At 66.9% G+C, this 57,671-nt stretch carries 41 protein-coding genes and 1 rRNA gene (1 of these 42 running past the window's edge); 24 read left to right on the top strand and 18 right to left on the bottom strand.

Features of this window, described 5'->3' with window-relative positions; genetic code table 11:
• A 5S ribosomal RNA gene (gene rrf, locus AC0IX4_RS00005) occupies positions 1–74 on the top strand; the annotation flags it as partial.
• 96 nt (positions 75–170) lie between these two features.
• Here rrf and AC0IX4_RS00010 read toward each other — a convergent pair.
• The 3 genes from AC0IX4_RS00010 to AC0IX4_RS00020 form a co-directional block, all read right to left on the bottom strand.
• On the bottom strand, positions 171–698 hold the full coding sequence (locus AC0IX4_RS00010; protein ID WP_471827616.1) for a gluconokinase: 528 nt from the start codon (positions 696–698) through the stop codon (positions 171–173).
• Positions 699–2,078 (bottom strand): GntP family permease, encoded by a 1,380-nt coding sequence (locus AC0IX4_RS00015; protein ID WP_471827617.1) that lies wholly within the window; start codon positions 2,076–2,078, stop codon positions 699–701.
• A 95-nt stretch (positions 2,079–2,173) separates the two neighbouring features.
• Positions 2,174–3,856 carry an ABC-F family ATP-binding cassette domain-containing protein gene (locus AC0IX4_RS00020; RefSeq protein WP_042574823.1) on the bottom strand — a complete coding sequence of 561 codons (1,683 nt, stop codon included), beginning with the start codon at positions 3,854–3,856 and terminating at the stop codon, positions 2,174–2,176.
• 38 nt (positions 3,857–3,894) lie between these two features.
• Here AC0IX4_RS00020 and AC0IX4_RS00025 point away from each other — a divergent pair, with 38 nt between their 5' ends.
• Positions 3,895–4,725, top strand: a complete 831-nt coding sequence (locus AC0IX4_RS00025) for an HAD family hydrolase (RefSeq protein ID WP_471827618.1) — start codon at positions 3,895–3,897, stop codon at positions 4,723–4,725.
• A gap of 10 nt (positions 4,726–4,735) precedes the next feature.
• Here AC0IX4_RS00025 and AC0IX4_RS00030 read toward each other — a convergent pair whose 3' ends face one another.
• Positions 4,736–6,760, bottom strand: coding sequence for an N-acetylmuramoyl-L-alanine amidase (locus AC0IX4_RS00030; protein WP_471827619.1), 2,025 nt, complete (start codon positions 6,758–6,760; stop codon positions 4,736–4,738).
• A 251-nt stretch (positions 6,761–7,011) separates the two neighbouring features.
• Here AC0IX4_RS00030 and glf point away from each other — a divergent pair, with 251 nt between their 5' ends.
• The 14 genes from glf to AC0IX4_RS00100 all read left to right on the top strand — a co-directional run bounded on the left by glf (position 7,012) and on the right by AC0IX4_RS00100 (position 29,813).
• Positions 7,012–8,211 carry a UDP-galactopyranose mutase gene (gene glf / locus AC0IX4_RS00035; RefSeq protein ID WP_231568690.1) on the top strand — a complete coding sequence of 400 codons (1,200 nt, stop codon included), beginning with the start codon at positions 7,012–7,014 and terminating at the stop codon, positions 8,209–8,211.
• A complete protein-coding gene (locus AC0IX4_RS00040) occupies positions 8,208–10,100 on the top strand; it encodes a glycosyltransferase (RefSeq protein ID WP_471827620.1) in 1,893 nt (630 codons plus the stop codon). The genes glf and AC0IX4_RS00040 overlap by 4 nt, the downstream gene beginning before the upstream one ends.
• The gene (locus AC0IX4_RS00045; protein ID WP_471827621.1) at positions 10,078–10,665 is read left to right on the top strand and encodes a phosphatase PAP2 family protein; all 588 of its coding nucleotides are present in this window, start codon (positions 10,078–10,080) and stop codon (positions 10,663–10,665) included. The genes AC0IX4_RS00040 and AC0IX4_RS00045 overlap by 23 nt, the downstream gene beginning before the upstream one ends.
• The gene (locus tag AC0IX4_RS00050; RefSeq protein WP_042574828.1) at positions 10,662–11,567 is read left to right on the top strand and encodes a decaprenyl-phosphate phosphoribosyltransferase; all 906 of its coding nucleotides are present in this window, start codon (positions 10,662–10,664) and stop codon (positions 11,565–11,567) included. Before AC0IX4_RS00045 ends, AC0IX4_RS00050 begins: the two co-directional genes overlap by 4 nt.
• Before the next feature lie 49 nt (positions 11,568–11,616).
• Positions 11,617–13,422: an arabinofuranosyltransferase AftB family protein gene (locus AC0IX4_RS00055; RefSeq protein ID WP_471828314.1), complete on the top strand. Its 1,806-nt coding sequence runs from the start codon at positions 11,617–11,619 to the stop codon at positions 13,420–13,422.
• Positions 13,423–13,830: 408 nt separating this feature from the next.
• On the top strand, positions 13,831–14,787 hold the full coding sequence (locus AC0IX4_RS00060; RefSeq protein WP_231568691.1) for an alpha/beta hydrolase: 957 nt from the start codon (positions 13,831–13,833) through the stop codon (positions 14,785–14,787).
• A gap of 246 nt (positions 14,788–15,033) precedes the next feature.
• Positions 15,034–16,902, top strand: a complete 1,869-nt coding sequence (locus AC0IX4_RS00065; RefSeq protein WP_471827622.1) for an alpha/beta hydrolase-fold protein — start codon at positions 15,034–15,036, stop codon at positions 16,900–16,902.
• A gap of 143 nt (positions 16,903–17,045) precedes the next feature.
• The gene (locus AC0IX4_RS00070; protein WP_471827623.1) at positions 17,046–17,597 is read left to right on the top strand and encodes a DUF732 domain-containing protein; all 552 of its coding nucleotides are present in this window, start codon (positions 17,046–17,048) and stop codon (positions 17,595–17,597) included.
• Between the two features lie 12 nt (positions 17,598–17,609).
• Positions 17,610–18,584, top strand: a complete 975-nt coding sequence (locus AC0IX4_RS00075) for a cutinase family protein (protein ID WP_471827624.1) — start codon at positions 17,610–17,612, stop codon at positions 18,582–18,584.
• 137 nt (positions 18,585–18,721) lie between these two features.
• Positions 18,722–19,726 (top strand): LLM class F420-dependent oxidoreductase, encoded by a 1,005-nt coding sequence (locus tag AC0IX4_RS00080; protein WP_042575127.1) that lies wholly within the window; start codon positions 18,722–18,724, stop codon positions 19,724–19,726.
• A 186-nt stretch (positions 19,727–19,912) separates the two neighbouring features.
• Positions 19,913–21,808: a long-chain-fatty-acid--AMP ligase FadD32 gene (gene fadD32 / locus AC0IX4_RS00085; RefSeq protein ID WP_471827625.1), complete on the top strand. Its 1,896-nt coding sequence runs from the start codon at positions 19,913–19,915 to the stop codon at positions 21,806–21,808.
• Positions 21,809–21,928: 120 nt separating this feature from the next.
• The gene (pks13, locus tag AC0IX4_RS00090) at positions 21,929–26,959 is read left to right on the top strand and encodes a polyketide synthase Pks13 (protein WP_471828315.1); all 5,031 of its coding nucleotides are present in this window, start codon (positions 21,929–21,931) and stop codon (positions 26,957–26,959) included.
• The gene (locus tag AC0IX4_RS00095; protein WP_042575094.1) at positions 26,956–28,500 is read left to right on the top strand and encodes an acyl-CoA carboxylase subunit beta; all 1,545 of its coding nucleotides are present in this window, start codon (positions 26,956–26,958) and stop codon (positions 28,498–28,500) included. The genes pks13 and AC0IX4_RS00095 overlap by 4 nt, the downstream gene beginning before the upstream one ends.
• 53 nt (positions 28,501–28,553) lie before the next feature.
• Positions 28,554–29,813: a lipase family protein gene (locus AC0IX4_RS00100; protein WP_471827626.1), complete on the top strand. Its 1,260-nt coding sequence runs from the start codon at positions 28,554–28,556 to the stop codon at positions 29,811–29,813.
• On the opposite strand, the gene AC0IX4_RS00105 is transcribed toward AC0IX4_RS00100, so the two are convergent.
• From AC0IX4_RS00105 to AC0IX4_RS00130, 6 genes are all read right to left on the bottom strand, one after another.
• Positions 29,807–33,118 (bottom strand): arabinosyltransferase domain-containing protein, encoded by a 3,312-nt coding sequence (locus AC0IX4_RS00105; protein ID WP_471827627.1) that lies wholly within the window; start codon positions 33,116–33,118, stop codon positions 29,807–29,809. The genes AC0IX4_RS00100 and AC0IX4_RS00105 overlap by 7 nt on opposite strands.
• Before the next feature lie 50 nt (positions 33,119–33,168).
• Complete coding sequence (locus AC0IX4_RS00110) at positions 33,169–36,405, bottom strand: arabinosyltransferase domain-containing protein (RefSeq protein WP_471827628.1); 3,237 nt, start codon at positions 36,403–36,405, stop codon at positions 33,169–33,171.
• Between the two features lie 68 nt (positions 36,406–36,473).
• Positions 36,474–38,225 carry a 6-pyruvoyl-tetrahydropterin synthase-related protein gene (locus AC0IX4_RS00115; RefSeq protein ID WP_471827629.1) on the bottom strand — a complete coding sequence of 584 codons (1,752 nt, stop codon included), beginning with the start codon at positions 38,223–38,225 and terminating at the stop codon, positions 36,474–36,476.
• Positions 38,222–40,114: a galactan 5-O-arabinofuranosyltransferase gene (locus AC0IX4_RS00120; RefSeq protein ID WP_471827630.1), complete on the bottom strand. Its 1,893-nt coding sequence runs from the start codon at positions 40,112–40,114 to the stop codon at positions 38,222–38,224. The genes AC0IX4_RS00115 and AC0IX4_RS00120 overlap by 4 nt, the downstream gene beginning before the upstream one ends.
• Before the next feature lie 7 nt (positions 40,115–40,121).
• Positions 40,122–40,886 carry a decaprenylphospho-beta-D-erythro-pentofuranosid-2-ulose 2-reductase gene (locus AC0IX4_RS00125; protein WP_056072309.1) on the bottom strand — a complete coding sequence of 255 codons (765 nt, stop codon included), beginning with the start codon at positions 40,884–40,886 and terminating at the stop codon, positions 40,122–40,124.
• A complete protein-coding gene (locus tag AC0IX4_RS00130) occupies positions 40,883–42,289 on the bottom strand; it encodes an FAD-binding oxidoreductase (protein WP_156148913.1) in 1,407 nt (468 codons plus the stop codon). The genes AC0IX4_RS00125 and AC0IX4_RS00130 overlap by 4 nt, the downstream gene beginning before the upstream one ends.
• A 47-nt stretch (positions 42,290–42,336) precedes the next feature.
• On the opposite strand from AC0IX4_RS00130, the gene AC0IX4_RS00135 reads away from it, so the two are divergent.
• Positions 42,337–42,798: a GtrA family protein gene (locus tag AC0IX4_RS00135; protein WP_471827631.1), complete on the top strand. Its 462-nt coding sequence runs from the start codon at positions 42,337–42,339 to the stop codon at positions 42,796–42,798.
• On the opposite strand, the gene AC0IX4_RS00140 is transcribed toward AC0IX4_RS00135, so the two are convergent.
• On the bottom strand, positions 42,785–43,354 hold the full coding sequence (locus tag AC0IX4_RS00140; RefSeq protein WP_471827632.1) for a dTDP-4-dehydrorhamnose 3,5-epimerase family protein: 570 nt from the start codon (positions 43,352–43,354) through the stop codon (positions 42,785–42,787). The two genes, AC0IX4_RS00135 and AC0IX4_RS00140, sit on opposite strands and share 14 nt — an antisense overlap.
• Positions 43,351–44,226, bottom strand: coding sequence for a glucose-1-phosphate thymidylyltransferase RfbA (rfbA, locus tag AC0IX4_RS00145; RefSeq protein WP_471827633.1), 876 nt, complete (start codon positions 44,224–44,226; stop codon positions 43,351–43,353). Before rfbA ends, AC0IX4_RS00140 begins: the two co-directional genes overlap by 4 nt.
• A 57-nt stretch (positions 44,227–44,283) precedes the next feature.
• Here rfbA and rfbB point away from each other — a divergent pair, with 57 nt between their 5' ends.
• The 5 genes from rfbB (at position 44,284) to AC0IX4_RS00170 (ending at position 51,063) form a co-directional block, all read left to right on the top strand.
• Complete coding sequence (gene rfbB / locus AC0IX4_RS00150) at positions 44,284–45,288, top strand: dTDP-glucose 4,6-dehydratase (protein WP_471827634.1); 1,005 nt, start codon at positions 44,284–44,286, stop codon at positions 45,286–45,288.
• A 113-nt stretch (positions 45,289–45,401) separates the two neighbouring features.
• A complete protein-coding gene (locus AC0IX4_RS00155; protein ID WP_042575086.1) occupies positions 45,402–46,388 on the top strand; it encodes a glycosyltransferase family 2 protein in 987 nt (328 codons plus the stop codon).
• Positions 46,385–46,831, top strand: a complete 447-nt coding sequence (locus tag AC0IX4_RS00160) for a GtrA family protein (RefSeq protein ID WP_231568710.1) — start codon at positions 46,385–46,387, stop codon at positions 46,829–46,831. Before AC0IX4_RS00155 ends, AC0IX4_RS00160 begins: the two co-directional genes overlap by 4 nt.
• Positions 46,828–49,092 carry a hypothetical protein gene (locus tag AC0IX4_RS00165; RefSeq protein ID WP_471827635.1) on the top strand — a complete coding sequence of 755 codons (2,265 nt, stop codon included), beginning with the start codon at positions 46,828–46,830 and terminating at the stop codon, positions 49,090–49,092. The genes AC0IX4_RS00160 and AC0IX4_RS00165 overlap by 4 nt, the downstream gene beginning before the upstream one ends.
• Before the next feature lie 72 nt (positions 49,093–49,164).
• Positions 49,165–51,063, top strand: a complete 1,899-nt coding sequence (locus AC0IX4_RS00170; protein WP_471827636.1) for a glycosyltransferase — start codon at positions 49,165–49,167, stop codon at positions 51,061–51,063.
• Here AC0IX4_RS00170 and AC0IX4_RS00175 read toward each other — a convergent pair.
• The 5 genes from AC0IX4_RS00175 to AC0IX4_RS00195 are packed head-to-tail and all read right to left on the bottom strand — an operon-like array spanning position 51,056 to position 55,103.
• Positions 51,056–51,862 (bottom strand): class I SAM-dependent methyltransferase, encoded by an 807-nt coding sequence (locus AC0IX4_RS00175; RefSeq protein WP_471827637.1) that lies wholly within the window; start codon positions 51,860–51,862, stop codon positions 51,056–51,058. The genes AC0IX4_RS00170 and AC0IX4_RS00175 overlap by 8 nt on opposite strands.
• Before the next feature lie 39 nt (positions 51,863–51,901).
• Positions 51,902–52,789, bottom strand: coding sequence for a galactofuranosyltransferase GlfT1 (gene glfT1 / locus AC0IX4_RS00180; protein ID WP_471827638.1), 888 nt, complete (start codon positions 52,787–52,789; stop codon positions 51,902–51,904).
• Positions 52,782–53,591 carry a galactan export ABC transporter ATP-binding subunit Wzt/RfbE gene (gene wzt / locus AC0IX4_RS00185; RefSeq protein WP_042575082.1) on the bottom strand — a complete coding sequence of 270 codons (810 nt, stop codon included), beginning with the start codon at positions 53,589–53,591 and terminating at the stop codon, positions 52,782–52,784. The genes glfT1 and wzt overlap by 8 nt, the downstream gene beginning before the upstream one ends.
• A gap of 15 nt (positions 53,592–53,606) precedes the next feature.
• Complete coding sequence (gene wzm / locus AC0IX4_RS00190) at positions 53,607–54,482, bottom strand: galactan export ABC transporter permease subunit Wzm/RfbD (RefSeq protein ID WP_056072288.1); 876 nt, start codon at positions 54,480–54,482, stop codon at positions 53,607–53,609.
• A gap of 27 nt (positions 54,483–54,509) precedes the next feature.
• The gene (locus tag AC0IX4_RS00195) at positions 54,510–55,103 is read right to left on the bottom strand and encodes a bacterial proteasome activator family protein (protein ID WP_042575119.1); all 594 of its coding nucleotides are present in this window, start codon (positions 55,101–55,103) and stop codon (positions 54,510–54,512) included.
• 94 nt (positions 55,104–55,197) lie between these two features.
• Between AC0IX4_RS00195 and AC0IX4_RS00200 the strand changes: the two genes are divergently transcribed.
• Positions 55,198–56,400 carry a cysteine desulfurase-like protein gene (locus AC0IX4_RS00200; protein WP_056073018.1) on the top strand — a complete coding sequence of 401 codons (1,203 nt, stop codon included), beginning with the start codon at positions 55,198–55,200 and terminating at the stop codon, positions 56,398–56,400.
• A gap of 1 nt (position 56,401) precedes the next feature.
• Here AC0IX4_RS00200 and AC0IX4_RS00205 read toward each other — a convergent pair whose 3' ends face one another.
• On the bottom strand, positions 56,402–57,391 hold the full coding sequence (locus AC0IX4_RS00205; RefSeq protein ID WP_471827639.1) for an NAD(P)H-quinone oxidoreductase: 990 nt from the start codon (positions 57,389–57,391) through the stop codon (positions 56,402–56,404).
• 57 nt (positions 57,392–57,448) lie between these two features.
• Here AC0IX4_RS00205 and AC0IX4_RS00210 point away from each other — a divergent pair, with 57 nt between their 5' ends.
• On the top strand, positions 57,449–57,671 hold the start of the coding sequence (locus tag AC0IX4_RS00210; RefSeq protein WP_471827640.1) for an AfsR/SARP family transcriptional regulator. 3,026 nt of this gene lie beyond the right edge of the window; only the first 223 of its 3,249 coding nucleotides appear in the window; its start codon is at positions 57,449–57,451; the stop codon falls past the right edge of the window.

Raw genomic sequence — 57,671 nt, forward strand, 5'->3', positions numbered from 1 at the left:
ACCCGGAAGCTAAGCCCTCCAGCGCCGATGGTACTGCACCCGACAGGGTGTGGGAGAGTAGGACACCGCCGAACAACCCTTCACAGAAAGCCCCCCGACCACAGGTCGGGGGGCTTTCTGCATTTACGGATCTTTCGGCGCAGCAACAAGATTCAGCGCTGCGCGTGTACCTACGTCTGCGTGAACCCGACGGCGTCCAGAGCAGATGCGACGACCTTTTCGACACCGTTCACATCGGGAACGCCTGCGCCGTTCTCATCGGATTGCAGATCCTCCAACGTGTCGAACTGGGACTGGAGGAGGGACGGCGGCATGAAGTGCCGGCGCTTGGACATCCTGTCGAGCAGAGTGTCGTAGTCGGCCTGCAGATGAACGAAGAAGAGCTCCGGATATCCCTCTCGGAGCCAATCCCTGTAGAGCCTCGTCAAGGCCGAGCACGCAGTGACCGAGGTTTCCCCGCGAGCCGCCACCCGACCGATCTCCTGTGCCACGGCAGCGAGCCACGGCTTACGGTCGTCGTCGTCCAGCGGGTGCCCTGCCGACATCTTCTCGATGTTCGCCGCGGGGTGGAATCTGTCCCCCTCGATGAACGTGCTGCCGAGCTTCGTGGCGAGGGCGCTCCCCACCGTCGTCTTCCCGGTACCGGACACCCCCATGACGATGATGTGGCGCGGAAGTTCCTGTGCAGGTTCCTGCACTCAGAACACCACCCAGAGCAGTGATGCCAGCGCGAAGACCGCGAGTCCCAGTGTCGTTTCCATGACCGTCCATGTCTTGAGTGTCGTTTTCTCGTCCATGCCGAAGAATCGGCTGACGAGCCAGAAGCCGGAATCGTTGACGTGGGAGAGCACGGTTGCTCCCGCCGCGATCGCGAACACCAGCAGTGCGATATCGAAGTTACCCAACCCCAGTTCCGCGACCTGTGCCGACACCAGGCCCGCGGTCGTCGTGAGCGCGACTGTGGCGCTCCCCTGGGCCACGCGGAGGGCTGCCGCGATCAGGAACGCCTGCAGGATCAGCGAGAATCCCAGGTCGGAGAGGGACTCCGTCAGGGAGGCACCGATACCACTGGCTCGGAGGACGCCACCGAACATCCCGCCGGCGCCGGTGATGAGGATGATCGCGCAGACCGGTCCGAGAGCGTCGTCCATGAGCGCCGTGGCCTTGGAGACGCTGAACCGCCCGGGTGCGAGGGCTACGAGAGACAGAAGCACGGTCAGGAGCAACGCGACGGGCGTCTGGCCCAGCAGGATGAGGGCATCCGCCCAGGGCGCGTCCTCCGAGATCGCGCCGGCTGTCTGCAGCGTCGACACCCCGGTGTTGAGGCAGATCAGGATCAACGGGAAGAGGAGGACGCCGAGAACGGCGATGAAGCGCGGGGGTGCGTAGGTGGGAGCATCAGCATCCTCGGCATCCCCGAACAGTGCAGCAGGCGTCGTGACGAACCGACGGCCGAGGCGGGTACCGACGAGGTACGAGCCGACGAACCACGCGACGACTGCTACCGGCACACCCAGGATCAAGGTCAGACCGATGTCGCCACCCATGAGGTCGGCCGCCGCGACGGGACCCGGATGCGGCGGAACGATCGCGTGCATCGCGGCGAAGGCACCGGCTGTCGGCAACGCATAGAGCAGGATCGAGCCACCGAAGCGTCGCGCTACCGAGAAGATGATCGGCAGGAAGATGACCAGACCGGCATCGAAGAAGATCGGAAAACCGAAGATCAACGCCGCCACGCCGAGGGCGAACGGCGCCCGCTTCTCCCCGAACCTGGCGATCAGCGTATCCGCGAGAACCTTTGCCCCGCCGGTCCGTTCGAGCAGTCGACCCAGCATGACGCCGAGGGCGACGAGCAGCGCGACGCTGCCGAGTGTCCCGCCGAAGCCGGTGAGCAGCGTGTCCGGCACGTCCCCGAGAGGGATGCCGGCGGCAACCGCGGTCAGCAGACTCACCAGTACGAGCGACAGGAAGGCGTGCAACTTGAACTTCATGATGAGGAAAAGCAGAAGTGCGACCGCGATGGCCGCCACGCTCAGCAGATAGGCGGTGCCGTGCACCGGTTCCATGATGTCCACGCCGCATCACCTTTCACAGGAAACGACTTCGACACTAACGTCGTGGGACGGTCCGACACGTGCGCCTACGCCTCACCGTGTCCGAATCGTCACGTTCACCGGGTGCGTGCGACTCTGGCTTCGTCCCACACCGGCTCCGACGACTCGTAGACCTTGCCGTCGGATCCGAAGACGAGGAACCGATCGAAGCTCTTGGCGAACCAGCGGTCGTGAGTCACGGTGATCACTGTGCCGTCGAACGCGACGATGGCGTCCTGCAACGAGTCGGCCGACTCGAGATCGAGGTTGTCGGTCGGCTCGTCGAGAAGCAGCATCGTGGCTCCGGACAACTCGAGCAACAGGATCTGCAGACGGGCCTGCTGACCTCCGGAGAGGTCGTCGTACTTCTGTTCCGCCTGTCGGGACAACCCGTATCTGTCGAGTGCGCGGGATGCAGCCTCGCGGCCCATGCCGTCGCGGTGCGAGGTACCCGTGTGCATGATGTCCAGCAGCGTATTGCCCTCGAGGTCGGGCCGCGTGTGAGTCTGCGCGAAGAGTCCGGGTCGGACTCTGGCGCCCAGAGTTGCTGTGCCACTGTGCGGTACGGGTGCGATGTCCAACTCGCTGACGGGGAGGTGCTCGGTCGCGGGGTCGGTTCCACCGGCAGCGAGCAACCGCAGGAAGTGTGACTTGCCCGAGCCGTTGGAGCCCAGCACGGCCACACGGTCGCCGTACCAGATCTCCGTGTCGAACGGCTGCATCAGACCGGTCAGCTCGAGTCCGGTGCAGACGAGCGCGCGTTTCGCGGTGCGGCCACCCGTCAGGCGAACCGCCACGTTCTGACGCAGCGGAACTGCTTCCGGGGGTCCGGCCTCCTCGAACTTCGCCAGTCGCGTCTGCGCTGCGTGGTAGCGGGAGGCGACACCGTCGTTGAACTTCGACTTCTCCCGCAGGCGCAAGACCAATGCCCGCAACTTGATCCGTTCCTCGTCCCACCGAGCGCGGAGTTCGTCCAGCCGAGCGTTGCGCTTCTCGCGCGCCTCGGTGTAGGTGGAGAAGTCGCCGCCATGGACCCAGGCGGATGCACCGTTGACGCCGGGCTCCAGCGTGACGATGCGAGTTGCGGCCGTCGCCAACAACTCTCGGTCGTGACTGATGAACAGGACCGACTTGTCCGACGCCGCGATCGTGCGCTCGAGCCAACGCTTTCCCGGAACGTCGAGGTAGTTGTCGGGCTCGTCGAGAAGCAGCAGTTGGTCGTTTCCCGCGAACAGGGCTTCGAGCACGAGGCGCTTCTGCTCACCTCCGCTGAGCGTCGATGCGGCGCGCCATTTCGCACGGTCGAACGGCATCCCCATCGCCGACATGGTGACCTCGTCCCAGAACGGCTCGAGGTCGTATCCGCCGACGTCGCCCCAATCGGAGAGCGCCTGCGCGTACGCCATCTGGGTCGCCTCGTCGTCGCGATCGATCATCGCGTTCTCGGTGTCGTCGAGAAGCCGAGCCGACCGGCGCACCTGCTCCGTGCATACCGACAGCAGCAAATCCCGCACCGTGGTGTCGTCGCGGACCTGCCCGACGAACTGACGCATCACCCCGAGCGTGCCCGATCTTCCGACGGTGCCCTCGTCCGGAGCGATGTCGCCGGCCACGATCCGGGTGATGGTCGTCTTGCCCGTTCCGTTCGGACCGATCAAGGCCGTCTTCGCGCCGTCGCCCACACGGAACGACACTCCGTCGAGCAACTGGCGCCCGTCGGGCAGGAAGTAGTCGACGTCGGACAGTTCGAGATGGGACACGGGACATCAGACTACGGACGTTCGTGCAGACTTGACCGATGCAGCACACAGAGCGACCGCGACCGAGGCTCGTCGCATCGGACGTCGACGGCACCCTCATCGATCATCACGAGCGCGTGACCGCCCGTACGAAGGCGGCCGTTCATGCCGTTGCCGCCGCCGGGGACACCTTCGTCCTCTCGACCGGTCGCCCGCCGCGGTGGATCAGCCCCATCGTCGACCAGCTGGGCTACGCACCGATGTCGGTGTGCGCGAACGGCGCGGTGATCTACGACAGCGAGAACGATCGCATCGTGTCCGCTCGGACCCTGAGCGTGTCCGATCTCGCCGAACTGGCGGCGCTGGCGGAATCACTGATCGAGGGCTGTGGCCTCGCTGTCGAGCGCGTCGGTCGCAGCGCTCACGACGCCGCGACTCCGCAGTTCGTCAGCTCGCCCGGATACGAGCACGCATGGCTCAATCCCGACAACACCGAGACCTCGCCCGAGGAGGTGTTGTCGGCACCTGCCGTGAAACTGCTGATCCGGCAGTCGTCGATGACCAGTGGCGACATGGCGGCGGCGTTGTCGTCCCACGTCGAGCACCTGGCCGACGTGACGTTCTCGACCGACAACGGACTCATCGAACTGAGTGCACCGGGGGTGTCCAAGGCGTCCGGACTGCTCGAGATCGCCCGAACCCTGGGTATCGACGCGTCCGAGATGGTGGCGTTCGGCGACATGCCGAACGACATCCCGATGCTGTCGATGGTGGGCCACGGCGTCGCGATGGCGAATGCTCACCCCGCCGCGATCGCCGTGGCCGACGAGGTCACCACGAGCAACGCGGACGACGGTGTCGCCCGCGTGCTCGAACGGTGGTGGACCTGACCCGGCGGTGTCAGCCGACGGGTGCGGGCTCCGGTGCGGGTGCTGCCTCGGGCACCGGTGCTACCAGGCCGTCGGCAGGAGTGCCGGCGTTCATCTCCGCCGTGTAGGTGTCGGTGAACGTCTTCACCACCGTCGTGACGATTCCGGTGACCTCGTCGAAGGACAGCGAACCGTTCTCGAAGTCGGACTGCCACCCGTTCGGGATGCGGTACTCGTCCGAGGTCGGGAGCCCGAGCGAGCCGGATTCCGATCCCATGGCGACGAACTGTTTGAAGATCTGTCCCAGCACCGAGACCACCTGGCCGCTGGGCGTGGTGTAGATCGAACCGTTGGTGAAGTCGGCGCGTGTCTGACCCTCCGGTGCTGCGAGCAGACCGGTCAGAGCGGCACCGAGTCGACCGGACTCGCCACCCTCGGCCACCCACTTCTGGACGATCGGGTTCTGCACACCCATCGCTAACAGCTCGGAGACCAGGCCGGTCAGCGTCGTTCCCGGAGCCGGTGACGCAGCATCGACACTGGGCGGTGCGACGAGACCGTCGGTGCCGGGTGTCGCACCGTCAGGTGTCGTCGTGTCGGGTGTGGCGGGAGTCGTCGGAGCCGACGTCCCGTTGACGTTCGCCGCGGCGATCGAGCGGATCTCGTCCATGCGGCCGTACGCGGCGTCGCCCGGGCATTCGGTGTTGCCGACATCGCGGTGCGCGAAGATCACCGGCAGATCGATCGACTTGCCCTGCTGGACGAAGGTGTACTGCGTGCCTTCCGAGGTCATCGTGGTCTGTCCCTGCGGATCCAGACCGGCCTTGCCGAGACGCCAGCCGAGGAACTTGCCGGCCGCGTCGAGCGACTCCTGAGTCGGCTGCTCGGTGCTGTAGTCACCCATCAGCGCGAGACCGACAGTGTTCTCGTTGAAGCCGCCGGCGTGCGCGCCCTCGACGTTGCGGTCCAGGCCGCCTGCGCGACCCTCGAAGACCTGGCCGTACTTGTCCACCAGCACGTTGTAGCCAATGTCGCACCAGCCCAGCGTCTGCGCGTGGTACGCGTAGATCGCTCGGACGATGCCCGCGGACTCGTCCTTGGTGTAGTTGTTGCTGCCCGCTGTGTGGTGCACGGTGGCACCGCCCAGGGAGTCGTCGTACGTGGGGGATCCGCAGCGCTTGGACTCGTCGGCGCCCCACTGCGCGCGGGTGATCACCGAGGGGCCGGAACCCTCGACGGGACTCGCGATGTCACTCAGCGTGCTGTCGGCGGCCGAGGTTCCGGGCGTGATCAGCACGGCGGTGGCCGCGGCGAGCGTGTCCGCGATCGGTTCCGCACGCAGGGGGCGTGACGACGATGCGGGCACGTAGCCCAGGTCCTGAGCGACAGGAGCGGCCGGCGCGACAGGATCGGCTGCATCGGGAAGCGGTGCGGGCGCAGGGTCCACCGGGAACGCCGGATCGGCCGGGTTCAGCGCAGCGCCGGCAGGAACGGTGGGTGTCAGCAGGAACTGCACGCGCTTGGTCATGCCCACGAAGATGGGTTCGGTGCCCGCGGACACCGTGGGAACGTCGCTGTCGGTGCGTCCCGTGTCGATCGGCTGCGTCTCGTTCCACGGCCCCCAGGAACCGTCGTCGAGCTGGGCGCGAACGCGGGCGACAGCGGAGCCGAGCTGATCGGCGGTGAGCGCCACCATGCTGAACGGGGTCTCCTGCGAGACCTCCTTGACGACTGCGCCGGCATCGGCGGGGTCGACCGGAGCGGGCGGCGGAGTGGGAGCGGCGGCCGGGACCTCGGGGACGGTGAGCCCCGGGATGGCCGGAATCTCGAAGGAATCCGGCAGCGACAGGTCGCGCAGCGAGCCCAGGTCGATGTCGGGCAGGTCGAGACCCGTCAGCTCCTTCAGCGGGATGACGATGTCGGGGGCGTTCGCAAGCGCCAACTTGGCGATCTGCGTGGGCACGACAGCTGTCTCGTCGTTGGCCGCGCGTACACCGGACGTGCTGTCCCCGACTGCGTAGACCACGACAGGACTCGTGACCGCGAGTGCGGCCACGACGCCCAAGATCAGTGATGGCTTCGGTCGACGGTGCAAGACGATTTCTCCCCTGGTAGGCGGTGCTACGCGGTCAGCGTCACATGTGACAGATGTGACTCATGTGATAGGTGATGCGCAACAGACGTCACAGTAACCACAGAAGGGTCAACCATCAACCTCAAGTAGAGGGTTCGGCCAGGTGTTCGAACGATTGCGTCGCACGCGAGGGTTGCGGGACCACTACACGGCGTCGGATACCCTGGTCACCCGTGACTGATACTTCGCGAGGCCAGTACGATCTCATCGTCGTGGGGTCCGGCTTCTACGGCCTCACCATCGCCGAACGAAGCGCCACGGAGCTGGGAAAACGAGTGCTCGTCCTGGACCGACGTTCGCACATCGGCGGCAATGCCTACTCGGAGCCCGAGCCGCAGACCGGCATCGAGATCCACAAGTACGGCGCCCATCTGTTCCACACGTCCAACGAGAAGGTGTGGGACTACGTCACCCGCTTCACCGAGTTCACGGGCTACCAGCACCGCGTCTTCGCGCTGCACAAGGGCCAGGCGTACCAGTTCCCGATGGGCCTCGGCCTGGTGTCGCAGTTCTTCGGCCGGTACTTCACCCCTGCCGAGGCGCGCGCACTCATCGAGGAACAGTCCAGCGAGATCTCCGTCGAGGATGCGTCGAACCTCGAGGAGAAGGGGATCGCGCTGATCGGCCGCCCGCTCTACGAGGCGTTCGTCCGCGACTACACGGCCAAGCAGTGGCAGACCGACCCCAAGGATCTGCCCGCCGGCAACATCGCCCGGCTCCCCGTCCGGTACACGTTCGACAACCGCTACTTCAACGACACGCACGAAGGTCTGCCGGTGGACGGGTACACCGCGTGGCTCGAGAACATGGCGAAGAGCGATCTGATCGAAGTGCGACTGGACACCGACTGGTTCGACGTCCGTGACGCCCTCCGCGCCGAGAGCCCGGACGCGCCCGTCGTCTACACCGGGCCCCTGGACCGCTACTTCGACTTCGCCGACGGCGAGTTGGGTTGGCGCACACTCGACTTCGAGACAGAGGTGCTCGACACCGGCGACTTCCAGGGCACGCCCGTCATGAACTACAACGACGCGGACGTTCCCTTCACGAGAATTCACGAGTTTCGGCACTTCCACCCCGAGCGCGACTACCCGGCCGACAAGACCGTCATCATGCGCGAGTACTCGCGCTTCGCGGAGTCCGGCGACGAGCCGTACTACCCCATCAACACACCCGACGACCGCGCGAAGGTGACCGCCTACCGCGAGCGGGCGAAGCGCGAAACCGCCGAGAACTCGGTGCTGTTCGGTGGTCGCCTGGGTACCTACCAGTACCTCGACATGCACATGGCCATCGCCAGCGCGTTGACCACATTCGAGAACACTCTGCGTCCGCACCTCGAATCCGGTGCGCCGCTGGGAGATTCGGCGTGAGCGCCGACACCCTGCTCGGTGTGTCACTCCTCCAGCGCATCCTGCTCCCGCGAGCCGGGGAGCCGCTGGACGTCCGGACCCTCTACACCGACGAGGCGCGTACCAACCCTCGTCGCGCGCATTCGCTCTCCCGCACGTCGGTCTCCATCGGCTCCGAGTCGGAGGTGTCGTTCGGGACGTACTTCAACGCATTCCCGGCCAGCTACTGGCGCCGCTACAGCACGTTGACCTCCGTGGTGCTGCAGGTGGAGGTCGTCGGGCACTGCCGCGTCGACGTCTACCGCTCCAAGGCCGACGGCTCTCGTATCCATGTGCAGGGCAAGGACACCGACGACGCGCAGATCACCGCAGCCGCCGGGACGACGCTCGAGTTCGAGGTGGACCTCGGTCCCTTCGAGGACGGTGGATGGATCTGGTTCGACGTCACCACCGACACCGACGTCGAGTTGACGGCAGCCGGCTGGTTCGCGCCCGTCGAGGCGCCGGGTCGCGGAACCGTCGCGATCGGCATTCCCACCTTCAACCGGCCGACCGACTGTGTGAAGGCACTGACCGCCATCGCGTCGGATCCGCTCGTCATGGCCGTCGTCGATGCCGTGATCGTGCCCGACCAGGGCACTCGGAAGGTGCGCGACGAGCCCGGCTTCGACGACGCCGCCGCCGCGTTCGGTGATCTGCTGAGCATTCACGACCAGGCCAACCTCGGTGGATCCGGCGGCTACAGCCGCATCATGTACGAGGCGCTCGAGAACACCGATGCCGAGCACATTCTCTTCATGGACGACGACATCGAGATCGAGCCCGACTCGATCCTGCGCGCTCTCGCCATGGCTCGTTTCGCCAAGGTGCCGACGCTCGTCGGCGGCCAGATGCTGAACCTGCAGGCCCGTAGCCATCTGCACGTGATGGGCGAGAAGATCGACACCGGCATCTTCATGTGGGGCGGTGCCCAGAACGTCGAGTACGACCACGACTTCGCGGAGAAGCCGCTGCGCGAATCGAAGCTTCTCCATCGCCGGATCGACGTCGACTACAACGGCTGGTGGATGTGCCTCATCCCGCGGGTGGTCGCCGAGACCATCGGTCAGCCGCTGCCGCTGTTCATCAAATGGGACGACGCCGAGTACGGCCTGCGGGCCCGCGACGCAGGCTTCCCGACGGTGACGCTTCCCGGTGCCGCGATCTGGCACATGGCGTGGAGCGACAAGGACGACGCCATCGACTGGCAGGCCTACTTCCACCTGCGCAACCGCCTGGTCGTGGCGTCGCTGCACATGCCGGGATCGGCGCGCGGGCTGGTGCTGAACACCGTCAAGGCCACGATGAAGCATCTGCTCTGCCTCGAGTACTCGACCGTCGCGATCCAGAACATGGCCATCCGCGACTTCCTGGCAGGGCCCGAGCACATCATGGAGATCCTCCCGACCGCCTTGGCCGAGGTCCATCGGGTGCGCACGCAGTATCCCGATGCCGTCGTCGTACCGTCGTCGACCCTCCTTCCGGCTCCCAGCGGTGCCGACGTGCCGGCGGTGGGATCACCTGTCGGTCCTGCGGCGAAGGTGTCGCGGCTGGCCAAGGGCGTCCTGAACAACCTGAAGGCGGCCAAGGGGGAGCATCACGACCGGCCGCAGCTCAATGTGCCGACCCTCGACGCACGGTGGTACCTGCTCTCGCAGGTCGACGGCGTCACCGTCACCACCGCCGACGGCCGCGGAGTCGTCTACCGCAAGCGTGACCCGAAGATCGCGTCGGCGCTGCTCACCGAGTCGATCGCGTTGCGACGCGAACTGCTCGCCCGCTTCCCCGAACTGTCCGACCGGTACCGTCGCGCCGTGCCCGAACTCACCAGCAAGGAGCGTTGGGAACGTGTCTTCAGCTACCCGAACTGAGGGAACCGCCAACCTGGACGTCCGGGCGCTGCTCGCGGTCCAGGACAGTGTCGGGTCGTTGCCGGGCGCCGTTCGCGCTGCCCGTGGCATGTCTCACTTCGGTGAGCATGCCCTCGGCTGGATCGCCATCGGCGGTATCGGTGCGCTCGTCGACGCCGACCGTCGCGAGAAGTGGGCCTCCGTCGCGGTCGGTGCGGTCGGCGCGCACGCCGCATCGATCGTCGTCAAGCGCATCTCGCGCCGCCGACGCCCGACGCATCCGTCGGTGCGCATCGGTGTGAGTACACCCAGCAAATTCAGTTTTCCGTCCTCCCACGCCACGTCCACGACGGCCGCCGCCCTGCTGATCGGGCGGGCCACCGGCCTCCCCGTGGCAGCGGCGATCGTGCCCTCCATGCTCGTGTCCCGTCTGGTGCTCGGAGTTCACTATCCTTCGGACGTGGTGGTGGGGTCCGCGCTCGGCGCGTTGTCCGCGGCAGCAACGGTGCGTGTGGAGAAGAACGTGGCGGTTCGATTCGGTCTGACTGTCGGAAACGCAGCGGCCACGACAGCAGGAGAAGCATGAGCGAGGAACCCGTCGTCGTCGGCGCGCCGCCGAAAAATCTGGCGTCAGGCATCGTCAAAGCAGTCCGGCCCCGCCAGTGGGTCAAGAACGTGCTGGTTCTGGCGGCGCCGCTCGCTGCCGGATCGGTCACCGAGAGTTCGGTCCTTCTTCCGGTCGCGCTCGCGTTCCTGGTCTTCTGCATGGCCGCGTCGGGCATCTACCTGGTCAACGACGCGATGGATGTCGAGGCCGACCGAGCTCATCCCACCAAGCGGTTCCGGCCCATCGCGGCGGGCGTCCTCCCGGTCAATCTTGCGTTCGCGATGGCGGTGGTGCTGCTCGGCGGCGCGATCGGCCTGTCGTTCCTGGCCAACTGGAACCTCGCGGTCGTCATGGGCGTGTACATCGGCGTCCAGCTGGCCTACTGCTTCGGCCTCAAGCACCAGGCCGTACTCGACATCTGCATCGTGTCGTCGGGCTTCCTGCTGCGGGCGATCGCCGGCGGAGTCGCCGCCGACATCCCGCTGTCGCAGTGGTTCCTGCTGATCATGGCGTTCGGTTCGCTGTTCATGGCGGCCGGCAAGCGCTACGCGGAACTGCAGTTGGCGGAGCGCACCGGCGCGAAGATCCGCAAGTCGCTCGAGAACTACACCACCACCTACCTGCGCTTCGTGTGGACGCTGAGTGCAACCGCGGTGGTCATCTGTTACGGCCTGTGGGCGTTCGACCAGGACGCCAAGAACGGCACCAGCATGTTCGCCATCTCGATGGTTCCGTTCACGGTCGCTATCCTGCGATACGCAGTCGACGTCGACGGCGGCGAAGCGGGTGAGCCGGAGGAGATCGCGCTCGGAGATCGGGTGCTCCAACTGCTCGCCATCGTGTGGATCGGAGTGGTGGGTGTCGCTGTCTACCTCGCATGAGGATGTGACAGATCTTCCTGGCGACGACGAGTCGCGGGTGACCGACGCGGTGGAGACACCGCGGTGGGCCCGAGTGACCGGCGCCGTCGGCATCGTCGTGGTCGGAATCCTTGCGTTCGTGGGGGCGTGGGACCGTCGATGGATCGCCGACGACGGCTTGATCGTGCTGCGCACGGTGCGGAATCTGCTCGCCGGCAACGGTCCCGTCTTCAATGCGGGCGAGCGTGTCGAGACCAACACCAGCGCTGCCTGGACCTACGTGGTCTATGCGTTCTCCTGGCTCAGTGGTGTGCGCCTCGAGTACGTCGTCCTGACCATCGCCTTGGTTCTGACGACGGCGGCCGTGGTGGTCGCCATGATCGGCACCGCACGTCTGTACTCGGGCCGCGCGGTGCTGGTGCTCCCCGCGGGAGCGATCGTCTACATCGCGGTTCCCCCGGCGCGGGACTTCGCGACGTCGGGACTCGAGTCGTGCCTGGTGATCTTCTGGATCGCCGTCCTGTGGTGGCTGATGGTCCGGTGGGCGGATCGGCGACAGCCGACTCCGTCGCCGGCTCTGGTGCTGGTGATCGCATTCTGGGGCGGCCTCTCGCCGCTGGTCCGGCCGGAACTGGTCATCGTCGGCGGTCTCGCGCTGCTCATGCTGGTGATTGCCTCGCCGGGGTGGGTGCTGCGCGGAGCGATCGTGGTCGTGGCGGGACTCCTGCCGGTCGGCTACCAGATCTGGCGCATGGGCTACTACGCCCTGCCGTACCCCAACACGGCCGTCTCCAAGGACGCGGGCGGAGCCAAGTGGGCACAGGGCTCGACGTACCTGTGGAACCTGGTCGGCCCGTACGCCCTGTGGGTGCCGGCGCTGCTGGTCCTGGGAGGGGCGCTGATCGCTCTGACCCGACAGCAGCGCTCCCGGCCCTCACGCGGTGACGTGAGCCTTCTGTCGCGGGTTCGCACACCCGGGGCAGTGGTGGCCTTCGCACTGGTCGCCGGGCTGATCTCGGCGGTCTACGCGGTCCGTGTCGGCGGCGACTTCATGCACGGCCGCACACTTCTTCCGGCGCTGTTCCTGCTCCTGCTTCCGGTGGCGGTCGTCCCGATCCCGCTGCGCCGCGGCACGGTCGCGCTGGTCTCCTGCGTCGCGCTGTGGCTGGGAATCGTCGTGTGGGCGGTCTTCGCCGCCACCACGACCGGAATGCCGCAGGGCACCACCGTCGGGCGTAGCGGCATCGTCGACGAACGCGCGTTCTACTCGCAGAACACCGGCCACCGGCATCCGATCCTGGCGAGCGACTATCTGGACTACCCACGCATGCGGGCAATGGTGCAGACCATCGAGAACACTCCGGACGGCGGACTGCTGCTGCCGTCCGCACAGTTCACCTACTGGGATGTCGTGCCGCCACCGCTGCCCATTCCCGAGGGCGGCGCCGAGCATGTCGTCTACTTCCTCAATCTCGGCATGACGAGCATGAACGTCGGGTTGGACGTCCGCGTGCTCGATCAGATGGGTCTCGCCTATCCGTTGGCCGCTCACACCGAACGTCTGGACAACGGCCGCATCGGACACGACAAGAACCTGTACACGGATTGGGTCGTGGCGGACACCGGAATGGTGGACGTCCATCCCTTCCTGCCGTTCTACCTGGACGAGGAATGGGTCGACCAGGCTCAGGTGGCGTTGACCTGTCCGCAGACGCAGGCGCTGCTGACGTCGTACCGGTCGGACCTGACGAGAGCTCGGTTCATCCAGAACTTCAAGAGTGCGTTGGACTTCGCGGCGTACAGATTCGACCGGGTGCCGGAGTACGAAATACAACGGTGTAATTTGGAACCGCCCCCAGAACGCTCCGCGCCTTGACGCCGTTCGCATCTCGCCCCGAAGTGAGATCCGCGTCACAGTCCGATCACCGGGTCGTGGCGTTTCTGTCTCGGAGTCGTACCGATCCGACAGGTGTGGCTGGATTCTGGCATCTCGTTTGTGTAACGCTGTCCACGTCGGCGGAGATATGTGTAGATGATGTGCGTCGACGCGCACGGTTGCCCGAGGGGCGACTACGCGCGGAAGACGAGACCGACGGTGGATGTTCCGGGTTCCTATTCGGACCATCGCCCGAGATCGATCGACGAAGCGGTGCGGCCGACCGGCTGCACGGAACTGTGAGAGGCCGAATGTATGCGTGACGGGTCCGTTACCGATGTCGCTGGTGACGACAGCGCTCAGCCGCGGAAGGCTTCACGCCTTCGCGCACCCCGAGTAGGCCGACGTATGCGTCAGGCTCTCGTGTCCACCGTGATGGCCGCCGCCATCCCCCTCGGCCTCGCGGTCGTGGGAACCGGGCCCGCCGCTAACGCTGCATTCGACCCGGGCGCCCAGGATTTCTGGGTCGGGTCGTCCATGGGTGACATCAAGAGCCGTGTCTGGCGTGCAGCGGACGGCAACACGAACCGTGTCGTCTACCTGCTCGACGGACTGCGCGCCACGAACGACATCAGCGGCTGGGAGACCGAGACCAACGCAGGCGCATTCCTGGCCAGCTTCAACATCAACGTCGTCGAGCCCGTCGGTGGAGAGTCGAGCTTCTACTCCGACTGGTACGCACCGTCGAACTTCAACGGACAGCGCACCACGTACAAGTGGGAGACCTTCCTGACCCAGGATCTGCGCAACGCTCTGCGCGATCGCCTGGGCTTCCGGTCCAGCCGCAACGGCGTCGTCGGCCTGTCGATGGGTGGCAGCGCCGCCCTGACGCTCGCCGCGTACCACCCGGACCAGTTCAGCTACGCCGGCTCGCTCTCCGGATACCTGAACATCTCGGCTCCCGGTATGCGTGAGGCCATCCGTCTCGCGATGCTCGACGCCGGTCGCTACAACGTCGACAGCATGTGGGGACCCCCGTGGAACCCGGCGTGGCTGCGCAACGACCCGTTCGTGTTCGCGCCTCGCCTGCGCGACAACGGCACCCGCGTGTGGGTCTCGGCCGCCAGCGGCCTGCCCGGTGCCTACGACCGCCCGGTCGCACCGATCGACTTCTACAACACTGCCAACGGCATGGGCCTCGAAGCTCTCGCCCTGGCGAACAGCCGCGCCTTCCAGGTGCGGATGGCCTCGATCGGCGCGAACAACGTGACCTACAGCTTCCCGGCTCAGGGAACGCACCGGTGGGGCTACTGGCAGGACCAGATCTACCAGCTCGCCCCCGACCTCAGCGCCAACATCGGCTGACGTCACCCCTTCTCGACCGACAGCCCCGACCCTCGCACCACGCGAGCCGTCGGGGCTGTCGTGCGTCGCGGGTCGATCCGTCCCGGCGTCGCGACTCCAGTAACATTTGCACCACCAGTAACAGCGAGCCTCCGTCGTACCGTCACCTCCACCGTGTAGAACAAGACGGAACGGCACCCGGTTCGCGGCCAGACGAGCGCGCCGGTGCCTGCGAATCACGGTCATATCAGGAAGCGAGTCCCACACATGCGAGTTCCGAACGCGGCGTCGCGGAGAGCGCGGATGCTGTCCGCCCTGGCGGTATCGCTGGTTCTTCCGCTCGCGGGCGGGTTGACGGCCACGGCGATCGCCGCTCCGGCCCAGGCAGCCCCCGTCCAGACTGCGCCGGTGCGCACCCAGATCGCGGACGCCGGCGCCACGGTGTCGGCCGTCGACTGGATCACCGACCGTCGCGTGGCGGTGTGGGTGAACTCGCCCTCGATGGGAATCCCCATCCAGGTGCAGATCCTTCTCGCGCGTGACTGGAACAAGACGCCGCAGGCCACGTTCCCGTCCGTGTGGATGCTCGACGGAATGCGCGCGACCGACACCGAGAACGGCTGGACCGCCGAGACCGACGCCGAGTCCTGGTTCGCCGACAAGAATGTCAACGTCATCCTGCCCGTGGGTGGACAGTCCAGTTTCTACTCGGACTGGGCCGAACAGAACAACGGCGTGAACTACAAGTGGGAAACGTTCCTGATGAAGGAACTCCCGCCCATTCTGGAACGTGACTGGCGGTCGAACGACACGCGTGCAGTGGCGGGTCTGTCGATGGGCGGCACCGCGGCGATGACGCTGTCGGCGCGTAACCCCGGCTTCTTCAAGTTCGCGGGATCCTTCTCCGGAATCCTGAGCACGACGACTCTCGGCATGCCGCAGGCCATCGGCTACGCGATGCAGGACGCCGGCGGCTTCGACGCCGGTGCCATGTGGGGCGTCCCGTCCAGCGAACTGTGGGCCCAGCACGATCCGTACGTGCTCGCCGAGAAGCTGAAAGGTATGAGCCTCTACGTCTCCAGCGGCAGCGGCACCGCCGGTGAGTTCGACCAGCAGTCCGACATCCCCGGCATCAGCACCAACTACGCCGGCATGGGCCTCGAGATCCTGTCGCGGCTGACCTCGCAGACCTTCGCCACCAAGCTCAACAAGCTCGGCATCCCGGCATCGATCAACTACCGCCCGTCCGGAACGCACTCGTGGGCGTACTGGCAGTTCGAGCTCAAGCAGGCGTGGCCCCAGATCGCGACCGCACTGGGCGTGGACGTGGACAAGCCCGCGTGCAGCGTCGGTGGGAACATCGGCGGCACGGCGAGCGCCAACAGCTGGCTGGGCGACTGCCTGACCTCCGAGTACGACGTGGCCGGCGGCCGTGCACAGGACTTCCGATTCGGACGCGTCTTCACCTCCGACAGCGGCACGTTCCCGGTGGCCGGAGCCGTCGGCGGTGCCTACGCGGGGAACGGCGGCCCCGCCGGTGCGTTGGGCATGCCGCTGTCCGGCGAACTCGGTACCCCGGACGGTCGCGGACGCTACAACTCGTTCCGCAACGGAATGATCTACTGGACGCCGCAGACCGGTGCACACGCCGTGCGCGGAGCCATCCTCGAGGAATGGGCGCGCCAGGGATACGAGGGTGGACCGCTGGGCTACCCGCTCCGCGACGAGGTGCAGACCCCGTCCAAGCCGGGCGCAGTGCAGGGCTTCGAGATCGGCGCCATGTACTTCTCCCCCGACACGGGCACGCACGCCGTCATGGGCAAGATCATGGAGAAGTACGGTCAGACCGGCTGGGAGAACGGCGCACTGGGATTCGCGAAGACCAACGAGGTGACGGTCCGCGACGGCGGCCGCTTCACCGAGTTCGAGGGCGGCAACATCTACTGGTCTCCGGCGACCGGTGCCTGGTCGATTCTCAACGGTCAGATCTTCGACGCCTGGAAGAGCGTCGGGTACGAGAACGGCCGGCTCGGATACGTCACCAGCGACCAGTTCGACATCCCCGGTGGCGTTCAACAGAATTTCCAGAACGGTTTCGTGACCGTGAAGAACGGGGCCGTGCAGATCGTTCCCTGACAGCAGTGACGGTACCGGCGCGGTCGGACTCGCACAGAGTCCTCTCAGACCGCGCCGGTACCGTGCGCTGGTCGGGGAGTGCACTCGTTCCTCCCCTCGTTCCGCCGGACACGCTCGACCCCCAAGAGACGAAGGATGACCACGTGACAACGAGGTTCGCGACCACTCTCGCCCCGGTGATGCTTGCCGTGGCTGTCGGCGGACTGCTCACCGCCTGCGGCGGTGACGACTCGTCTGCCAGCAGCACCCCGTCGTTGACGTCCAGTGCGACGGCGGCGGCGACCACCACCACGGCCACCTCCACGTCGTCGGCACCGTCCGGATCGGCGACGGCGTCGGCGTCCGCGTCGACCAGTCCCGGTGCCGCTGCGACGGCGCCCGACGAGTCCGACCCCGTCCCCAGTGGCTTCCCCGGCCCGACGTCTGTGCCGATCAGCCCGCGCGGAACCGCGTTCCTCGACGCGTTGAAGGGTCGCGGCGTGACCGTGGCCGGCAACGGCGACATCGCCGTCGGCACCGCGGAGTACATCTGCGCTGCCCAGTCCGAGGGCGTCGCGGACGACCAGGTGCTCACCTTCGTCACCGCCAACGTCGGCGCCGAGGCGTCGGCGTCCGGCACGCAGATCACCGCCGAGGACGCGGCGAAGACCGCCCAGGTCTACGTCGACGTCGCGCGGTCGACGTACTGCGGATAGATCGGAGACCTCGTGGCTCGATCCACTCGCCGGCGGTCACCGCTCCGGCTTTTTCTCGTCGCCGTCGCGGTGATCGTCGTCGTCCTGCTCGTCATCCTTCTTCTCTGGTACCTGCTGGCAGGACGACTGACGACGCCGGGTAGCGGCGGACCGCAGACACCGGGCGCCGAGGCTCCGACCTCCCAACCGGCGTCCTGCCCCGACGTGTTCGTGCTGTCCGTCCCCGGCACCTGGGAGTCGAACGCGGCCGACGACCCGTACGCGCCGACGGCCAACCCCATCTCGCTCATGCTGGGCGTCACGCAACCTCTGCAGCAACAGTTCGGTCCGGAGCGCGCGGAGGTCTACACCGTTCCGTACGTCGCCCAGTTCTCGAACCCCATCGCCTTCCCGCCGGACGGCCAGGCGTCGTACAACGTCAGTCGCTCCGAAGGTGCGGCGAAGGCGAACGACATTCTTGCGCAGCGCTATTCGGAGTGCCCACTGACGTCCTACGTCCTGGCGGGCTTCTCCCAGGGGGCTGTGATCGTGGGCGATCTCGCGTCCGCCATCGGAGCCGGAACCGGCCCGGTGCCGGCCGATCGCGTGCTCGGCGTGACCGTCATCGCCGACGGTCGCCGCGACGGTACGTCCGCTCAGCAGATCGGACCCCCGGTCGACGGAGTCGGTGCCGAGGTGGCGCTGGGCGGTCTGGACGTCCCCGGGATCACGATGACCGGCGCACGTCAGGGCGGCTTCGGAACTCTCGCGGACCGCACGTTCTCGATCTGTGCCCCGGGCGACCTGATCTGCGCCGCACCGCCGGAAGCGATGTCGCTGCGCAACATCCCCTCCTCGATCACCGCGCTCGCCGGTGCAGCCGGCAACCCGGTGCACGGCAACTACGCGCGCTACGTCGTCGACGAGGCCGGAACCACCGCGACGCAGTGGACGGCGAACTGGGCGGCGGGGCTTGTCGCGTCCGCGCCCACCCCCGCGCACAGCTGATTTCTGCGCGGTTCGTACGTCGTCACAGGCGACTTTTGGTCTCGGGCCGGTAACGGCTAGAGTGGCGAGTCGGCTCGATCCGGGTACCGACCACCGGCGCCGTGCCGACACACTTGATGCTGCAGGAGAGAGAGTCCATGAGTTCTGCCGACGCCGCGGGTACGTCTGCGCCATTGCGGAAGTTCCGATTCGCGGCCGGCGGTGAGGGCAACCCGGACGAGGGCGGTGCTCGTCGCTTCGTCAAGCTCGCGCAGAAGGCCGAGGAACTCGGTTTCGACAGCTTCATGATCCCCGACCACCTGGGCAATCAGGTCGGACCCATCGCTGCGCTCGGAGCGCTGGCAGTGGCAACGGACAAGATCCGCATCGGGACTGCCGTTCTCGCGAACAACTTCCGTCATCCCGCGGTCCTGGCGAAGGATGCGACGACGATCGATCAGATCTCCGGCGGTCGGCTCGAACTCGGTATCGGCGCGGGCTGGCTGAAAGAGGAGTACGACAAGTCCGGGATCGCCTACGAGAGTCCCGCCGTCCGCATCGAGAAGCTGGACGAGTCGCTGACCATTCTCGATACGTTGTTGCGTGGCCAGGAATGCAATTTCCAGGGCAAGCACTACTCGGTGAACGGACTGCAGGGCAGCCCGCGTCCCCGTCAGGGCCCGCGTCCTCCGATCGCTGTCGGCGGCGGCGGCCCGAAATTGCTCACCATGGCGGCGAAGCACGCGGACATCATCTCGCTCGTTCCCAGCACGACTGCGGAGGGCAAGCTCAAGCTGTCGGAGATCACTCTCGAGAAGAGCATCGAGCGGGTCGAGACCATTCGCGCGGCGGCGGGTGACCGGTTCGACTCGATCGAACTGAACTGGACCATCACGACGATCCTGATCTCGGACGACCGCGAACAGACGGCCGAGATGGTGATCGGTGCGCTCGACAACGGATTCCCGCCGAACATGGAAGCCGACACGCGTTTGTCGGTGGAGCAGATCCTGCAGTCTCCCTACATCGCGATCGGCTCGTTCGAGGAGATTGCAGAGCAGATACGCCAGGTCAGGGCTGCCACCACCATGTCGTACGTCGGGGTGTTCCCCACCCAGATGGATGCATTCGCTCCCGTTGTCCAACTGTTGGCGGGCGAATGACGCTGAATGGGTCGGTACCATACTTTCGACCGAGTTCACCACTCAGTGGTGACAGGTCCGCTGAGACTTACCGGTGAGTAGGATGACCTCGCTCGCGTTCGAGCTGTTCGCGTCCGAAGGCGCTGCCTACGTCAGGATCGGGGGGTGTCGCACTGGCGACACCGCGGCGGTTCGGAGGAGATGATGATGAGTAACTCGTTCGACGATTTCGTCGACGACAGTGGCAATATCGTGATCCGCGAGGATCTCACGCTCGTTCGCCACGTCGAGCAGAACGTCGCCGACAACGGTGACGACCTGGCGTACCGGTACGTCGACTACTCGCGTGAGCGGGACGGCGAAGTACACGAGCTGACCTGGTCGCAGTTCGGCGCCCGCCTTCGCGCCGTGGCTGCACGGTTGCAGCAGGTGACCACGCCCGGTGACCGCGTCGCGATCCTCGCGCCCCAGGGCCTCGACTACGTCGTCGCGTTCTTCGGTGCGGTCTACGCCGGCACGATCGCCGTGCCGTTGTTCGACCCCGACGAGCCCGGTCACAGTGACCGGCTGCACGCCGTTCTCAGCGACTGCGAGCCGTCCGCGATCCTGACGGCCACCAACTCCGCTGCCGGCGTCCGCCAGTTCTTCCGGTCGCTTCCGGCCGCGAAGCGACCCCGCATCATCGCCGTCGACGCCATCCCGGACAGTGTCGGTTCGACCTGGGTGGAGCCGCCCGCCGACATCGACGAGATCGCGTACCTGCAGTACACGTCCGGTTCGACGCGTGTCCCGGCCGGCGTCGAGATCACGCACCGCGCCGTGGGCGTCAATGCTCTGCAGATGGTCGACGCCATCGAGCTCAACCACGATTCGCGTGGAGTGACGTGGTTGCCCCTGTTCCACGACATGGGCCTGCTGACGGTGATCCTCCCCGCGCTCGGCGGCAAATACATCACCATCATGAGTCCGCGTGCCTTCGTGCAGCGCCCGTGGCGCTGGATCAAGGAACTCGCTGCCGTCTCGGACGGCGCCGGTACGTTCGCCGCCGCTCCGAACTTCGCCTTCGAGCACGCCGCGCAGCGCGGTCTGCCCAAGAACGGCGAGACGCTCGACCTGTCGAACGTCATCGGTCTGATCAACGGTAGCGAGCCCGTCACCACCACGTCGATGAAGAAGTTCAACGACGCCTTCATGCCGTACGGATTGCCGAAGACCGCGATCAAGCCGTCCTACGGCATGGCCGAGGCCACGTTGTTCGTCTCCTCGACCAAGCATTCCGACGAGGCCCGCGTCATCCACGTCGATCGCACGGAGCTCAACGCCGGACGCATCGTCAAGGTCGAGGAAGGAACGCCGAACTCGATCCCGCAGGTCTCGTGCGGGTACGTCGCGCGCAGCCAGTGGGCGGCGATCGTCGACGCAGATGCCGCGGTGGAGGTCCCCGACAACCACGTCGGCGAGATCTGGCTGCACGGTCAGAACATCGGCAAGGGCTACTGGGGCCGCGAGAAGGAGACGTCGGAGACGTTCCACAACACGCTGGTCTCGCACCTGAGCGAGAACAGTCACGCGGACGGTGCCCCCGAGGGTGCGAACTGGATGCGCACCGGCGACTACGGCGTCTACGTGGACGGCGAGCTCTACATCACCGGTCGCGTCAAGGACCTGGTGATCGTCGACGGCCGCAACCACTACCCGCAGGATCTCGAGGCGTCCGCTCAGGATGCGAGCAGCGCTCTGCGTCCCGGTTTCGTGGCGGCCTTCGCCGTTCCGGCGAACCAGCTTCCCGACTTCGTGTTCGAGCACGGCGGTGCCGGTCTGACCCGCGACGCGGGCGATTCGTCCGAGCAGCTGGTCCTGGTCGCCGAGCGCGCACCGGGCGCCGGCAAGGCCGATCCCCAGCCGATCGCCGACACGGTCCGAGCGGCCATCTCCCAGCGCCACGGTGTCACCGCACGCGACATCCTGCTGGTCCCGGCCGGGTCGATCCCGCGTACGTCCAGCGGGAAGATCGCACGTCGCGCGTGCAAGGCCGCGTACATCGAGGGAACGCTGCGTGGTGGATACCAGCAGACCGCGTTCCCCGACAATCCCGAAGACTGATCACCCGACGCGGGTAGTTTGGCGAGTTTGATGGCTGAAGAAGAGACAACGACGTCCGTACCGGAGCCGACCACCCTCCCCGAGAAAGACGGTTCCGCAGCGGATCAGCCCGCGGGAGAGATGACGGTCGCGCAGCTCAGGGATTGGCTGCGGCAGTGGGTGGCCGACGCCACCGGTCAGCCCGTCGCGCAGATCTCCGACGATCGTCCGATGGAGGAATTCGGTCTGTCCTCCCGCGACGCCGTCGCGTTGAGCGGAGAGATCGAGGAACTGGTCGGCGTCACGCTGACGGCGACGGTCGCGTATCAGCATCCGACGATCGCGTCGCTCGCCACGCGCATCATCGAGGGTGAGCCCGAGTCCGAGAGCGGCACCACCGACGACTCGTTCTACCTGTCGGCACCGGCGGGCGATTCCCACGACATCGCGATCGTCGGCGTCTCGACGCGGTTCCCCGGAGCGGGACACACGCCGGACGAGATGTGGGACATGCTCTCGGCCGGGCGAGACGGCATCACCGATCTCCCCGAGGGCCGGTGGTCGGAGTTCCTCGGCGACCGCCGCATCGCGGAGGCCGTCGAGGAGACCGTGACCAAGGGCGGGTACCTCGACGACGTCAAATCCTTCGATGCCGAGTTCTTCGCGATGTCGCCGCGCGAAGCTGCCAACGTCGACCCGCAGCAGCGCCTGGCGCTCGAACTGACGTGGGAAGCGCTCGAGGACGCTCGTATCCCCGCGAACGAGCTCAAGGGCACGCAGGTCGGTGTCTTCATCGGAACGTCGACCAACGACTACCAGATGATCGCCGTCAGCGATCCCGACCCGCATCCGTACGCACTCACCGGAACGTCGACTGCCGTCGTCGCCGGCCGCGTGTCGTACTACTACGACTTCCGTGGTCCGTCCGTCGCCCTCGACACCGCGTGCTCGTCGTCGCTCGTCGCCGTGCACCAGGCTGTGCGAAGCCTCCGCAGTGGAGAGTCCACGCTCGCGCTGGCGGGCGGCGTCAACATGATCCTCTCGCCCGCAGCGACACTCGGCTTCGGTCAGACCGGTGTGCTCGCCCCGAACGGCAAGATCAAGGCCTTCTCGTCCGACGCCGACGGCATGATCCGATCCGAGGGCGGTGGACTGGTCGTCCTCAAGCGCCTCGAGGACGCGGAGCGTGACGGGGACACCGTGCTCGCCGTCATCGCCGGCAGCGCGGTCAACCAGGACGGCCGATCCAACGGTCTTGCAGCCCCCAACCCCGATGCCCAGGCGGACGTCCTGCGGACCGCGTATCGCGACGCGGGAATCGTTCCCTCGACGGTCGACTACATCGAGGCGCACGGCACCGGAACCATCCTCGGCGACCCCATCGAGGCGGACGCCCTCGGTCGCGTGGTCGGGCGTGGACGCGACGCGGACAAGCCGGCGCTTCTGGGTTCCGCGAAGACCAACTTCGGCCACCTCGAGAGCGCTGCGGGCGCGGCCGGTCTGATCAAGGTGGTTCTCGCGCTGCGCGAGAACCAGGTGCCGCCCTCACTGAACTACGTGGGCCCCAACCCGTACATCCCGTTCGACGCCGCGCGTCTGCGCGTGGTCGACACCGCGACGGAGTGGCCCCGCTACTCGGGTGCCGCCATCGCCGGTATCTCGGGCTTCGGCTTCGGCGGTACCAACGCCCACGTCGTCGTGCGCGAGTACGTACCGGGTGCGGTCGCGGATGCGGGTACCGAGCCCGAATTCGACGCCTCGTCCGTCGATCCCGAGGCGCTGGTCGGCGAGCCCGTCGGTGTGCCGGAGGAAACCGAGGCCGAGATCGAGCAGGTACTGGCGAGCATCCCGGACCACGACATCGATCCCGAACCCGCCGCTCCGGTCCTGCTGGCCGTCTCCGCGAGCATGCCGTCACGACGTCGTCGCGCGGCGGCCGATCTGGCCGACTGGCTCGAGTCCGAGGTCGGCAGCACAACGCCCCTCGACGCCGTCGGTCGCTCGTTGTCCCGCCGCAATCACGGTCGCTCCCGCGCGGTCGTGATCGCCACGACGCGTGCGGAGGCCGTCACCGGACTGCGCGCCGTTGCCAACGGCAAGCCGGGACCCGGCGTGTTCAGCTCCGATTCCCCCGCATCCAACGGACCTGTGTGGGTGTTCTCCGGGTTCGGTGCGCAGCATCGCAAGATGGCGAAGGAGTTCTACGCGGCCGAGCCGATCTTCGCCGAGGCGTTGGACCGCGTCGACACGCTGATCGAGGACGAGTCCGGATACTCCATCCGCGCGATCGTCGAGGACGACGCGCTGACGTACGACTTCGAGAACTCGCAGGTCGGAATCTTCGCCATCCAGGTGGCGCTGGTGGAGACCCTGCGCGCCTACGGTGCGACACCGACGGCAGTGGTGGGGCATTCGATGGGCGAGGTCGCCGCCGCGTATGCCGCGGGCGGTCTCGGCCTCGAGGATGCCGTGCGCATCATCGTCGCCCGCTCTCGTCTGCTGGGCGAAGGTCAGGAAGGTCTCGGTGACGCGGCAGCCGGCGCGATGGCGCTGGTCGAGTTCTCCGCCGCCGAGGTCGCAGAGCTGGCCGACAGATTCCCCGGCGTCGAGCCCAGTGTGTACGCCGCCCCGACACACACGACCGTCGGCGGACCGGCGGAACCGGTGCAGAAGTTGGTCGAGTACGCGGAGTCCCTCGGCAAGATGGGCCGCGTCCTGGACGTCAAGGGTGCAGGCCACACCTCCGCGGTCGATCCTCTCCTCGGAGAGCTCGCCGCGGAACTGATGGGCATCGAACCGCATCCGCTCGCGGTGTCGGTGTTCTCGTCGGTGGACAAGGACGCGTTCTACCGCGCCGGCCACGAGGCCGTGCACGGCGTCGACTACTGGACGAAGGGGATGCGCCACCCGGTGTGGTTCACCCAGGCCGTCAAGCAGGCGGTCGACGCCGGCTACACCACGTTCGTCGAGCTGTCGCCGAATCCCGTGGCCCTCATGTCGATCGCAGCGACCGCTTGGGCGACGGGAGTTCCCGACGCCACGCTGGTCGCCACACTCAAGCGCAAGGAGAGCGAGGCGGCAACGTTCCTCGCTGCACTCGCGGAGCTGTACGTCCACGGCCACGCCGTGTCGTTGGCCTCTTTGTTCGACGACGGTGAATACGCCGAGATCCCGCGGACGTCCTTCGTACGCAAGCATCACTGGATCGACACTGCCGTGCATCTCGGTGGATCCGGCTCGGCCGGTACCCGGGTCGCGCTTCCCGACGGTCGGTTCGTCTGGGAGACACCGGTGTCCGGTATCTCCAGCATCGGCGACCTGGTGTCCGTGCTCGCGGGAGACGTCCTCGGTGACGTCACCGTCGGTGCCGTCGTGGCGCAGCGCGCCGTGCCGGCCACGGGAACACTCACCACCACGCTCACCCCGCACCCCGGTGGTGCATCTCTGCAGGTGCACTGGAACGACGGCAGCACGTTCCACGCTGTCGCCGACGCTGTCGTCACGGGGTCGGGTGTCACGGGATCCGCTGCGGCCGAAAGCTTGTCGGCGGACCGAGTCGAGGAACCGTTCGTCGAGGAGGAGCCGGAGGTCGTCGACGACTTCGGTGACCGCTGGGATCCGAACGGTACGCAGACGATGGAAGACCGCCTGGCGATCGTCGTCGCGGAATCCATGGGCTACTCGCCGGAGGATCTCCCCGCGGAGATCCCGCTCATCGAGCTCGGTCTCGATTCGTTGATGGCTGTCCGCATCAAGAATCGCGTCGAATTCGAGTTCGACATTCCGCAGGTGCAGTTGCAGGCCGTGCGGGACGCGAGTCTGCGTGAGGTGGAGAAGTACCTGCGCTACGCGCTCGAGAACCGTGAGGAGGTCGCCGCCCTCGCCGAGGCGCAGGAACGCGATCGACTCGCCGAGCAGACCGCCACGGTGGACGCGGAAGAGCCTGTCGCACAGCCCGACCCGGTCGTAGCAGAGCCCGAGCCGCAGGCAGTCGAGCAGCCTGCTCCGACGGCCGCGGCAGCGTTCGAGGCGCCGACCGACGTGAGCGACGCCCAGTCGTTCGCCGAGGCCACCGGGACCGACGTCGCTCCTCGTGACGCCGCCGAGCGCCTGACGTTCGCCACCTGGGCCGTCGTGACCGGACAGTCGGCGAAGGGCATCTTCAACACCCTTCCGGTGCTCGACGATCCGACGGCCGAAAAGCTCGCGGCGCGGCTCAGCGAACGGTCGAAGGGCGAGATCACGTTCGACGACATCCTCGACTCGGAGACCATCGAGCAGCTCGCCGACGTGGTCCGTCCCTTCCTCGAGTCCGGTGACGTGACCGGACTGGTGCGCACGCTGCGGGCCCGTCCGGAAGGCTCGACGGCCGTGCCGGTCTTCGTGTTCCACCCGGCCGGCAGCTCCTGCGTCGTCTACGAACCGCTGCTCAAGAGGCTGTCCGCGGACACCCCGATGTACGGCCTCGAGCGCACCGAGGGTCCGATCGAGGACCGGGCGCGCGCGTACCTTCCACTCCTGCGGGAGATCCAGGGCGACGGTCCCTACGTCCTCATCGGCTGGTCGCTGGGCGGCGTGCTGTCCTACGCGGTGGCGGCGCTCCTCCGCGAGGAAGGTGCGGACGTCCGGTACGTCGGCCTCATCGACACGGTCATGCCGTTCGAGCCGATCCCGGACACACCCGAGGAGATCCAGCTGCGCTGGAAGCGGTACGCGCAGGTCGGAAAGAAGCTGTACAACGTCGACTACCCGCTGCCCTACGAGAAGTTGGCGGCGGCGGACGACGACGGTCAGATCAAGATCATCATGGACATGGTCAAGATGAGCAGCGCGAAGATCCCGAGCGGCATCATCGAGCACCAGCGCACGTCGTGGTTGGACAACCGCGCGATCCAGACCGCCCAGCCCGGGCGCTACGACGGGGACGTCACGCTGTACATGGCGGACAAGTACCACGACGACGCCATCGCGCTCGAGCCCCGACTGGGAAAGCGTGAGCCGCACGGTGGGTGGGGCCCGTACGCTCCGAACCTGGACATCGTCCACATCGGCGGTGACCACCTCGCAGTGATCGACGAGCCGTACATCTCGGCGATCGGTGCGGATCTCCAGAGCAAGATGGAGAAGATTTCGGCGTCGATCACGCCGAAGGGAAGCGAGTCGCACACGTGACATCCACGACTGCCGCCAAACTGGCCGAGCTCCGCGAGAAGCTCGAGGTCGCCCGCGAACCCGCGGGTGACGTCGCCGTCGCCAAGCGTGCCAAGAAGGGGATCCCCAGCGCTCGCGAGCGCATCGACATGCTGCTCGATCCGGGTTCCTTCGTGGAGATCGGCGCGCTCGTCCGTGCGCCCGGTAACCAGGACTCGCTGTACGGCGACGGAGTCGTGACAGGTCACGGGACCGTCGACGGACGACCGATCGCGGTGTTCTCGCACGATCAGACCGTGTTCGGCGGCACCGTCGGAGAGATGTTCGGCCGCAAGGTCGCTCACATCATGGAGTTCGCAGCCGACATCGGCTGCCCGTGCGTGGGCATCAACGACTCGGGCGGCGCCCGCGTGCAGGACGCGGTGACATCGCTCGCCTGGTACGCGGAGCTCGGTCGCCGCCAGGAACCGCTGTCGGGAATGTGCCCGCAGATCTCGGTGATCCTGGGCAAGTGCGCCGGCGGCGCCGTCTACGCACCCATCAACACCGACATCATCGTGGCCACCGAAGAGGCCTACATGTTCGTCACCGGGCCGGACGTCATCAAGTCCGTCACCGGGGAGGAGGTCAGCCTCCACGATCTGGGAAGTGCACGGAAGCAGGCCGAGTACGGCAACGTCCACCACGTGGCCGCCGACGAGAAGGCCGCTTTCGAGTGGGTGCGGAAGTACCTGTCCTACCTCCCGTCGAACTGCCACGAGCAGCCGCCGGTGATCAACCCCGGCCTCGAGCCGACGATCACCGACGACGATCGTTCGCTCGACGTGTTCATGCCGGACTCGGACAACGCCGGTTACGACATGCACGAGATCCTGCTGCGCATCTTCGACGACGGTGACTTCCACGAGCTCACCGCGCAGACGGCGTCCAACATCATCGTCGGCTTCTCGCGTGTCGACGGTCGTCCGGTGGGTGTCGTGGCGAATCAGCCCATGCACCTCAGTGGCGCCCTGGATGCGGCGAGCAGTGACAAGGCGTCGCACTTCATCAACATCTGCAACGCGTTCGAGATCCCGCTCGTCCTGGTCACGGACACACCGGGTTTCATGCCCGGCCTCGAGCAGGAGAAGATCGGCGTCATCAAGCGCGGCGGCCGGTTCATCTTCTCGTACGTGTGCGCGACGGTCCCGAAGGTCACCGTCGTGATCCGCAAGTCCTACGGCGGTGGATACGCGGTGATGGGGTCCAAGCAACTCGGTGCCGACATCAACTTCGCGTGGCCCACGGCCCGCATCGCGGTGATGGGCGCCGAGGGTGCGGTCAGCATCATGGCGCGCAAGCAGCTCGCCGAGGCGGGGGACAATGCGCCGGCCATCCGTCAGGGCTTCATCGACTTCTACAACGAACACGTCGCCACGCCGTGGATCGCCGCCGAGCGTGGGTACATCGACGCCGTCATCGAGCCGTCGAGCACCCGCCTCGAGATCCGCAAGGCGCTGCACATCCTGCGGGACAAGACGAAGGAACGTCGCCCCCGTAAGCAGCACCTCTTCCCGATCTAGCCGGCCCCGTCCGATCCGGTCACGGTGACCGCCCGGTCCGTTATGGTGCACCCATGACACGGACGGTCACCGTTCTCGCCGTCATCGGCGGTGTCGTCCTGGTGGGCGTCGCGGCGACTGCCGTGGTCCTGGGGGTGCGGTCCACCACCGAATCGCGGGACGACGAGTTGTTCCAGAACTCTCTCTCCTCGTTCTACGAGACACCCGACGACGCTCCGGCGCCGGGTGAGCTGGTCCGGGTCGAACCGATCTCGGACCTCGACGTTCCCGGTGGCACGGCGTATCGGATGCTGTACGGCACCAACGCTCCGGACGGCGCGGCCGCGGTGTCGTCGGGGATGCTCATCGTTCCCGACGCCCCCGCTCCTCCCGGTGGCCGCCCCGTACTCGCTTGGGCGCACGGCACTCTGGGGTTCGGCGACGAGTGCACACCGTCCCGTCGCTATCGACCGACGCTCGACGACCTCGACTTCGGTAGTTGGCTGCCGTCCGTCATGGACCGAGGCTGGGTGGTGGCTGCGACGGATTACACCGGCATCGGCACCGCAGGAGATCCGTACTACCTGATCGCGAAGAGCGAAGCGCAGGACGTCATCGACTCGGTTCGGGCCGCGCGTAACTACCCGGACGCGGAGGCGAGTTCGACGTACGTGACGTTCGGCCACTCGCAGGGTGGCCATGCGTCGATGTCCGCGGCCATGTACGCCGATCTGGCGCCCGAACTCCGGCTGGTCGGCGCCGCGGCTGCTGCTCCCGCCGCCTTGTTGGGTCCGTTGTTCACCGAGCAGTACGACCAGTTCGTGGCCTGGGGTATCGGGCCGAGTGTCGCGGTCTCGTGGCCCGTGGTCTACCCCGATCTGCCCCTGGACGGCGTGCTGAGCTCGTCGGCGATGTCCCGGTACGCCGACCTCGGCCAGGGCTGCATCACGCAGGAGTTGGGGAAGCTGCTGCTCGAACGTGCCGAGGGCCGGCAGTTCTTCGCGTCCGACCCGATGACGAATCCGCAGTGGGTGGCGGCGGTGGCCGACCAGACGATCGACGTGAGTCGGATCGGTGTGCCCACCTTCGTCGTCCAGAGCTTGTCGGACGTCATCGTGCTGCCGAACACCACAGCCCTGCTGTCGGACGAGTTCTGTGCGGCAGCGTCACCGACGTACGACATGTCCTGGCTGGGACAGACGACGCACCAGGACACCGCCAAGGTCGGCGGTCTGCTGGCGGTCGACTGGATCCAGGACCGGTTCGACGGGGTGGCGGCGCCGAACTCGTGCGCGCATCCACTCCCGATTGCGCCCGCCGATCCGGGTCAGTAGACCCGCAGAGTCCCCGGCGACCACAGTCCGCTGCGCGTCTGCTTCGTGACGTCCACCGACGCCGCGCTCGCGCTGCGGTCGAACTTGTCGTAACGCTCGAGCGAGCCCCAGTCCCGGCCCCAGTCGTGGTTCAGGTAGGTCGGGACGGTGGTGGGTGACGCCAGCATCTCGGTGAAGCCCAGCGGCCCGCCGTTCTCGGCGGCCTGCCACGTGTCCGTGGACGACACGGCCAGTCCGCGGTCCGGGAGGATGCGGAAGTTGGGGACCTCGGCGACACCGTCCAGATGGTCGAACGGGCGCTGGCACGGGAACTGCAGGCCCACGGCCCAGTCGAGCAGAACCGGTTGCGTCGTGCCGATCTCGTCCTGCAGGGACTTGACGACGGGAACGCGTGGTGGGGTGAACGCCAGCCACTGGTCACCGGTCAGGTTGGGATCGTTGGCGACGACTCGCACGGCATCGGCGTCGGGCGAGAGTTCGTCCAGTGGGATGCGTAGGTTCCGCCACGACGGTGCGGGGCCGATGTCCTTGGGTAGGTAGTCTCCCTGAACCTGGACGGTGCCGTCCGGCTGACGCTTGCCGTACTCGACGCGCAAGGACTGCCCGTACGTGTTCTCACCGGTCTCGATGTTCTCGGACCAGATGCGGCCGGCTGCGGTGACGACGACCAGTGGTGCGTCGTCGCTGCGTGCGGGGAGGCCGTACCAGCTCGAGGTGGCGTAGGCCGGTGTCTGTACGCCTGCCTGGTAGGAGCCGAGGACGGGTGTCGTGGCGGGGTCGAGCCCGAATGGCAGCTTCGCGGTGGAGCCGTTGATGCCCGCGGCGCCGACGCCTCCGGCAGTGCCGGACGACTGACCTTCCTCGAACGATGCGCCGACGGACTGCTGATCCGTATTGCCCTGTCCCGGTTTGACTTCCACCGCATCGGCGCTGAGGTCGGTGGGAATACCGTTGGGAGTGAAGCCGACCGGCTCAGCTCCGCCCAGAGGACCGGTCGCGGTGTCGACGGGACCCGGCAGCGCCGTGAGGACACCGGCATTGGGATCGGACTCGACCAGGACGTCCCGGGCGAGCCCGCAGCTGTTACCGGCCAGGGCCTGGACGTTGGAGCGCCCCAACGAGTACGCGGGGTACTGGGAGACGGCGCCCTTGAGGAGCGACAGGATCTCGAACAGGACCAGGAGACCCGCGACCACGGTCAGCGGTGCGGCGGCGAACTTGCGGATGCGACGTCCGCGCTCGCTACCCGCCCGCGGCTGCGGTGCCGCGAATCCCTCACGGAGGTAGTGCCATGCCGCGAGAGCGACGGCGCAGAAGAACAGGACGAGCAGCACGGTGTTCGACTGGATGCCCTTGATCGACACCACCTTGTCGAACCACGGCACGCCGTAGCTCGAGACGTACCAGTACCCGTTGATGCCCGAGAAGGACAGGGCGAGAACGAAGGCGAGGCCGACGACGAAGACGGTCCGGTTGCGCCGGGACCGCAGGGCGCTGGCCGAGACTGCGACCGCCGTCAGCGCTGCCAATGATCCGGCGATGCCGGCGTACACCCCGAAGTGGTGAGTCCACTTGGTGGGGTTGAACATCATGAAGAAGATGGTGCCGAACACGACGCCGATGAGTCGCCACGCAGGTCCGGACGGAACGCCGGGAATCCGCTTGCGGCGAAGAAGGACGAACACGGTGGTGAAGAGGCACAGGAGCATCGTCAGGAACGCGAAGCGGCGTGCGACCGATCCGTCGACGGTCTGGACGAAGAGGTAGTAGTACCGCAGGAAGTCGTTGTACCAGGGCAGGTTCGGACCGATCAGCGTGCGCACACGGGTCGATTCCTGCACCGCCGCGAACGTCTGATCTCCGTAGACCACGATGAGCACCAGGACTCCGGCACTGGCCAACGGTGCGAGCAGCGGAAGCGTTCCCACCATGCGGTGGCGTTTGACGACGATGCGCACCAGCGGCCTGATGCCGGTCAGGATGGCTGCGACACACATCAGGCCCGTCGGGGCCGCAGCGAGTGTGAACGCGCCGATCAGGGCGGCCATGGCCGCGGGGAGCAGTCGTCCGGTCGCGATGGCCCGCTCGACGGAGCACCAGGTGAGCAGGGCGCCGAGGGCGACGACGGGTTCGGGACGGAGACCGTTGTTGTACGGGAGCCAGAACGCGAGGAAGACCAGGCCGCCGGTCCAGACGGCGACCGAGTTGATGCGTACTGCGCGACCGAGGCGGGGAACGACCTCGCGGCTGATGACCAACCAGCACAGGATGCCGGCGATCAGCGCGGGTAGGCGCATCCACGGACTCGCTGTCGAGATCTTCGCGAAGGCGGCGAGCACGTCGTAGTACCAGCCGAAGGGAGCCTCGGGGACGCCGAACCACCGGAAGTAGTTGGCCATGTACCCGGCGTTCTCCGACACCCTGGCCATGGTCAGCAGGTAGCCGTCGTCCGCGGTGTTCGCGCCGAAGAAGTGCCAGCCCGCGAGTGCGCCGACGACGACGGCGTCGATGCCGGTGACCTTCCACCAGTGCGCGGGGAAGAAGCGGCGGTGCGTGCGTCCGTCGGTGCCGTCGAGTCGGGCGAGTGCGCCGAGCGCGAGTGCCGTGCACGCGATCGCACCGATCATGGCGAGGAGCTTGAGAATCGTCGGTGACGACGAGAAGCGTGAGTCGACGGCGATCGACACCTCGAGGCCCGGGTACTGCGACGCCGAGCCCGACAGGTCCGAGAAGACACCGACGACCTGCGGCCGCAGATCTCCGGGGAGCTCGCCGGCGCGCGGATTGCCCTGGGGGTCCACCAGGCCGTCGAACGACGCGGATGTCGCGTCGATGGTGGAGGAGAACGTGATGGCCTGGCAGGCGCTGGACCGGAACTCCGACCGAGGTGCCGACGCGATGACGACGTTGCGGTCCAACACGTCCACCGAGTCGGCGCCGACCCGTACGAACATGGCGTTCAGCGCGGCTCCGTCGCCCTGTGGGGGCGCGGTGGACAGCAGGATGCCGCCGGCCTCGGGAACGGCCGCGACGGCCTCGCACGGGATCGAGACGGTGATGGACACCGGCACCTGGGACATCAGGGGCGCATCGACGCTGTCGACGGTTCCGTTCTGTGGCCACGAGATGACGGCGTCGTCCTGGGTCACCGGCAGGAACGGCGTGAGGATCGCGAACAGAACACCGAGAACTCCCGTCACCACGGCGACGAGGCGCGTGGTGCGGTACTGCTGTCGGACGTCCACCGAGCGCTCCGAGCCGGCAGGCGTCGGAGCGGTCGGCTGTGAGGTGAGGGCGTCGGGCACGGCTCCCGATGTTATGCGACCGTGATCCCGGCGCTGCACTCGCTGGTTACTTACTGGTACTTGATGTGCCCGGGCGACCAGATGCCCGAACGGGACGACGTGGTCACCTCGGGCTGGACCTCGACCGCGCCGGGATCGAGCGGGGTGTACCGCTCGAGGGATCCCCAGTCCCGGCGCAGATCTCCCGAGAGATACGTCGGCAGGGTTTCGGCGCCGAGAACGAGACCGGTCCATCCCAACGGCCCGCCGCCGACGTCGTCCTGCCACGCGTTGGTGGATTCCGCACCGTTGCGGTCGGGGAGGATCCGCCATTCTGGCAGCTCGGCCACGCCGTACCGGTGGTCGAACGGACGTTGACACGGGAAGGCGAGGCCGACGGACCAGTCCAACAGCACCGGAGCGGTGGACCCGACGACGTCGTTCAGCACCGTCGTCCGGGGCGCACGAGGCGGAGTGACGGCGAGCCACTGGTCTCCGGCGAGATCGTCGTCGGAGGCCACGAGCCGCACGGCGTTCGCCTCGGCGGGAACGCCGTCCAGCGGGACTCGCAGGTTGCGCCACGACGGCTGCGGTCCGATGTCGATGGGGGAGACCCCGCCCAAGACCTGCTCGGTTCCGTCCGCGGCGACGGTGGCGTACTCGACGTCGAGGGTCTGTCCGGGCGTCACGATGCCGTCGGCGTCCACGGAGCGGATGCGGCCGGCGGCGGTGACGGCCAGGAAGTCTCGCTGGTCGGCGTCGGGCAGCGAGTACCAGCCCGACGTGAGACGGGCCGGCGCAGCATCGCCCGAACCGAAGGAGCCGAGCACCGGGGTGGTGGCGGGGTCCAGGCCGAAGGGCAACGCGATACGGGATCCGTTGACGCCGGCTCCGGCCGTGGTGCCGCCTCCGGTTCCGGCGGAACTGGTGGTGGCGCTCTGACTGGTGTCCGACGGGTCGACCGAGTTGGCGCCGCCCGTGGTCGCGGAGTCCTCGCGGTCGGCGCTGAGGTCGCGCGCGACACCGTCGGGGCTGAACCCGACGCTGTCGGTACCGGCGAGCGGGTCGTCGCCCTGGTTCGGCAGCGGCTGCAGCATCGACGCGTTCGGGTCGGTCTCGACCAGGACGTCGCGGGCGAGTCCGCACGACTCGCCGAGAACGGAATTCACGTTGGACCGGGCGACGGAGTACGCGGGGTACTGGGCCACCGCACCCTTGAGCAGGGACAGCACCTCGAAGAGCACGACCAGGCCGGCGACGACCGTCAGGGACGATCCGCTGAACTTTCTGGTCCGTCGGGTCTCCGCGGCGACGAAGGGTGCTCGGAAGTGCTGCCAGGCGGCGTAGGCGAGCGTCAGGACCGTCAGGCCCAGCAGCAGCGTCGCGAACCCCTTGCCGGCGATGGACGGCGGCTTGTCGAACCACGGCACGCCGTAGCTCGAGACGTACCACCACCCGTTCGATCCGGTGAAGGCGAGCGAGGTGAGGAACAGGACCGCCGCCGTGAACAGCGTGCGGTTGCGCGGGGACCGTTCGGTCGCCGAGATCACCGCGACTGCGGCAAGGGCAGCCAGCGAACCGGCCAGGCCCGCGTACACACCGAAGTGGTGGGTCCACTTGGTCGGGGTGAACATCATGAGGGCGAGAGCGCCGGCGACGATGCCGAGGATGCGCCGGGACGGACCCAGCGACGTTCCCGGGATGCGGCCTCCGCGGCGCAGCATGACGACCAGGCAGGTCACCAGGCAGAGGAGCATCGCGAACACCGCGAAACGTCTGGCCAGTGATCCGTCCGGCGAGATGTTCAGCAGCGCGTCCCAGCGGTAGCGCTCGTCGAACCACTTGACGTTGGGTCCCACCGCCGACCGCACACGGGTCGCCTCGAGCACCGAGGCGACGGTCTGATCGGCGAAGACGGCGAACAGCACCACCGTCCCGGCAGCCAGGATCGGTGCGAGCAGTGCGGGCAGGCCCACGGCCTTGCGGCGACGCACGATGATCTGCAGGACGGGCCTCGACCCCGCCAGCAAAGCGGCGATAGCGATCAGTCCGGTCGGCCCGGCGGCCAACGAGAACGCCGCGATGACGACCGCGACCGCGGCCGGAAGCAGTCGACCTGTCGAGATGGCGCGCTCGATCGAGCACCACGTCAGCAGCGCGCCGAGCGCGATGACCGGCTCGGGACGCAGGCCGTTGTCGTAGGGCAACCAGAACGCCAGGAACACCAGACCCGCCGTCCACACGGCGACCGGGCGCGTCCGCACCGCGCGGCCCAGGCGCGGAATGACCTCCCGGCTGATGATCAACCAGCACAGAATCGCGGCGATCAGCGCGGGCAGCCTCATCCACGGGCTGGCGGTGGACACCTTGGCCAGCGCTGCGAGCGCGTCGTAGTACGGCATGCCGAACGGCGCCTCGGGGACACCGAACCAGCGGTAGTAGTTGGCCATGTACCCGGAGTGCTCGGACACCCTCGCCATGTTGAGCAGATAGCCGTCGTCCGAGGTGTTCGCACCGATGAAGTGCCAGAGAAGCAGCGTTCCCAGCACCACGACATCGATACCGGTGAGACGCAGCCAGTGCCGGGGGAAGAACCGGCGGGCGCGTCGTCCGTCCGCATCGTCAAGACGGTGCAGGGCGACCAGTGAGACGACGGCCAGAAGTCCGCCGAGGACGATCGCCAGCAGTTTGAGCGTGGAGGGTGACGACGAGAATCGGGAGTCGATGTCGACACGTACCGACAGGTCGGCGGGGGCCGCGCCGGTCAGCCCGCTGAAGATTCCGACGGTCTGCGGCCGCTGGTCGCCCGGGACGGTGCCGGTCAGCTCACCGACGGTGGCCGTGGTGGCCTCCGGTGTCGAGGACACGGTCAACTCGTCGCACGAGCGCACCGTCTCGGCAGGGACGGACAGCAGCAACTGATCCCGCAGGACGACGGAGACGGCGCCCGCGTCGTCGGTGCCGATCACGAGGCCGACGCGGCGGGCGTCCGGTGCCTGCGGTGCGACGGTGGACAGGACGACCGTGTCGGCGGGTGCGTCGGCCAGGACCCGGCACGGCACCGCGGCGGAGAGGGCGAGGGGGTTGTACGACACCAGGGGCGCTTCCACGCTGGTGAAGGACCCGTCCTGCGGCCACGTGAGCGACGCGGCGTCCTGCTCGACGGGGAGGAACGGGGCGAGGACTGCCAGAAGTGCGCCGAGCAGTCCGGTGACGACGGCGACGATTTTGATCCGGGCGAAGGCGGAGCGTCCGGGTACCGAGGGGGCCGGTGGTTCGATGGTCGAGTCGGCGAGGGTCTTCGGCACGCTCCGATGCTAGGCGACGAGGCGGACGAGACCAGAATCCGCTGACGGAGCGCAGGTGTACCGCGCCGTCATCGGACGTCCCACACGTAGGTCCCGTCGATGTCCGTGGCGCCCTGGCCCAGAAGGTCGTCGACGGTATCGCGCAGCTCGTCCTGGTGGTCCGTCGGCGGAACCATGACGACGTCCGCGTCCCAGAAGCTCAGGTCCTCGCGTGCCGTGGCGCGCTGCTGGTCCGAGAGGGTGGGGACGATGCCCGTGCGCCCGACGGTGCCCAGCAGCTTGGCCGTCGGACGGTCGATCGCGCCGTACTTCGCCTCCCCGTCGGCCATGCCGCTGGGTCCGACGAAGTAGCCGCCGGCGATGCGGTACTCGAGCCCGGTGGCCACCTGCCACCGCAGCGCCGCGGCAGTCCCGGGGTTCGGGACCGGGACGGTGAGGATGGAGCCCTGATCGACGTACTCACGCCAAATGCCGTCGGCGAGGAAGGCCGGGGTCTCACCGCGATCGGCCGTCGGCAGAGGGGTCGGTGCCAGCGGGACGAGCGCGAGGGAGAGCGCTCCGGTCCACACCACCGCGTGACGACGCGATCCGGGCCGCGTCAGGAGTTCGTCGGTGACCATCGCGAGCAACAGCGCCATCGCCGGTACCGCGGCGAGTACGAACCGCGTCTCGAGGACCGACTGCAGCAGCGGAAGACGGTCGAGGTACTCCCCGGGCAGCGTGATACCGGTCTCCGTCTCGTCGACGACCAGTTGCACACCCAGCGACATGACCATGAGGACGAGCACGGAAACGAACGCGGCGACGGCCACGGGGCGACGGCGCAGAACGACGGTCGCTGCGACGACGACGAGAAGCAGAGGGATGCCGAAGTAGGCGTTCTGTTCGGTCGGGTTCAGCGCGACGTCCTCCATGGGGAACGCCGCTCCCCACAGCGACTGCGGAGGGAACTGGATCAGCGAGACGAGGTCGTTGCCCGGCAGGTTGTGGTCCAGGTGCGTGTAGCTCTGGGCGCCCAGGAACTGCCACCAGAGAGGCACCGCGACGAGCACGGCCGTGAGGACTGCTGCTCCGAGGACGGGAAGCGCCGAGCGCGCGACCATCGCCCCCACCTCACGAGGTCGCTGCACCCCGTACAGAACCAGCAGCAGGAGTACCGCCACGGCGAAGATGAGCAGCGGTTCCTCGCCGAGGAGGACCTGCCAGGCGACCAGCAGTCCTAACACCACCGCGTTCCGACGCGGTCGCTCTCCCTCGGCGATGCGGAGCACCACGTAGAGGATGAAGGGGAGCACCCCCAGTACGACGAAGTTGGGGTGCGCGTTGGCGTGGGAGATCATGCCGGGCGCGAACCCGCAGATCAGGCCGCCGAGCCCGGCCGCTGCCCTGGACCGGACGACGGTGCGGGAGAACAGGAAGTACCACCCGAAAGCGGTAGTGGCGAGGCCGAGCGTGAGGGCCAGGGCGAACGTCGTGGACGCTCCGAATGCCAGCGTGATCGGGGTCAGCGGGACGGACAAACCGAGCATCGCGGTATTGGCCATCATGTTCACCCCGTCGGGGGCGTTCTGCAGATCCGTGAAGAACGGGTTCTCGAGGTGGGTGACCGACCGCGCGGTGACGGCGAAGAACCATTCCCACATGGTCTGGTCCTGGCCGCTGAACCGCAGGTACTCCGACCGCAGGTGCTGCCACTGGTTGTGGAGGATCAGGACGGACAGCGCCGTGTAGACCGCCGCGGCGAGGATATCGGGGCGCCGGGAAGTCTTCGGACTGGGCGAGCTCTCCGGCTCGGTGTCGACGGTCGTACCGGTCGTCATGTGCGCACCACGAGAACGAAGGGCCCGATCTCGCGGATCTCGAAGCGTGGATCGTCGAATAGTGACTCGGGGTAGGACACGGTGTAGCGGCGCACGTTGGGGTCGTTCGGGTAGACGTCCTCCGCGAGGCGCAAGGTGTACCCGTCGGCGCCGCGGCGGAACAGGAAAGCGTCCGGTGCGCGCCACGGCAGATCGTCCAGTGCACCGATGAGGGCGTCGCTGCTGTCCAGGTCGGCCCACGATTCGACGGCTGCGGCACGTGCCTGGAACTCGGCCAACGGGTTGGCGTAGTGCGAGGTGAGCCCCTGGAAACCGAAGTACGGGTAGTAGGCCAGGAACGTGGTGTCCGAGGTCAGCAGGACGGTGTCCGACCGCGGCTCGGGGCGGATCGACATCAGTGCCTCGTCGATCTCGGCGTAGTACGACACGGCGCTGGGGGGACGCTGATCCGCGCGAACGCCGTCACCGTCCGTATCCGTGTAGGCGACGGTGATCTCGTTCTGCAGGACGTGGGGGATGTCCTGAGCGAATGCGACGGCGCCCACCACGCCGACGGCGACGGACACGGTGCGCACCCGCGGCGACTCGCTCGCGATCAGGTACAAGGCGCGCGATCCGTCGACGACGCCGAACACACCTGCAGCGCCGAGGAGAAGGATGAGGACCGATTCCAACCGGAAGCCCAGAAGTGTCGTGCCCGCAACGGTGGCGAGCATCGACAGGAGCGACCATCCGTAGACCGAGACGACGCCGAGTCCCAAGGCCTGCGCACGACGGGAGTCCTTCGCTCGCACCACGATCCAGATCGTGCCCACCAGGCACAGTGCGCCGAGGAGAGTGAAGCGTGCCATGGGGAAGGGCAGTTCGGCGCCGGAATCGGGCAGGTAGTGCAGCGCCGTACCGCTCGCGGCCGTGCTCCCTGTCAGCGAAGCCCGTAGATACGGCGCCCACACCACCAGGGCGAGAAGCCCGGCGATACCGGCGATGACGGCGAGCCGCAGAGCGGGATCGACGAGTGCGGTGAACGACCGCCGTTCGCGGTATCGCATCCCGGCGGAGACCGCCGCCATCACCACGACGGTGAACGCGGCGATGCCGAGATAGAGCGTGTACACGGTGGCGGCGACGCCCAGGAAGAGGCCGGTGCCGACGACCGCGCCCCACCCTGCCCGACGCGTCGACCCGGGACGATGCAGCGCACCCCACGCCAGGATCAGCACGGGCGGGATCATGATGGCGATGACGGCGCCGTACGCCTCGGGTGAGGCGTAGGCGACGGCCAGAGCGGTCACACTGAGAGCGACCAGCACGGCAAGATCGGCGCGAACGAGGCTGCGCCACAGTACGAGTGAGACCACTGCGGCCACGGCGAGCGACGCGATCGCGTACGGCTTGTACGCCTCCCACCCGTCCATGCCCAGGGCGTCGGCAACACGGCCGCCGACCCAGAACCACCCGGCCGGGTAGTACGGCGGCAGATCCGCGTACGTCATGTCCGCCAATGCGGGGGAGTCGGTCAACCGCGTCAGGTACTCGGTGCGGAACTCTTGATCGACCGAGATGCCGAAGAGGTAGAGCTTCGTCGCCGCGAGCGGCATGCCCAGGGTGACGGTGACGAAGCCCGACAACCCGACCCACGAGAGAAGCGTCGCCACCCGAGGTGCGCGCTGCGCGCGGATCATCAGCACCGACGCAGCGAGCACGGCGAGGGTAGCGACCTGCCCCACGGTTGCCACGGCGCGTGTGACGTTGGACGAGTTGAACGCCGGCCACTGCACCAGTGAGAACGCGACGAGACCTACAGCCGATACCAGCACTGCGACCACGGCGCCGAGAACCGCCTCGGCGAGAGTCGTCAGTGACGTTCGCGCCGGTGCTGTGGTCTGCACCGCCGACTCAGATGGGGAGTTTGCGGAAGATCGGACGCGGCACGTGGCGCAGCGCCATCATGACGAAGCGGAACGGCCCCGGTGCCCACACCAGATCCTTGCCCTTGCGGGACGCGGACACGGCCAGCTTGGCGATGTCTTCCTTGTCGACAGTCAGCGGCGCTTCCTTCACATGGGCGCTGAACTTGGTGCGCACCATGCCCGGACGGATGACGGTCACACGAGGCCCGAACTCGCGCAACGCTTCTCCGAGACCGAGGTAGAAGCCGTCGAGTCCGGCCTTGGTGGAGCCGTAGACGAAGTTGGAGCGTCGCACACGCTCGCCGGCCACCGACGACATGACGATGATCCGGCCGAAGGCCTGCGCCTTCATCTTCTCGCCGAGAAGGACGCCCACCGACACGGACGCCGTGTAGTTGATGTTCGCCGTCAGAACGGCCTTGCGCTGGTCCTGCCACAGCAGTTCGGGATCGAAGTCGACCGCGAACGCGACGATCGCGACGTCGACGTCACCTTTCGACCACGCCGCGTCGACGACCTTCGGGTGCGATGCGGTGTCCAGTGCGTCGAAGTCGATGACCTCCACGGACTTCGCGCCCTTGGCGGTGAGCTGCGCGACGGCGTCGTCACGCAGGGGATCGTTCGGCAGTGCGGCGAGGATGACGCGCGCCGGGGACGAGGACAGGTACTCCTCGGTGATGGCGAGACCGATCTCGCTCGTTCCGCCCAGTACGAGAATTGTCTGCGGGTTACCCACAGCGTCGATCGTCACAGCAGTTCCAACCTTCTGGCCATATCGGAGGCGAAAACGCCCGTGGGGTCGACGGATCGGCGGATCGCGATCCACTCGTCGATGCGCGGGTACATCGCGTGGAACGTCTCGGCGGACGTCCGCGAATCCTTGGCCGTGTAGAGACGACCACCGAATTCGAGGACGCGCTTGTCCAGCTCTGCGACGAATTCGCCGAGGCCCGCCTTGATGGGGAAGTCGACGCAGACGTTCCATCCCTCGATGGGGAAGCTCAGCGGCGCGTCGTTGCCGGCGCCGAACAGCTTGAACACGTTGAGGAACGAGTAGTGACCCGAGCGTTGGATGTCGCGGATGATCTTCTTGAACTCCTCGACGGCGGTCGGCGGCACCACGAACTGGTACTGCAGGAAACCGGCGGATCCGTACGCACGGTTCCACTCTCCGAACATGTCGAGCGGGTGGTAGAACTGCGTCAGATTCTGAACCTTGCCGCGGTAGGTACCCGACTTGCGGTACCAGAGCTCGCCGATCGGCCCGAACGTGTACTTGTTCGCCAGACCGTTGGGGAAGACGTCCGGGAACGTGAACAGCGGCTTCGCGCTGAAGCGCAGCGGATCCTTCTGCAGCTTGGCCGGGAGCTGATCGAGCGTGGCCAGCGAACCGCGGGACAGGGCGGCGCGACCGAGCTTCGGCGGCCCGGAAATGGCGTCGAACCAGGCGCTCGAGTAGTCGTACTTGCTCTCGCTGCCGTCGCTGTGGATCGCGATGGTCTCGTCGAGGCTCGCCGTGACGTCACCGTCGGCGATGAAGTACGCGGTCTCCGTCGGCGTCATCTCGATGGTGGCGCGCAGGATGATGCCGGTGAGGCCGTTACCGCCGACGGTGGCCCAGAACAGGGGAGCGTCGGGACCGGTGGGCGTGATGTGCCGGACGGTGCCGTCGGCAAGCAGCAGTTCCATCGAGCGCACGTGGTTGCCGAAGCTGCCGGCGCTGTGATGGTTCTTGCCGTGGATGTCGCAACCGATGGCTCCACCGATGGTGACCTGGCGCGTGCCCGGCAGCACCGGCACCCACAGGCCCAGGGGCAACGCGGCGCGCATCAGCTGGTCGAGGTTGACGCCACCGTCGACGTCGACGATGTGGGTCTCGGCGTTCATCGAGTGGATGCGGTTCAGCTGGCTCATGTCGACGACCAGACCGCCGCCGTTCTGAGCGTTGTCGCCGTAGGAACGACCGAGGCCGCGGGCGATGACGCCGCGCCGCAGATGCGACGGCTTGCTCTCGTTCTGCTCCGCGACCCGGGTGATCGCAGCGACCACGACTTCGGGATCGGACGTGGTCAGCACCTGCGCCGTGGTGGGCGCGGTACGTGCCCACCCGGTGAGGGTGCGCGCACTGGTGGGTGGCATTTCGGTGATGGACATCGTTCGTCAGGTTACAGGCAGTGGCAGGCCCAGTACGCTGACGCTCTGTGTCATCAGACGATCACCAGCACGTTCCTCTCCCCGTCGAGATCCCCGTCACGGAGAACACTGCCGACGACGCACTCGACCTGAAGACGCAGATCCTGCGATTCCTGGCGACGGGCGTGCTGTCGGCCATCGTCGATTTCAGCATCACGATCGCGCTCCAGTACGGGCTCGACGTCCAGCTCTCCCTGGCCAAGGCGGCCGGTTTCGTCGTCGGCACGACCGTGGCCTACCTGATCAACAGGCGGTGGACGTTCGCCGCAGCGCCGTCGCGAGCCCGCTTCGTCGCCGTCGTGGTGCTCTACCTGGCGACCTTCGGTGTCCAGAACCTTCTCTACACACTGTTCGGCCACCTGTGGCCGGAGACGATCGTCTACAGCGCTGCCGCGTTCGTCATCGCGCAGGGCACGGCGACGGTGATCAACTTCGTCGTTCAGCGAGCGGTGATCTTCAAACTCCGCTGATGCGCCAGTCCGCGAAGGCGGGTGCTGCGGCGTCCTTGTCGGAGAGTTGGTAGGTCAGCGGGGTGCCGTCGCGGCCGTGGGTGGGCCAGTCGATCGCCAGGTCGGGGTCGAGGGGGTCGATGTCGCGGTCCAGCTCGGGGGCGTATTCGAGCGAGCACAGGTACATCACCGTGGACTGGTCTTCGAGCGAGAGGATCGCATGCCCCAGTCCCTCGGACAGGTACACCGCGCGGCGGTCGACGTCGTCGATCAGGACGCTGTCCCAGGTGCCGTAGGTCGGGGAGTCCACTCGCAGGTCGACGATCACGTCGAGGAACGCGCCTCGTACGCAGGTGACGTACTTGGCCTGCCCCGGTGGGTTCAGCGTCACGTGGATTCCGCGGAGCACCCCGGCCGCGGACACCGAGCAGTTCGCTTGCAACAGGTCCAGCGGCCGGCCGGTCGCCGCGGTGAACTCGGAGGACTTGAACCACTCGAAGAACACACCGCGGTCGTCCCCGAACTGACGCGGGGCGAATTCGTACGCCCCGGCGATGGACAGCTCTCGGATGTTCACGTGTGTCGTCCTCGCTCCAGAAGGTTGAGCAGATAGGTCCCGTATCCGGATTTGACCAAAGCGTTCGCCTGCTCGACCAGCTGGTCGTCGGTGATGAATCCGCGGCGCCACGCCACTTCTTCCGGGGCGCCGATCTTGAGGCCCTGGCGTTGCTCGATGGTGCGCACGTAATTGGACGCGTCGAGAAGCGAGTCGAACGTGCCGGTGTCGAGCCAGGCGGTTCCGCGCGGCAACACCTCTACCTGGAGAGTGCCGGCGTCGAGGTAGTGCCGGTTGATGTCCGTGATCTCGTACTCACCGCGGGGCGAGGGTTGCAGATCGCGGGCGATGGACACGACGTCGTTGTCGTAGAAGTACAGCCCCGGTACCGCGAAGTTGGACCGCGGCTCGGTGGGCTTCTCCTCCATCGAGATCGCCCGTCCGGCGCGGTCGAACTCGATCACGCCGTACGCGGACGGGTCTGACACCTCGTAGGCGAATACTGCACCGCCGGTGAGGTTGTCGAACCGCGACAGTTGTGAGCCGAGGCCGGGGCCGTAGAAGATGTTGTCGCCCAACACCAGTGCGGTGTCGTCGGTGCCGATGTGATCGGCGCCGAGGACGAAGGCCTGCGCCAGGCCGTTCGGCTCGTGTTGCACCGTGTAGGTCAGCGAGATCCCGAAATGCGACCCGTCGCCGAGCAACCGTCGGAACTGGTCGGCGTCCTGCGCGGTGGTGATGACCAGGATGTCCCTGATTCCGGCCAGCATCAGTGTCGAGAGCGGGTAGTAGATCATCGGCTTGTCGTAGACGGGAACCAACTGTTTGCTGACACCCCGTGTGATCGGGTGCAGCCGTGAGCCGGTTCCCCCGGCCAGAATGATTCCCCGCATGATCGTGAAGTCTTTCAGACCGCGCTGGTCGGCGTCGCTCGACGTAAAGTGCCGCCCATGAGAATGCTCGTGACCGGTGGCGCCGGATTCATCGGCGCGAACTTCGTACACCTGACCGCCCGCACCCGCCCCGACATCGCGATCACCGTCCTCGACGCCCTCACCTACGCCGGCAACAAGGCCTCCCTCGACCCCGTCGCCGACCACATCACCTTCGTCCACGGCGACATCACCGACACCGCCCTCGTCGACCGCCTCGTCGCCGACACCGACCTCGTCGTCCACTTCGCCGCCGAATCACACAACGACAACTCCCTCGGCGACCCCTGGCCGTTCGTCCACACCAACATCATCGGCACCACCACCCTGCTCCAGGCAGTCCGCACCCACGACGTGCGCTACCACCACATCAGCACCGACGAGGTCTACGGCGATCTCGAACTGGATGACCCCGCACGGTTCACCGAGACCACCCCCTACAACCCGTCCTCGCCCTATTCCTCCACCAAGGCCTCCAGCGACCTGCTCGTGCGCGCCTGGACCCGCTCTTTCGGCGTCCGCGCCACCCTCTCGAACTGCTCCAACAACTACGGGCCCTACCAACACGTCGAGAAGTTCATCCCCCGCCAGATCACCAACGTCCTCACCGGCACCCGCCCCAAGCTCTACGGCGCCGGACTCAACGTCCGCGACTGGATCCACGTCGACGACCACAACACCGCCGTCTGGACCATCATCGACAACGGCGCCCTCGGGCAGACCTACCTCATCGGCGCCGACGGCGAAACCGACAACCGGACCGTCGTCGAAACCATCCTCGAACTCTGCGGCCACGACACCAACGACTACGACCACGTCACCGACCGCCCCGGCCACGACCTGCGCTACGCCATCGACAGCACCCGCCTGCGCACCGAACTCGGCTGGACACCCACCTACACCGACTTCCGCGCCGGCCTCACCGCCACCATCGACTGGTACCGGAGCAATCCCGCCTGGTGGCAGGCTCGGAAACAGACCACCGAGGCCGCTTACGCGGCAGGAGGGGAGCGCATCACCTGACCGGGGGCGGTTTAGGGACCGAGTGTCCATTGTTACGTCGCTGTGACCCTGTGCCACACTGACCGGGTTCGGGCCGCCCATCGGCGGCTTTCCGCGCCCGTCTTGGAGTTGTCGTGTTGCTGTCGGTGGTCGTCCCGTGTCACAACGAGGAAGACGTTCTACTCGACCTCGCAGAGCGCCTGCTCGAGCAGCTCGCACCGACGGATCCGGACGTCGAGGTCATCCTCGTGGACGACGGTAGTAAGGACGACACCGTCGCCATCATGCGTCGTCTCAATCTCGAGGATTCGCGCATCCGCTACATCTCGCTGAGCCGCAATTTCGGCAAGGAATCGGCCATGTTGGCCGGTCTCGTCTACGCCAAGGGCGATGCCGTCGTCATCATGGATGCAGACCTGCAGCATCCGCCCGAGCTGATCATCGACATGCTGCGGCTTCACGCAGAGGGCTACGACCAGGTGGTCGCTCGTCGCACCAGAGACGGTGATTCCTTCGGGCGTACCGCCTTCGCCCGGTTGTACTACCGCGCCGTCAATCGACTCGTGGACGTGGACATGCAGGACGGAGCCGGCGACTTCCGACTGCTCAGCAGGCGCGCCGTGGATGCGCTGCTGCAAATGGGTGAATACAACAGGTTTTCCAAGGGCCTGTTCTCCTGGATCGGTTTCCCTACGGCCACAGTCGATTACAAGAACGTCGCTCGTCAGGGCGGCGGTGTCAGCAAATGGTCCTTCCGGCGGTTGGTCAACTACGGCATCGACGGCATCATGTCGTTCAACAACGCGCCCGTCCGACTGGCGATCTACATCGGCGCGTCGGTGATGGCGCTGGGGCTGGCATACGTTCTCTTTCTCGTCATCGCGGCGATCGTCGCGGGCGTATCGGTTCCGGGGTACGTCACGCTGGTGGCCGCAATCATCGGGCTGGGAGGGCTTCAGCTGATGTTCCTCGGCGTGATCGGCGAATACGTCGGTCGGATCTATTACGAGACGAAGCAACGGCCGCACTTTCTCGTGGCGGAAACCGAGAGCGGCGACGCTCCGAGCAGGGCGGTCCGCCGCCGCCGGGTCGCTCGGGACAGTGCGGACGATACGGAGTGACGGCCGACGTGCCCCACCCCTCCGGTCGCCGCGAGTCGATCGCAGCGGCGGTTCCCGGCGTGGTGCGATTCGCCGTCGTGGGCGTCGTCAACACCACGGTCTACTACGGCAGTTACCTGCTTCTGCGACTCGTCGTCCCGTACATCGCCGCACACCTGATGGCCATCGTCGTGGCGATGGTGGGATCCTTCTTCCTGAACTGCTACTGGACTTTTCGCACGCCGCCGACCTGGCGTAAGTTCGCCCTCTTTCCGCTCGGCAACGTGGTCAACTACGTCGTGACGACGGTGGGCGTGATCGCCCTGGTCGACGGCGTGGGGATGGACGAGCGCATCGCCCCGCTCGTCGCGGCGGTCGTCGCCATCCCGTTCACCTTCGTGCTGTCCAAGAGGATCCTGACGCGCAGCCACGAGCCGTCATCTGCGCAGGCCGGGTTGCGATGACGGCAGGGGTCGAAACCGTCGACGAACCACGGGCGGATCCACGCCACGGGCGGCGCGCGCCGGATGTCCTCGGCGTCGTCCTGGTGGCCGTGACGGTAGGCCTTCTCGCGTCTCTGGCGCAGTGGCGCGGCACGTTGTTCTTCTACGTCGGCGACATGTACGAGCAATTCGCGCCGTTGTGGCACGTATTCGGATCCCAGTTGCGCAGTGGCACGTGGATCACGATGGACCCGTCCGGATGGATGGGTGGCAATTACGCGGCCGAGGCGCTGACCGGCATCTGGAACCCGGTGAACCTGGTCAACTTCGTGATCGTGTCCTATTTCGACGATCTCGCGCTGGCCGCGTTCGTCGTCGCGGCCGAGATGACAGCAATTCTGGGTGTCGGCGTCTACCTGCTGGCGCGGTCCTACGGCGCACGGTGCTCACCGGCGTACCTCGTCGCGATCGCACTGCCGGTCTCGGGCCTCACGCTCTGGTACGAAGCTGCCGGATGGCCTGCCGGACTCGCGGCCTTCACCTGGGTCGTCCACTTCTGGTGGTCCTGCCGGATGTTCTCGCTCGGCCGACTGCCCGCACTCGTGCCCTTCGTGTTCGGATTCCTGGCGATGACGGCAGGCAACCCGTACGCGCCCCTCGGGCTCGTCGTGGTGCTCGTGGCGGTCGGTGTGGAGCTGCTGGTCCGAGGCGACCGTGCACGCCTCGCCATGCTCACGATCACGGGGGCATGTGTGGGGGCCGTCGCCTTGATGGTCTTCCTGCCGCTGCTCGGGTCCAGCGCCGTGACCAGTAGGCAGTCTCTGGCCACGATCGCCAACGACACGTTCCTCGTCCCCGACATCGGTGATCTGGTGGCCGGCAGCTCGCCGACCTACCTACCGTCCATCTCGAACTGGGGAGGGGAACGACTCGAGGGAGTCCCGTCGACCTACTTCGCCTGGTTCTTCCTGCCGCTCCTCCCATGGCTCCGCTGGCCTTCGCTTCGGAAACGCTTCTCCGGATCGGCAGGTCTTGCCGTCGTCGGCGGCTTCTATTTCCTTGCCAGTCTGGCCCCGTCCAACGTCTGGCTCTTCCGGTGGCCCTTCCGGCTGGTCGAATACCTTTATCTGGTGGTGGCGATCGTCGTTGCCGTCGCGCTGTCCGCCGGCCTCGCGCGCGACCACGTCCGGCGGCGTGCGGGCCTCACCGGTGCGGCGATCCTCCTCGGCGGCTATCTGTCCTGGGCTGTCCGACCGGACCTGTCACTGACGCACCTCGTCGGGCTCGTGGTGGTTGCCGTGTTCGTGTCGGCCATGGTCGTCGCCGGTCGACGTGGGGCGACGGTGCTGATGGTGGTGATAGCGACCGTGGGAACGACGGCGGTGCTGGCTGTGCAGACCTCGTCGTTCCCGTCCGCCGCGCAACCGCTTCCGTCGTCGGAGCCGGAACCCGAAGAGCCTCCCGAGGGAGGTTCTGCGGCGATCTCGCTGGACCGGATGCGTGCCGGCTCGCAGTTCTATCGGGGCACCGTGCTCCAACTGGCAGACCGATCGACCGTGACCACCGAGGACAGCGACGCCGGCAGGCTGCTGTTCGGAAACCTCGGCCGCGCTACCGGTGCGCAGACAGTGGCGAGTTACACCGGTATGGGCTTCGACACGTTCGCGGAGACGCTCTGCATGGATTACCGCGGAGCTGTCTGTGCCGACGCGTTCGATCGCGTGTTCGCGCCGGCGTCGCAGACGGTCGACGCACCCCTCGTCGACGTCATGGGGGTGTCCACACTCGTCCTGCAACGAACGCTGCTCCCGGAGGCGACGTCCGGCCCCCCGCCGCCGGGGTGGCGTGTCGCGGCGTCCGACGGCGCACGGGTGGTCTGGACGCGCGATGACGTGGATGTCACCGGAGCCGGACCGGCGACCTGGTCGTCGTCGCAGGTCACGTACCGCACGGTGTCGAGTGCTCCGTCCGAGGAGACTCTTCGGATCGATGCTCGGGCGGCCGGGACCGTCGTCTTCTCCCGGCTTGCCTGGCCCGGGTACGACGCCACACTCGACGGATCGCCTGTCGCCGTGAGGGAGGGTCCGGCGGGACTTCTCGCCGTCGACGTGCCCGCCGGAAGCGGACTGTTGCAGGTGACGTATTCGTCACCGGGGCTCGCGGTGGGACGAGTGGCGGCAGCGCTGGCCACCGCAGTGGTCGTGATCATGTCGATCGGAGTGGGCCTGGTCGGGCGGCGGCGCGCCCGTTCACGCCGGGGCGAAGACAGCCCGATCGGTTGATATCGTCGGATTCGTCGTTCGACGTGGTTCGGCACAGTGGTGGCTCACACCGCAGATCCATAGGAGAGTGTGATGAGCAATTCCGTGAATGTCGATGCGCGATCCAACAACCTCGCCGCGGTACGACGGACCATGGTCGAGCACGAGGCGCCGACTCGTCTGGTCGTGCAGCGCGGAACGTTCGCGGGCCCGTCCAGCCGGGTCTCCGACGACCTGTACGCGTCGATCACGGTCGGTGACGTCCACCGCCGCAGGTTCGACGTCACGGTCGAGCAGGGCGCGTCCGTCGACACCGACACCTACTTCGGACGCTTCGCCGCGAGCTACTTCCAGCGGTGGACGACGGTCACCGAGGTCACCGTGTCTTTCGATCACGAGGGCGCCGGCGAGGTCCGATTGAGAGCATCGGATTCCGGGGGAAACGATCGCACGGTGACCACGGTGCGTGTCAGCGGCACCGGACGGCAGTCACTGACCTCGCCGGTCGACAGCTTCCTCGACGGTGGATATCTGTGGATCGAGATCGCGGCGGTCGAGGACCGACTCCGACTGTCCGCCGTCGAATGGACGGTGGCTGCTCCCACGGTCGTTCGGCCGGCCGCTATTGCCATCTGCACGTTCAATCGCGCCGCCGACTGCGCCGAAACCCTTGCCGCGCTCGCTGCGGACGAGCAACTGGTCGCGGGATTGGATGCGGTGTTCGTGGTCGACCAGGGCACCGACGTCGTGGCCGACCGTCCGCTCTTCGCGGAGGTCCGGGAGATCCTCGGCGACAAGCTCGTCTACATCCAGCAACCCAATCTCGGTGGGGCGGGCGGGTTCACGCGAGGAATGTTCGAGATCACCGCGATCAACGAGCACGCCAACGTCATCCTGATGGACGACGACATCCTGTGCGAGCCGGAAAGCATCCTGCGGATGAATGCCTTCGCGAACGTGACGGTGACGCCGACCCTCGTCGGCGCCCAGATGCTCTACCTCATGAACCCGCTCAACCTTCATGTCAGTGGCGAGGAGGCGGATCTGCCGAAGTTGAAAGCCGGTCGCTGGTCGGCTAATTCGCTGCACGATGCAGATCTGACCGAGAAGCGTCAGAACAAGCGTGTCGATGCCGGGTACAACGCGTGGTGGTCGTGTCTGATCCCCGCCGAGGTCGTGTCGGAAATCGGCCTGCCGCTGCCCATGTTCTTTCAATGGGACGACATCGAGTTCGGAATCCGCGCCAGGGCACATGGTTTCGCAACGGCGACACTTCCCAACGCAGGTGTCTGGCATGCCGATTTCCATTGGAAGGACCGCGACGACTGGGCGAAGTACTTCAGTGCGCGGAACTCACTGATCGCCGCGGCCCTGCACAGCGATTTCGACGTGAAGTCGCTGAGCAAGCTGCTCACACGGGAGATCTCGCAGTTCGCGGTCTCGATGCAGTACGGCCTCGCTCACACGTCGTTGCAGGCGATCGAGGACTTCCTCGCGGGTCCGTCGATACTCGACGACGGTGGACAGTCGGTGCTGAAATCGGTACGGGCGATGCGCAACGAACATGCGGAGACGGTGAAGCATCCCGCCAGTGCGATCCCCGGCGTCGTGTCGTCCGATCTGGTCACCAGTCCTGCGGGGTACACCCCCAACAACAAGATGCTCGATCTTGTTCTCCTGAAACGCGTCCGGGATCAGTTCCGAGGCGGCGTTCGCGGCGAGTTCGCGTACATCCCTGCTGCGGACGCGCATTGGTGGCACGTGTCGCTGTTCGATCGGGCCGTGGTGGCGGACGCCTCGCAGTCCGGCGTGCGGGTGCGCCGTCGTGACGTGGCCGAGGCCAAGGTGGTGGCCAAGCGTCTCAAGGACGTCATGACACGCTTCCGTGCCGAAGGCCCGGAAGCGCAGCGCCAGTTCCGTGCTGCCCTTCCCGCTCTGACGAGCCGCGAGAACTGGGCGCGCCTCTACGGGCTCGACGGCCCCACTACGTGAGTCTGACCGCGACCTGCTCGCCGTTGGACGTGTAGGCGAGGTACTCGAACGTCACCCCGGTGCGTGCGACGAATTCCGTCCACGCCTGATATTCGTGTGCTGCCCAGCCGGGGAAGTTGAAGAACTCGTCGAACACGATGACGGTGCCGGGAGCCAGCCGCGACTCGAGTCGGCGCAGTACGAAGTCGGTCGACGAATACAGGTCCGCGTCGAGATGAAGGAACGCGACAGGGCCGCGATTCTTCGACAGGAACGGCCCGAGGGTCTGCTGGAACGTGCCCTTGACCAGATGGGCGCCGGGAACATCGGGAAGCGCGTCCTGCGCGAACGTGCCGGCCTCGAATCCGGTACGCCAGGTCTCCGGCAGGCCGGTGAAGGTGTCGAATCCGACGACGACTCCGACGTTCGCTGCCCGCGTCCATTCGTCGACGATCGTCGTCAAGGTGCTTCCCGACGCGACGCCGAACTCGAGGGCCATACCGTCGATCGACACGGCGTTCAGTGCGTGACGCAGCGTGAGGTTCGGATGCGTGAACGCGCGCGTCCGCGGCATGTGCTGCTCGACGAAATCCGCGCTGGATGCCGTGGCTTCGATGTCCGACGCGAAGGGGATGTCCCGGCGCATCCGGAACTCGAGTGTCGAGATCGACTCCTGCAGGTCGGCGATGGTCTTCGCCTGGCCTCTCAAGATGTCGACGAGCTCACTGTGTCGACGGTCGGCCTCGGGCGCCACGGCGTCCTGGACGGCCTGCACGACCTTGCCCCGCGCGGAGGCTCTGACGCGTCGGCTCCACTGCATTACCCGCACCGTCCACTCGTCATGGGGACATACCGTAGTTCAGGGTTTGCGGAAGTACTCATCCCGGCCGAGCTTGCGCAGACGCAACCATTCGCGCAGCCCCTTCGGGTCGCGCGTGGTGACGACGAAGTACCACCCGAAGCGCACCCATTCCTGCGGCAGCAGCTTGCGCATGCCCGGCTGCGACATCAGATAGCCACGGTTGCGGTAAGTGAAATACCGCTTCGTCGCGTCGTCCGGGTACTGGGTGTGCATGCGGCCACCGAGGATCGGCTTGAACTCGTCCGATCCGTTGGGGTGGAGATAGGCGGTCTGCAGGCAGGTGCCGAACGCGAGCCCCGAGCGCGTGAGACGGCGGTGGATCTCCACCTCGTCGCCTCGGACGAACAGCCGCAGATCGGGTACTCCGACGGCCTCGATCGCGGCAGCCGTGAACAGCGCTCCGTTGAACAGCGACGCGTACGACGGCAGCAATTGCTCCTCGCCCAACTCGGATCGCCACCGCCTCCACGCGGTGCCGCGCCGCAGAGGGAAGGCGAGGCGATCGGGTTCGTCGATGTCGCACACGACTGGAGACACCTCGTCGAGGCCGTACCGCTCGGCGCAGTCGAGCAGAGTCGCGAGAACGTCCGGTCCTTCGGGGCGACCGTCGTCGTCGGCCAGCCACACGCGGTCCGCGCCCAGGGCGAGTGCGTGGAGCATCCCCAGCGCGAATCCTCCGGCACCGCCGAGGTTGTGCTTGCTGCCGATGTAGGTGGTCTGCACGGACGCGTTCTCGACGAGCTCACGGACCGCCGGTTCGTCCGCGTTGTCGACGACGATCAGGTGGTCCAGTGGACGCGACTGCGACGTCAACACCTCGAGGGACTGCGCGAGCAGTTCGCGACGACGGTGCGTGACCACCACACCGACGATGCGTTCAGGCACGGTCGTCGCGATCGGCAGCCTCGAGCTCGTCGATGACGCGCCGGACGTGGTCACCGGCGTCGTCGCCCTCGTACGAGCGCACCACGTCCTCGATGCCGCCGCTCTCGCGCACATGTCCGTGGTCGATCCACATCGCCGAATCGCACAGCTGCGCCAGGAACTCATTGGAGTGCGAGGCGAACACGAGGATGCCCGACCGTGCGACCAGTTGCTGCAACCGGATGCGAGCCTTCTTCATGAATTCGGCGTCGACGGCGCCGATACCTTCGTCGAGAAGCAGGATCTCCGGGTCGATGCTGGTGACGACGCCCATCGCGATGCGGACGCGCATGCCGGTCGAGTAGGTGCGCAGCGGCATGTCGAGGTACTCGCCGAGTTCGGTGAAATCGGCGATCTCGTCCACCTTGGACATCATCTGTTTGCGCGTCTGGCCCAGGAACAGCCCGCGGATGATGATGTTCTCGTATCCGGAGATCTCCGGGTCCATTCCGACGCCGAGGTCGAACACCGGCGCGACGCGTCCCTTAACGACGGCGCTGCCACGCGTCGGTTCGTAGATGCCCGCGAGCAGCCTCAGAAGTGTCGACTTCCCGGCGCCGTTGTGCCCGACGAGCCCGACGCGGTCGCCTTCCTTCAGCGACAGCGTGATGTCCCGCAGTGCTTCCACCACGACGACGTCGCTGCCGTTACGTCCGATCGTGCCGCCGGCCTTGCCCAGGAAGGCCTTCTTCAGCGATCGCGTCTTGGCGTCGAAGATCGGGAAGTCGACGCACGCGCCGTGCGTCTCGATGCTGACTGTCATGTGTGTCTCGTCCGATCAGACCCAGTAGGGCACGCGGGCCCGGAACGTACGCATCGCCACCATGGTGACGGCCAAGCCGACCACGGTGAACGCCAGCACGATGTACCAGTGGTACGCCTGCTGGTCCTCGCCGATCAGCGGGGCGCGGAGAATGTCGAGGTAGTGGAACAGAGGGTTGATCTCGACCAGCCGGGCGCGCTCGGCAGCGGCTCCGCCCATCTTCTGCAGGTTCGCCGTGGTCCACACGATGGGCGTCATGAAGAACAGCAAGGTCACGACACTGCCGAGGATCGGCGCCAGGTCGCGGTAGCGCGTGGCGATGATGCCGAAGAGCAACGACACCCACACCATGTTGACGACGATCAGGAAGAACGCCGGTATCGCCATGACGATGGTCCAGTGCAGTTCCGGTCGGAAAACAGCCAGCATGATCAGGTAGATCAGCATGTTGTGACCCAGCAGCAGCACCTGCCGCCACACCAGCCGGTAGATGTGCACGCTGAGCGCGGACGGCAGCTGTTTGATCAGGCCCTCGTTCGCGACGAACACGTCCGCGCCCTCGAGGATCGAGGCGCTGATGAGGTTCCAGATGATGAGCCCGACGGTGACGTGCGGGAGGAACGACTTCAGATCGATGTCGAGAAGGACCGAGTAGAGCAAACCCATGGCGACAGCCTGGACACCGGTGGCGATGGTGATCCAGAAAGGGCCGATGACCGACCGGCGGTAGCGCTGCTTGATGTCCTGCCAGCCGAGACTCAGCCACAGCTCACGCTGGGCGTATCCCTGCCGGAGATCGCGCACGGCTCGGCCGAACGTCTGCGAATCGGACGCGGGAGCCTGCCCGGAGTTCGAATCCCCGGTGTCCGAGTCGATCGCTGGTGCTGCCACGACCGACGACCCTACCGTCGGACTCCGTCAGAGGTACTGGCCGGTGCCCTGGCCGTGCTGACTCGACGGCCCGCCGCCGATGGACACGCCGGGCGGCAGAGCGCCCTGGCGCATCTGCTCGAGCTGGGCGCGCGCCGCCATCTGCTGCGCGAACAGAGCCGTCTGGATTCCGTGGAACAAGCCCTCGAGCCACCCGACGAGCTGAGCCTGTGCGATGCGCAGTTCCGCGTCGGACGGGATCGCGTCCTCACCGAACGGGAGCGCGAGGCGCTGCAACTCCTCGCGCAGCTCCGGCGCGAGCCCCTGCTCGAGTTCGCGGATCGACGACGTGTGGATCTCCTTGAGCCGCGTGCGGCTGGCGTCGTCGAGCGGTGCGGCGCGCACTTCCTCGAGCAGCTGCTTGATCATGGTGCCGATCCGCATGACCTTCGCGGGTTGCTCGACCATGTCGGCCAGAGTCTCCTCGTCACCGTCGCGGTCGTTCGCGCCCGTCACATCGGCTCTGGCTGCGGCCGCAGCGGCCTCGCTGGGGCTCATCGCGATGGGTCGGCCGTCGGGTCCGACGACGACGACGTGATCGGCGGTGTTGTCGTCCGAGTTCGCTTCGTAGGAAGACGTCATGCCTCCATCTTCACCCGGGACGGCGACCGGGTCGTAGCGAGGGGAGTTCACGTGCATGACCTCCATGTCCGCGGCGGCGCCTAGAGTGTGCGGCATGAGCTACGACGTCGCCCGCGTACGAGGGCTCTTTCCCTCGCTCGGCGACGGCTGGATCCATCTCGATCCGCAGCTGGGTATGCAGATCCCCGACCGGGTGGCCACCGCGGTGTCCACCACGTTCCGCGGGACCGCGTCGACACACAGAGGTCGGCACCCGTACGCGCTCCGCAGCGCGCAGGTGGCCGACGACGCCCGGCAGGCCGTCGCAGATCTGGTCGGTGGTTCACCGGAGGGCGTCGTCCTCGGTCCGGACCACGGCATCCTCCTCACCGCACTCGCAGAATCTCTGAGCACCCGTCTCGGGCTGGGGACGGGCATCGTGCTGTCCCGTCTGGACGACGAGGCCAATGTCGCCCCGTGGTTGCGCATCGCCAACCGATACGGCGCCCAGGTGCAGTGGGCGGAGGTGGACATCGAGACCTGCGAGCTGCCCAGTTGGCAGTTCGGTGAGCTCATCGCGGCCAACACCCGCCTGGTCGCCATGACGGCCGCATCGACCGTCGTCGGGTCGGCTCCCGACGTCCGCGTCGCCGCGGATCTGGTGCACGAGGCAGGCGGACTCCTCGTCGTCGACGCCGTGGGTGCCGCCCCGTACGCAGTCCTCGACATCGAGGAACTGCGCGCCGACGTGGTGGCGGTCAACGCGTCCGCGTGGGGCGGTCCGCGTGTCGGTGCCCTGGTCTTCCGCGACCCGGAGTTGCTGGACAGGCTGCCGTCGCAATCGTTGGACACCGACGCGAAGGGTGCCGCGCGCCTGGAGGTCGGCGGGCTGCACTACGCGATGCTGGCCGGGTTGACCGCCTCCGTCGAGTACCTGGCCGGCCTCGACGAGACCGCGCACGGAACGAGGCGACAGCGTCTCGAGTTGTCCATCGGGTCGCTGCAGAACTACCAGGACGGGCTGTTCGACTACCTGCAGACCCGCTTGGCGCCGCTCGATCACGTCATGGCCATCGGGCAGTCGTCGAGTCGCATCCCGTGCCTGAGCATCAGCGTCGACGGCGTCGATTCGGACAAGGTCTCGGCACGTCTCGCCGACAACCGCATCGACGTCATCAGCGGAATGCACGGCGGTAGCCGGTTGCTCGAGTCGCTGGGCGTGGCGGATGCCGGCGGCGCCGTCAGCATCGGTCTCGCGCCGTACACGACACGGCACGAGATCGATCAGCTGATCTCGGTTCTCGAGACCCTGACCTGACTCACCTGACCCGCAGGATGACCTTGCCGACGGTGGAATGGTCGTCGAGCATGCGGTGAGCCTTCGCGGCCTCCGCGATCGGTACCTCGGCGTGCACGACCGGAACGACCGAGCCGTCGGTGATCATCGGCCAGACGCGCTCGCGCACCTGTCGGACGATGTCGGCCTTCCCGCCGGGTCCGGTCAGCGGTCGTGCGCGAAGTCCGGCGCAGTGCACGCTTCCACGAACCTTCATCAGCGCCGAGAAGTCGAACTCCGCGACCCGTCCGCCCTGCATCCCGATCGTGACCAGTCGGCCGTCCATGGCGAGTGCAGAGATGTTGGGAGACAGGTACTTCGCACCCATGTTGTCGAGAATGACGTCGGCACCGTGTCCGTCCGTCGCGGACCGCAACTCCTCGGTGAAGTCCGAGGTCTTGTAGTCGATGAGGATGTCCGCGCCGAAGGACCGGCACGTCTCGAGCTTCTCGGCCGAGCCTGCCGTCACGGCGACGCGCGCGCCGAGCGCCTTGGCCACCTGGATCGCGTGGGTGCCGATGCCGCTGCCGCCGCCGTGGATCAGGAGCGTGTCGCCGGCAGACAGCCCGGCATACATGACGACGTTCGACCACACCGTGCAGGCGACTTCGGGGAGCGACGCGGCGACGTGCAGATCGAGACCCTCCGGAACCGGCATGACCTGTCCGGCCGGCACCACGACCTGCTCGGCGTAGCCACCGCCCGCGAGCAGCGCACACACCCGGTCGCCGACCTTCAATGCGGTGACGTCGTCGCCGACCTCCGCGATCACACCCGAGCATTCGAGCCCGAGGATGTCGGTGGCGCCGGGCGGCGGCGGATAGTTGCCCTGACGCTGCTGCAGGTCCGCTCGGTTGACGGCGGACGCCGCGACGGAGATCAGGACTTCTCCCGGTCCCGGTACGGGATCGGGTACCTCGCTCCAGACCATGACATCGGGGTCGCCGTATTCGGTCAGTGTGATCGCATGCACAGGATCGATGGTATGCCGCGGGGCGTGAGTTGCGACGAGGTCATACCATTCGACTCGGTGACCGGACGAGACGATGCGAACGATGTGCGGCCCGGCATCGGACAACCGGTGGTGGGCCTGCTGGGTGACGTCCGCATCCGCGTCGGTACGCAGTTCTCGGGTGTGCCGGGTCTGCGAGCGCGGACACTGCTGGCGCTTCTCGCGATGACTCCCGGCAAGTTCGTCTCGGTGTCGACGATCATCGACGAACTCTGGCCCGACGGCGGACCGGAGTCGCCGA

It is taken from the genome of Rhodococcus sp. AC861 (genome assembly GCF_979256035.1).

Excerpts from the sequence above, each read along its gene's own strand:
- AC0IX4_RS00025 (WP_471827618.1), top strand. The coding sequence starts at position 3,895 with ATGCAGCACACAGAGCGACCGCGACCGAGGCTCGTCGCATCGGACGTC.
- AC0IX4_RS00050 (WP_042574828.1), top strand. The coding sequence starts at position 10,662 with ATGAGCGAGGAACCCGTCGTCGTCGGCGCGCCGCCGAAAAATCTGGCG.
- AC0IX4_RS00060 (WP_231568691.1), top strand. The coding sequence starts at position 13,831 with ATGCGTCAGGCTCTCGTGTCCACCGTGATGGCCGCCGCCATCCCCCTC.
- AC0IX4_RS00065 (WP_471827622.1), top strand. The coding sequence starts at position 15,034 with ATGCGAGTTCCGAACGCGGCGTCGCGGAGAGCGCGGATGCTGTCCGCC.
- AC0IX4_RS00080 (WP_042575127.1), top strand. The coding sequence starts at position 18,722 with ATGAGTTCTGCCGACGCCGCGGGTACGTCTGCGCCATTGCGGAAGTTC.
- fadD32 (WP_471827625.1), top strand. The coding sequence starts at position 19,913 with ATGAGTAACTCGTTCGACGATTTCGTCGACGACAGTGGCAATATCGTG.
- pks13 (WP_471828315.1), top strand. The coding sequence starts at position 21,929 with ATGACGGTCGCGCAGCTCAGGGATTGGCTGCGGCAGTGGGTGGCCGAC.
- AC0IX4_RS00100 (WP_471827626.1), top strand. The coding sequence starts at position 28,554 with ATGACACGGACGGTCACCGTTCTCGCCGTCATCGGCGGTGTCGTCCTG.
- AC0IX4_RS00115 (WP_471827629.1), bottom strand. The coding sequence starts at position 38,225 with ATGACGACCGGTACGACCGTCGACACCGAGCCGGAGAGCTCGCCCAGT.
- AC0IX4_RS00130 (WP_156148913.1), bottom strand. The coding sequence starts at position 42,289 with ATGTCCATCACCGAAATGCCACCCACCAGTGCGCGCACCCTCACCGGG.
- rfbA (WP_471827633.1), bottom strand. The coding sequence starts at position 44,226 with ATGCGGGGAATCATTCTGGCCGGGGGAACCGGCTCACGGCTGCACCCG.
- rfbB (WP_471827634.1), top strand. The coding sequence starts at position 44,284 with ATGAGAATGCTCGTGACCGGTGGCGCCGGATTCATCGGCGCGAACTTC.
- AC0IX4_RS00165 (WP_471827635.1), top strand. The coding sequence starts at position 46,828 with ATGACGGCAGGGGTCGAAACCGTCGACGAACCACGGGCGGATCCACGC.
- AC0IX4_RS00170 (WP_471827636.1), top strand. The coding sequence starts at position 49,165 with ATGAGCAATTCCGTGAATGTCGATGCGCGATCCAACAACCTCGCCGCG.
- AC0IX4_RS00175 (WP_471827637.1), bottom strand. The coding sequence starts at position 51,862 with ATGCAGTGGAGCCGACGCGTCAGAGCCTCCGCGCGGGGCAAGGTCGTG.
- wzt (WP_042575082.1), bottom strand. The coding sequence starts at position 53,591 with ATGACAGTCAGCATCGAGACGCACGGCGCGTGCGTCGACTTCCCGATC.
- AC0IX4_RS00195 (WP_042575119.1), bottom strand. The coding sequence starts at position 55,103 with ATGACGTCTTCCTACGAAGCGAACTCGGACGACAACACCGCCGATCAC.
- AC0IX4_RS00200 (WP_056073018.1), top strand. The coding sequence starts at position 55,198 with ATGAGCTACGACGTCGCCCGCGTACGAGGGCTCTTTCCCTCGCTCGGC.